A 57,671-nucleotide genomic window follows, 5' to 3' on the forward strand; every position below is an offset into this window, starting at 1 on the left:
GCCTCTCACTATGCCATCGCCAACGAATACGACAAATTGATGGCCGACATCGGCTCCCAGGGCAGTAACGCCCATACCTGGGTGGAGGAAACGGTGTATGAAGAGGATATTCCCTCCAATGCCATGGATAAATTCCTGGTTATCCAGGGCGAACGGTTCCGCGATCCTATCTTCCGGCTTTTCCATACCGAACTGGAAGCAGTGTACGAAGAAAAGAACCGGACCCTGGACAACGACGGATCAAAAATGCTGGAAGCGACCCAACGCTATCTCTTCCCGACCCATAACTACGGCCAGCAAACGACCATCGGAACCATCGAACATCTCAAAAACCCTTCCCTGAAGGCGATCCGGAATTATTATCACGCATACTACGTCCCCAACAATATGGCGGTGATCATGTCCGGAGATTTCGAATTTGACGACCTTATAAAAAACATCGACAAGGCCTTTGCCTACATGCAGTCCAAACCGGTGCAGCTGTACAACCCGGCGCCGGAGCGCGATCTCACGGCTCCTGTCGTTAAAGATATCCTTGGGCCCAGCGCCGAGAATATGCGGATCGCCTATCGGACCCCCGCCGTCGATACCCATGACGCCTTCGTACTCGATCTTATTTCAAGTATTTTTTCCAACGGCAAGGCCGGCCTGCTCGACCTTAACCTTAACAAACAGCAACGGGTGCAGGGATCCAACTGCGGCCTCCAGCAATACAAAGACTATGGAATGCTGATCTTCAACGGTACGCCCAAACAGGGCCAGACGCTGGAGCAGGTGAAGGACCTGTTGATGCAACAGATAGAGAAACTGAAGAAAGGCGATTTTGACGAGAGCCTGGTCAAGGCCATCGTCGCCAACGGCAAATTGGCGGAACTGGAAGGATACCAGAAGAACGAAGCCCGGGTCGGCGCCCTCCTATCCAGCTTTATCCAAACCCGCGCGGCAAAATGGGACCTCGAAGTAGGCGAGCTCGATGCGGAAGCAAAAGTGACAAAGCAGGAAGTGGTCCGGGTGGCCAACAAATACATGGGCAACAACTACGTCCTGTTGTACAAACGGAAGGGTGAGGATAAAAGCATTGTAAAGGTGGACAAACCGCCCATCACCCCCGTAGAGACGAATAAGGACAAGAAGTCGGCCTTCCTGACGAAGCTGGAAGCGATGCCAATGAGCTCTGTAGCTCCCCAGTGGCTCGATTTTCAAACGGGTATCGGTCATGGCAAGGCGGGCATCGCAGATGTCCTTTACGTGCCCAACAAGGATAACGATCTGTTCCATCTCTATTATCGCCTCGAGATGGGCAATTTCAACAACCGTCTCCTGCCACTGGCCGCACAGTACCTGCAATACCTGGGTACGACCCTGCATCCGACGGCGGAGATCAGCAAGGCCTTTTATGACATCGCCTGTAATTTCAGCGTCAACACGACCAATGACGTGACCACTATTACCGTGACAGGCCTGCAGGAGAACTTCGGTAAGGCGGTGACCCTGTTCGAAGACGTACTGCACAACTGTCTGCCCGATACGGCGGCGCTGGCCGCCTTGAAAGACCGGCTGTTAAAGGCCAGGGCCAACAACAAGCTGAACAAGAATGCGATCATGCAGGGATTGATCAGCTATGCCCGGTATGGCGCAAACAATCCGTTCAATACCGTCCTCAGCTCGGAGGACATCGCCGACATCAAGGCGGAAGACCTCACCAACATCCTGCACGGACTGTTCAACTATCCGCATACCATTATTTATTATGGTCCGCTGAGCCAGGATGCGTTCATCACCCAGATCACCAACCTGCATCCCCTGCCCACGGCCTGGACACCCATTCCCGAGAAAAAGAAATTCCCGTTCGCCGTGCAGTCGGCCAACCAGGTGCTGTTCACGAATTACGATATGGTGCAAAGCGAGATCTGCTGGATCCACAATTCAGAACCTTATGATGTCAATAAAGAACCCATCGTTGACGTGTTTGACAACTATTTCGGCGGCGGGATGGGCTCGGTCGTCTTCCAGACCCTGCGGGAGTCGAAGGCCCTGGCCTATGCCACCTTCGCCACCTATGGTACCCCTGCGAAGAAGGAAGATCCCTTTTATATCCTGGCGTATATCGGCTGCCAGGCAGATAAGATGAACGAGGCCGTCGGTGGGATGAACGCCCTCCTGAACGATCTCCCCACCTCGGAACAGGGCTTCGAACTGGCGCGTTCCAGCGAGAAGAAGGATATCGAGACCCAACGGTTTACCGAAGACGGCATCGTCTTCGCCTATCTCGAGGCCAAACAGAAAGGCCTGGACTACGATCAGCGGAAGAGCGAGTATGAAAGCCTCGATAAGATGACGATGGGTGATGTAAAACAGTTCCACGAAAAGGAAGTGGCAGGCAAGGCCTATACGTACTGCGTCGTGGCAAGCGATAAGAAGATAAAGACGGAAGACCTGCAAAAGGTCGGCACAGTGAAAGTGCTAAGTCTTGACCAGATATTCGGGTACTAAAAAAGAAGCCCGGCCAATCGGCCGGGCTTCTTTTTTTATAGGGCAATTATGGAACGTATTCAAAGATGGCGCCGGTATTGTTCCAGACCAGCGTGTGACCATTGAAGAAGGTCGCATAATCCAGCATCGGGGTAGTTATGGAATTAGGGACTGTGGAGATCTTCGTCCAGCTGTTGCTGGCCGGGTCATATGAGAAGAGCGTCCGGATATTATCGTCATAGAAATAGGCGGTATTGCCTTTTGTCCAGGTGGAAAACCGTTGGCCGGAGCTGATCGAAAGGGGCTCGGGGATCGAGGCGATGGCTGTAAGGGTAGTCGACGGCGGATTCAACCCAAAGATTACATTCCCGATGCTCGGATCGTCGATAGCAGTTGCGTTGCCGCCGCCGATATACACAGTGTTCCCGACGACAACGCTGGCTGCCGGGCCATCCTTTACATTCAAAGGACCGAGCGCCGTCCACGTACCGGGATCGGACGATCCGGTAGTGGAGAATTGATAGAGGAGATTATTGCCGGCAGGGGAGAACACTCCTGATTGAATATAGCCGGTTCCACCCACGGCGAACCCGGACCCGTTGAGCATACTTTCCGGCAATGAAGTAAGCTGGCGCCAGGCTGCGGGGCTGTTGCCCTGTGTCATATCGTATTCATAGAAGGACCGCGCAGTTGCATCATAGCCGCCTCCGACATAGAGCTTATTGTTGATGATAAACCAGACCGGGTCTTGAACCACCTGCACACTGGCTGGAATGGTAATGGCGGAGACCCATTGGTAATTCGTTGTATCCAATCGGTAAATAGTTCGATCGCCGGTGCTCCCCCAACCGAAATACAAATTACCCCCGTAAGGGTATACGACGGACGGTTGGTTGTTAGTGCTGAAGCCGGGTGAATTGTCCGACAGCTTTTTCCAGTCGCTTAAGACCGTAAATTGCTGCGTCGAGACAGGTGGAGGAAGAACGCCCGGGATATTTACGAACAAATAGCCGCCCGTCGCATCGGCAGGAAGCGTGCAGACGATTTGTGCGGCGCTATGGCTTATGATAGTGGCGGCAGAACTGTTATTCATTGTGACCGTGAAAATAGGCGGGAAATATCCATTGAGGGTAATTGTGGTGCCCGCCTTGCCACTAAGCGGAAAAAAATTCAAAATGGCATAAAAGGGTTTTTGTGTGACATTGATCGTAACGGCGGAAGCGCTTGTGTTGTTCACCGGAGTCAGGGTCACCGTACCGCTTTGAGCGGCGCCGGTACGGTTCGTATCGGCGCTTATCTTCAACCGATAGGTTCCTGCCGCTTGAGTTGTGTCGAGACGGATCCAGGATGCGGATGTTGCTGCTTTCCAGACCAGACCGGTATTTACCGTGACTGTGTCGGTAGTCGGCGTGCCGTCCAGGGTTATACTCGCGCCGCTGACCTGCAGACTGCCTTTCTGCCCCAGCGTGATCGTCTGCGAGGGAAGGTTGGCATTGCCGGTTGCCTCCAAAGTAAACGTTATAGGCTGGGTGACATTAGTATTGCTGCCCGTAATCGTGACCCTGATGATCGCGCTGTTGTTACCCGAGGTCTGGCTGAGCTGCAACCAGCCCGTCGCCGCTGCCGGGGAAACGGTGAGCTTCCAGGACACATTGGATGTGATGCTGAAGGTATCCACCGCCCCGACCGTGCTGTCAAGCAGAAGGTCGGTGGTGGAAAGGGTTAGCGAAGGCTTGAATTCGTTCTTGTGACAGGAGGACAGGAAATGGCCAAGGGCAAGGCAGAATAAAGCAAAGAGGGTTGCGCGCGGTTTCATAATTATTTTTTGAATTGGGGTCTCGGGAATTCCGCGCAATATAGAGGGAAACTTTTCAAAATAAAAGGTACCTGCCGGAACGCTGATAGGAGATATCGGATCCTCGTGACACGGTTACCATCAAATCTTACACGACTATCATCCAATCTACACGAAAATAGCCTGATTTCGCAGTTCGCATTTTTTTGCCATATTTGAAATTTTTTTTCGAAAAAGAGTGATTTTGGGGACCTTCCGGCGAATAATTGGGTATGAACCCGAACGATCTACTGCAACGCATACAGGATAACAAGGGGATCCTCTATAAGATCAGCAATTCCTATTGCCGGACCTCCGGTGACCGGGAAGACCTGATGCAGGAGATGGTATATCAGCTATGGCGATCGGGGCAACGATTTGACGAAACCCAAAAATTCTCTACGTGGATGTACCGGATTGCATTGAATGTGGCGATCTCCTTTTATCGGAAGGCCAACCGAAGCGGCGTTACCGTTGCCCTGGACGCAGAGGCGCATTTTGCCGATGAACCGGCAAACGAGGTGCTGGAGGAAAGGATCGAGGTCTTGCAACGATTTGTCCGCGAGCTCAACGAATTGGACAAGGCCCTGATTATCCTCTACCTGGAAGAACGACCCTATAAGGAGATCGCGGAGATCCTGGGAATTTCGGAGACGAACGTGGCCACGAAGCTAAGCCGGATAAAGGGCCGTTTGAAACAAGAATTCAAAACAATTAACGCTTGAATGTATGAGTACGGATGAATTTCAGCAATTGTGGAAGGCGTATGACGCCAAATTGGAGCGATCGATGGAGCTGAACCAACGGCTGATGACGGAGCTGGGCACACAAAAAGTGCACCGGGCCTTCAACTGGCAGATCGCTTTTAAGTTTATGATGATCGCACTGGGGATCGGTTGGAATGTCGTCGTCGGGACCTTGATGTGGAAGTTTCGGACCGAGCCGGTATTCGTCGCTTCCGCGATAGTGGTGCTGTGCTGTACGGGATATTCCGTCGGCGGGTACATCGTGCAGCTGTTGATTATCCTCCAGATCCGGATGAGCGACAGTATCCTGGGGACGCAGAAGCAACTGGCGTACCTGGAAGCGACGATCGTTCAGACCCTGCGTGTGGGCTTTTTGCAGACTCCCGTGTACACCTTTTTCTTTGTGACAAAGCAGCAACTGGCTACTGCCGGCCTGGGATTTTGGGTGACGCAGGCGATCGTTACCGGCGCGGCGGTGGTGGTGACCATCTGGGTCTACCGGACCGTGACGGTGCACAACGCCGGAAAAAAAGGTTGGGTCAAACAGATGGTTGATAACGAAGGCGGCAAGACGATCGCTCGCGCCCGGGCCTTCATCCGCGAGGCAAAAGAATGGGGGAAAGAGGTCTGACCGGTGGACCGCATCAGAAAAAAGAAGCCTGCTCTTCGAGTCGGCTTCTCTCTTTTTGGTAGTTTTGTACTATAAAACCCTTATTATATGAACCAGGAACAAGAAGCGAGGATTGTTCAGCTATTTGAGCATGTCCTCGATAGAAAGATCGAGTCCCTCAAGACCGGTCTGGAGAACAGCATGGATCGAAAGATTGGATCGCTGAGAACCGAAATGAACACGCGGTTCGACCGGATCGAAAAAAGGATGGGTGTTTTGGAATCCAGGATGGACACCATGGAAAAGCGGATGGATGCCATGGAAAAGAGGATGTACATCCTCGAAAGACGGGTTGACATTCTTGAAAGAAAGATGGAAGCCCGATTCACCGCGATCGAAAAACGATTGACCGTGATCGACATGCGCCTCGATCTGATCGAACGGCGCCTGGGCAACATCGAGCCCTGGATCCCGATCGACAGCAGCTACCTGCGCTACTCGGCAGCCATCTGATGCACCTTGAAGCCTGCGCCTTGCACAACCCAATAAATAAATGCCTGAGCAATCAGGCATTTTTATTTCAATAAAGTCTGCAAGGCGCAAAGCAAAGGCTCAAGCCCGCGAAGCAGCTCATTTCCCCGTAAACACCGCCTTCCGCTTCTCCAAAAAAGCCTTCGCCCCCTCCTTCATATCCTCCGTCCCAAAGCATTCCCCAAAAGCCTCCTGCTCGCGCTGAAAGCCATTACGCACCGCGCCGCCTTCCTCAACCCGCGTTTCACCCCCAAAAGCATCCGCCTCCCAAACAGCGGCCGATCCGAAAAAGGCGCCATCGCCGGCGGCGATGTTCACACACTCAATGATACGGGCCACGGCCAAGGGTCCTTTTTCGTTGATAATAGAAAGCAACTCCCGGGTCCTGGTGAGCAGCTCGTTCTGTTCTTCAACGATATAGTTAACCAATCCCATGACATGCGCTTCCGTCGCCTCCACCAACCGGGCCGAAAGCATGATCTCGATGGCGCGGCCGCGACCGATCAATTGTGTAAGCCGCTGCGTACCGCCATAACCCGGGATGAGTCCAAGATTGACCTCGGGCTGACCAAACTTCGCATTGGTGGAACAAAGCCGGAAATGACAGGCCATGGCCAACTCCAGTCCGCCGCCAAGGGCAAACCCGTTGATCGCAGCAGCGATGGGCTTGGGGCAGGAGGCAATGCGGAAGAAAAGATCGTGACCCTTCGCCGAAAGGGCCTGGCCCTGCTCACGCGTGAGACCCAGGAATTCGGAGATATCGGCGCCGGCAACAAAGGCCTTCGTTCCCGCGCCGGTGATGATGGCGCTGCGGATCTCCTCATTTTCATAGATCTCGTCGACGGCTTCGGACAACTCGGACATCACATCCTTATTGAGTGCATTCAGCTTGTCCGGGCGGTTGATCGTAACCGTGAAGATACTGTCGGTGAGATCGGTGTGTAAGGTTTTATACATAAAATGGTATTTTTTTTTAGGCTTTGAGCAGACCTAGCGTATGACCGATCCGCCGGATGGTCTCTTCCTTCCCGAGCATCACGGCAATGTCAAAGACATGAGGACCGAACTTACCCCCAACGAGCATGATCCGCAACGGCATCAGCAGCTCGCCGGGTTTGATACCCGCCGCTGCGGCCATCTCCTTGAACTGGGCCTCCAGCGCATGCGGATCGGTCAGCTCGCCGCCAACCTGCAGCTGCCGGATATATTCGGCAAAGAAGAGGTCTTTGGCGGCATTCCATTTGGGTCTGACGGCGTCAAGATCCATCGTCGCCGGGAGCTGGAAGAAGAAACCGGCCTGGCCGACGAAATCGGGCAAAAGAGTACAACGGTCTTTGACCAGGTCGAGGATGGTTTCAAAACGATTGGGCACAGGCGTTGCGGCTCTGACCACGGACTCATAGGCTGCCAGGTCGAAGGGCGGCGGCCCGGTGATATCGGCCAAAGGATCGGCGAAGATCGGTATAATGGGCACTTCGGGCTCTCCCCCGGGGCGTTCCAGATCGGCGGGCGGGATGGTGATGCCCGCGGCGGCAAACAGCGGAGCCACCTGGTCCGAATATTCCACGGCGGAGAGCTTCTTGATCCACTCGTGGTTGAACCATTTGGCTTTCTCGAAGTCGAATTTGGCGCCACCCTTGTGGACGCGGTCCAGGGAAAAGCGGTCGACCAGCTCGGTTAGTGTAAAGATCTCCTGGCCCGTTCCGTCATTCCAGCCGAGAAGCGCGAGGAGATTGACAAAGGCCTGGGGTAAAAATCCCGTTTCCCTGAACCCGGTGGCCGGCTCGCCGGAGCGGGGGTCGGTCCAGTTCATGGCAAAGACAGGGAATCCCAGCCGGTCGCCATCCCGCTTGCTGAGCTTCCCATTGCCGTCGGGCTTCAGGATCAACGGGAAATGCGCCCAGTGCGGCATCTTATCTTCGCCGAAAAGATAGCGCCACAGAAGGATATGAACAGGGGCGCTGGGCAGCCACTCCTCGCCCCGGAAGGCATGGGTGATGTTCATCCCGTGATCGTCCACAACGACAGCCAGGTGGTACGTAGGCATGCCATCGGCTTTTAGCAGTACCTTGTCGTCGACACCGGTCGTGGAGAATCGCACCTCGCCCCGGATCATATCCGTAAAATGAACCTCCTGGTCCGGCTCCAGCCGGATGCGGATGACATACGGGGTGCCGGCGGCCAGTAACCGCTGGGTCTCCGCTGGGTCGAGCGAGAGGGAATTGCGCATCTTCTTGCGCAGGGTATGGTTGTACTGGGGTGAAGGATTGTCCGCACTCTTGTACTTTTCCCGCATCGCCTCAAGCTCCTCCGGGGTGTCGAAGGCATAATAGGCATGCCCCTGATCGACCAGTTGGCGGGCATATTTGTCGTAGAGGCCAAGGGCCTTGCGCTCGCTTTGGCGATAGGGGCCGTGGGGGCCGCCCTTATGAGGACCTTCGTCGGGCTCGAGGCCGCACCATTTGAGGCTGTCGATAATATATTCCTCTGCGCCGGGTACATACCGGCCCTGATCCGTATCTTCAATGCGGAGGATGAAATCGCCTCCATGACGGCGGGCGAACAGATAGTTGTAAAGAACCGTCCGGACCCCGCCGAGGTGTAGTCCACCGGTGGGGCTTGGCGCAAACCGTACTCTGACTTTTTTGCTCATAGAGTGCAAAGGTACATTGTTTAAAAAAAAATCGCCGATTGTGAAATTTCTCTTGACCTTTTGCCTTTTTTTCCTCGTCGGGGCAGCCTCCGCCCAGCTTACCTACGAAACGTTATTCGTGGACTATGACAGCGCCTGGCAGTTCAAGCACCTAAAGATCATCCCTATCCGGCGCAAGGCGGGGGCGGGGATGATGGATCGGAATGCCGATATCGTGCCACTCAACCAGGCCATGAAAAAGGGTCTGGTAACGGTGACCGAACGCGGGACAACCTCCTTCGAGAATGTCCACTGGCTGCGATTCAATACCCATGGCAAGAGCTCTATTTATATTTCGGGTGGCGAGATCGTCGCGGGTGGCCGCCAGGACCGGATGATCATCCGCGACACCATCCTGCGGCCGATGGAAAAGGACCAATATGTTCCCGTGATGTGCGTCGAGGAGGAGCGCTGGAGCAACAAAGAAAAGAAGTTCACGTATGGGAATTTCGCCAACCCGCACCTGCGCAAGGTGCTCGACTCGACAGGGAACCAGGTGTCCATCTGGCGGGAGGTAGACCGGCAGCTGCTGGCAGGGGCGTTCAAGAACAAAACCCTCGCCTATCTTTCCCGTTATGAGGACAAAAAATACCTCGCCGCACATGATGAATACTTCCGCTATTTCATGGACAAATTCGCGAAGACGGATAGCAATGTGGTAGGGTTTGTCGCCATTACCGGGGACAAGATCATCGGCACGGATATCTTCGATGGGACGGACCTTTTCTACCAACAGCTGGACCCACTGCTCCACGGATATATCGATGATGTGATGGCTTCGGGTTTGCCCGTGACGCTAAAGGATCCGCCGTTGAAGCGGTATATGGATCACCTGCTCAAGGATGAAGAGAGCCAGCAAGAGTTCGTAAAGGACAAAGGGAAGATCTTCCGGCAGGATGGGCGCGTCATCCATGTGAATACCTTCACGAAGGAGACCCCGGTACCCTGAGGCGGGTCCCCTAAAATCCACTATATTGTCGTATGTTTTATCTCGTACGTTCGCCCTGGTGGCTGAAGAAATTCTATTCGAAGCTTGTCTGGAATATCCCGGTGAACGAACGGGTCCTCTATCTGACCTTTGACGACGGCCCGCATCCCGTGGTCACACCCTTCGTACTCGATCAGTTGAAGGAATACGGCGCCACCGCCACTTTCTTTTGCATCGGGAAGAACGTACAGGAATATCCGCAGATCTATCGCAGGGTATTGATGGAAGGACATCGGGTCGGGAACCACACGCAGAATCATCTCAACGGCTGGAGATCGGACGATCGGAAATATGTCGACGATATCCGTGAGGCAGCGAAGCAGATCGACTCCGGTTTGTTTCGCCCCCCATATGGCCGCATCAGCCCCTTCCAGTCCGATCTGCTCCGCAAGCCACCGTTCAACTACAAGATCATCATGTGGGAAGTGCTAAGCGCCGACTTCGATCGGGCAGTGGATGGAGACCGATGTATGCGCAATGTGATCCGCCATGCGCGGCCGGGTTCGATCGTCGTATTTCACGACAGCGAGAAAGCCTGGGATCGGTTGCGCATAGCGCTGCCGAAAGTGCTGGAGCATTTTTACAAAAAGGGATATCGCTTTGAAGGGATACCGCCATCCTGAGGCGGCCGGATTCCCGTACTGGGAAAATGGGGCAGGGGAATGGTTTTTGCTAAAATAAAATTGGGCCTGGGTAGACACCCTGGCCCGTTTTTAATCCGTACCCTATGAAAACTGGTTTAAAGGTAAATCTTTTTTTGAACTGTGCAAAGATATTTAGTCAGTCTGACCTGACGAATCTTCTGGATTACGGCCTTTTACCACCCATTTCATTCCCTTCTCACGCCGCCGATTTATTGCCGCCCACCCGCGTCCACTCCATGTTTCCGCGGAATGCGAGCCTTTTGGCAAAGGCGCTTTCATAAAATGAGCATCGTCGAAATCATGGGTTTTGGGGATATTTGTACTCAATTTGGAAAGCAATTGTCATGGTACTGATCGACACCCATTGTCACTTATATAGCAAGGAATTTGAGCGGGACATTGAGGAGGTTATACAACGCGCTGAGAAAGAAGGTGTTAATAAATTTTTTCTTCCGGCGATCGACCGCCATTGCCAGGAAGCCCTATTGTCGCTGGAGGCCCGCTACCCCGGCAAATGCATTGGGATGACCGGCTTGCACCCTTGTCATGTAAAGGCGGACTGGGAGACGGAGCTGGCGTTCGTGGAGGCCGGGCTGGCCCGCCGGCCCTGGGTCGCCGTAGGGGAGATCGGGCTGGATTTTTATTGGGATCGGACTTTCGAAAAAGAGCAATATACCGCCTTCCACCGCCAGATAGAATGGGCCCTAAGCCATCGCATCCCGATCGTCATTCATTCCCGGGAGTCCATGAAAGAAAGCATCGGTGTGGTCCGCGAGCATCAAAAAGGCGCTCTGCGCGGCATCTTCCATTGCTTCAGCGGCGATGCCAATGCCGCGGCAGAGATCGTCGATCTCGGTTTCTACCTCGGCATCGGCGGCGTGCTGACCTACAAAAACTCCGGCCTTGGCGATGCTATCCGCGACATCCCATTGGAAAGGCTCGTTCTCGAAACCGACGCACCCTACCTGGCGCCCGTGCCCTTCCGCGGCAAGCGCAACGAGAGCAGCTACCTCCGGTATATCGTCGAAAAGCTGGCCGAAGTCAAGGGGTTGCCCGTTGAAGAGGTGGCCCGCGTGACAACGGAAAATGCACAAAAAATATTCGGAAACTAGGACCGGAAGCCGTACTTTTGCAGCCCTCGCGCGGGCGGCAAATCGCCCGCGATCATTCAACCGGAGAGGTGTCCGAGTGGTTGAAGGAGCACGCCTGGAAAGTGTGTATACTCGAAAGGGTATCGCGGGTTCGAATCCCGCTCTCTCCGCAAACACAAGCTCAACAGTGCCCAGCCAAAGGCTGGGCATTTTTTATTGCGCGAATGCGAGCCGGGCTTGCCCCCACATGGGACCAGCGAGCACGGCGAAGCCGCGCGCAGCTAATCCCCCCGCCTCAGTTGATCGGGATCCAGTTCCGCAAATATTCCACCAGCAATTCCGCACCGGACCCAGACGCCAACTTCCCATACGCCCCGGCAACCGCCATTCCCAATACACAGCAATGCTGAGGATCGAGCCGTAGTAACAAGCCCAGTTGATAACCGGCGCTAAACCGGATCCGCCCATTGATAACCCCGCCGATGCCGACCGGTGGCGGACCGTTCAAATTGAATTGTCCCTCCCGCGAGAACTGTACGGCATGACCGGCCTGCAAAACGATCAGGAAATCGATGCTCATCGTATTGAAAAGAGAAAGCCATCGATCCTGTGGCGTGCAATCCCGGACAACTACATCCCGCGCACCCGAATCCCGCGCCGTCAAACCCCGCGCCGCCGCAAAGGAAGCCCACTCGCTCGAAACGCGCGCCGTCGCACCCGAATCCCCGGCGCCGGGATTTCGCCCATTCAGCCTGCACCAAAGCGTATCCGCCTCATGGCCATCCAGCATCAGCGTCACCCGCCCACGGGAAGAATAATCGCCAATAATATCCAGCACCTCATCGATCCCAAAGACCGGCTTATACGCGACATCGCCAAGATGAAAGATGAATTGAAAATCCCGCTTCCCGAGAGGTTTTATCCAGGTAGAATAAAGCTTGTCCCAGGCGCCGTTGTCCACCAGCTCCGTCCAATCCGCCAGCTCGACAAGCGAACAGCGGCCGAGAATGCCGGAGGCGTCCTCTGCCGCAACACCGACCTCATCAACGATCACCCGGCGGATCCCCTTATTTCCCAGAAACTCCTCGGGGATCGCATCGGCGATTCGAATAGCCCCCGGGTGCCGAAAAGGGTTGACCATCTGATGCGCCCTGAGTTGCCGTAGATACTGCTCTACAGGAACGCTTTGCTCCTGGATAGTCCCCGCAAGCTCCCCCAGCACGGAGGTGATATCCGGCCTGATGGCTGTCCGGTACATATTGTAGGTTTAATGCGTTTCGGAATCCGGCTTTTCCACGATAATGCCCTTCTCCCCGGTGACGATCGTGATGGCATAAACAACCTCCCCGGAATCAGGTTGGCCATCCTCCCCGATCCTGTCGATCTCATCGACATGATAGGCATCCGGGTTCAGCCGGATATCCAGGTCGCCGCCATAAAGACCGCAGGACTCTGTTTCAAGGAAATTAAGGTCTTCGGTATAGCCCTTCTTTTGCAGGTCGGACAGATCTTTGCCAAGCAATTCTTTGTTTTCCATTTCGCTTTGACTTTTGTTGTGAGAAAAAAGGGGTCTGCCGCTTGCGGCAGACCCCAAATATCCTAGGCATGCTGCGTCTGCGCAGCCAACCACGCGTCAAAATTGATCGTCCCAAGTCTCGCCTTCCCTGCCGGTACCAACGAGGAAGTCGTTATCTGCGCACCGTAGTACTGCGCATGATCATTGGGCACCACCTTACGCGAATCGCCGGTAGCCTCCAGGAAACGAATGACCATCTCAGGCATCATAAAGCGTTCCGGTCCGGCGATCTCGGTCACCCCATTGACAGGCGCGGCCAGCGCAGCCTCCGCAACAAAGGTCGCCACATCGTCGGCAGCGATCGGCTGGAATTGAACATTCGAGATATGCACCACATTGCCGTCCGTAGCCTGGTCGGCAATGCCTTTGATGAATTCCAGGAATTGCGTGCTCCGGACAATGGTATAAGGCACACCGGATTGAAGGATCAGGTCTTCCTGTGCCTTCTTGGCCCGCATGTAACCGCTGTCCTGCATCAGCAGAACGCCCACAATAGACAAAGCAACATGATGTTTGACTCCGGCCTTGATCTCGGCCGCCAGCAGGTTGGCGCCCGCAGTCTTGAAGAATTCCATCACGGCTTTATCTTCGAACGAGGGAGAGTTGGCGAGATCGACGACCACGTCGGTGTTGGCCAGGGCCTCCGCCAGTCCTTCACCCGTGAGCGTGTTGATGCCGGTATTGGGAGAGGCGGCAATAACCTGATGCCCACGGCTGCGCAGCCTGGCGACAACCTTGGTTCCAATGAGGCCGGTGCCTCCGATGACAACGATTTTCATAACTTGAGATTTTTGATGTACAGGAATAAGGACCAAGCCGATGCCAAAAAAATAAATTATTGAAGATCAAAGGAAAACACCCAAAACGACAATCGGTTTTTCACGAAATAAAGTGAAAAGTCGAAAGTCCTCATCATATAAAGGGAGTCATCCGACCGGGAAGTAGTCGGCCTTGGAAATACCCAGCTTCTTCATTTTGGAATGCAGGGTATTGCCCGGGATCTGTAATATCCCGGCGGCGCCCCCGGCCCCGGAGATCTTACCGCCGCAACGTTGGAGCACTTCGATGATATAGCTGCGTTCCACCTCTTCCAGCGATCGGTTGGCCAGCTGTGCCGCACCCTGGACCTCCAGGCCCCCGCCTTTTGGGATATGCACCTCCGTTAAGGTGTCGCCAAAGGTCAGCAGGATGCTGCGTTCGATGAGGTGTTCCAATTCCCGCACGTTGCCGGGCCAGGTGTAGCTGCGAAGCTGGTGCAGCACCTTTGGAGAAATCTTTTTGATGTTCCTGCCGGAATTGCGGCTGTATTTCGCGACAAAGAAATTCGCCAGTGATTCGATGTCTTCCGGCCGGTCGCGCAAGGGTGGGAGATGGATCGGGAATACGTTCAGGCGATAGAACAGGTCCTCGCGGAACCGGCCTGCCTTTACTTCCTGGTCCAGGTTACGGTTGGTAGCGGCAATAAGCCGCACGTCGACCTTGATGGTTTGTTTGCCGCCCAGCCGCTCGATCTCCCGCTCCTGCAAAACCCGTAACAATTTTACCTGCGCCTCCGGCGGCATCTCCCCGATCTCATCGAGAAAAAGGGTACTGTGGTTGGCGAGCTCGAATTTCCCGATGCGGCGATCGATGGCGCCTGTAAAGGCGCCTTTCTCGTGACCAAACAGCTCGCTTTCAATAAGATTAGCCGGCAGCGCGGCGCAATTCACCTTCACCATCAGCTTGTCTTTTCGCGGGGAAGCGTTGTGGATGGCACGGGCGATCAATTCCTTCCCCGTGCCGGTCTCTCCCAACACCAGCACAGTGGAATTGGTGCTGGCCACCACCGACATCAGGCGGTAGACATCGGCCATCGCCGGACCGCTGCCAATGATCTCGGAGAAATTATTGATCTGTTCTTTCAGATAGCTGTTCTCGACCTCCAGCTGCTGCTTATAAGCCAGCAATTTTTCATTCGCCTGGATATTGGCGATGGCAATGGAGATCTGCGAACAGATACCCCTTACCATCAGCTTGCTCAGCCGGTCTGCCAGCAGCCAGATGGTGCCGATATTCTTGTCGCTCGCCCGTAAAGGAAGGCCGTACATGTTTTTCAACCCGGTGGTCTTCCAAAGACGCGCATAGCCATTACCGTCCTTTATCTCCTCGTCGACATTGAACACCAGCCCATCCCGGCTGGCCAGCACCCGCGAGGTGTAGGGCTCGTCGATGGTGATCCGGTTGACGGACATCTTATCATAGTTGGTCCCGGCCTGTTTGAACAGCGTCCGGTCGGACATGAAGGGGTTGAGATGGATCCCGTCGTCGTCGATGACCCGGATCATGGCGAGCTTGGTGTGCAACGTCCCATCGATGACCCGGAAGATGGCCTCCTGTAGCTCGGCCCGGGTCCGTACCTGCGTCATATCGCTGCTGAAATCCAGGAGAAATGCCTGCTCTTCCTGCTTTTTGGTCACCTGCTCGTTAGCCATGATATTGGCCATGGCCACGGAGATCTGGCTGCAAATGCCCTGCAGCAAAGAAATATTGACCTCTTCAGTACCCAACCACAAAATACCCAGATTGATCCCCGCATTGCGAAGGCGGATGCCTACCGTCGTTTTATATCCTACCCGCTTCCAATACTGCAGATAAGGGGACGAAAGACCGCGATGGATCTCCCGGTCTACATCGAACAGCACCGGGATTTCGCTGTCCAGCACCCTCTTCTGAAGCCCGTCGTTGATCGGGATGCTGGTGGTTACCAGCCGGTCCAGATCGCTTTTGTCCGGCCGGCTATTTCCCGGGTCGTAGATATATGCGCTTAGACCCGACCCATCCTCGTTGATCTTACGGATGGCATATCCCTTGAGGGCGTTGAGCTTGTTAAGGGAAGTGCGGACGGCAACGGCAAGGTCATGCTTTGTCCGGACCTTGGCGATATCGCTGCTGAAATCGAGGAGAAAGGATCTTTCCCTTTCCTGGTTGACGATCTCTTCGTTCTTGATGATATTGGCGACGCAACCCGAGAGCTGCGGCGCGATCCCCTTGATAACGCTTCTGAACTCGGGGGTACAGCTGCCGGGCTGATCGCTGTGGATATGGACAAATCCCATCGGCTTCCCTTCCCTGATCAGCCGGGTGATCAATATTTCCCGAACGCCCTCCTCATAGTTGACCCGGAGAAACACCGGACTCTGCGGCTCGTCGACGATCTCCTCAAGGCGAAACGAGACCGGGTCTTCCGAGGCAAGCGCCGCCTGTATGAATGGTTCATTGAGCGGAAAATGTGAGTGCACCAGCTGTTGATACAGCGGATGGTTCCGGATAGGGGAGTTCTCGTGGTCCAGCAGGAAGGGAGTATAGGTTTCTTCACCCGGATCGATAAGCGTGACAATGGTATGCGTAAAATAAAAGAGACTTTTGAGCCGGCGCGAGAAAAGAAAAAGGAGATCGTCCCGGTCGCGGACGCTGGATATGTCGTGGCCAAGGTCCAACAACATCTTCCTCTCCTGTTCAAGCACCGCTTTGGAAAGAATGGGTAACTCCGGTGTCGCAGATTCCGTCCTCTTCATATTGGCAAAGATAACCCCAAATGATGAGGATTGGTTCGGTTGAAATCGGAGGCCAACGGTCTATTGATTCAGGCTCAACCCGCTCCCCACCACTATATTATAGCGATCCGTCGGCGGCGATAGCTGGCGATGCGCATTGTCGGTCTTCGGTGTATCGGCATATTCCAGGTTCCAAATCTTGGCTTCCCGGTATGCATGGTAACACCAGGACCAGCCATAGCCTTCGAAGATGCCGGTACAATCCTGGAGATAGGTGGCGGCCCCGGGCGCATAGCGGGCGGTTTTGGTACAGTTTCATAGTTAAAGTTTGATTGGTCGTGATCAAACCTTAAGCCAGACCTCCACCGCCGTTTGAGCTCAGCGTTGAGCAATAAATTCCCCAGGCCCGGGGACAAACGCTCATTTTTGATGCAGGCACAAACTGTTCCCATCGGCATCCTTTATCCAGGCAAACTTCCCCCAGGGCGTCTCATCGATCTTCCCTACCGCAATCCCCTTCGCAGCAAGCGCCTTGACCTCGGCTTCGATATCGGCGGTTTCGCAAAGGATCGCATGAAAACCGGCAAGAGAGAGGGTTGTCTCGCCGCCGGGAAGCCCCATTTGTATCCAGGTGTCGCCATGGGCGCCGGGAGCCTCGACCACCACCTGGAAACCGAGACTGAGATAAAATTCTTTTGCTTTCTTCTGATCCTTGACGGGCAGCATAATGATCTCGATGGATTTCATTTTCGTAGATTTTCCACAAAACTAAAACCACCAAACGCTCCGGACTCAGGGTAACTGCGACAATCTAACCGGTTGATCGCGACACCACGGTTGCTTACATTTGTAACAGACAAGCCCCATAAAATGAAGCACGTTTCCATCCTCCCGCTTTATGACGCGACAATGACAAGCATCGATAGCGCCCACCAGATCTTTACCCGGGTGAACGACTTCATGCGCTACCAGGGCAAGCCCCCCTTTTACCAGGTGGAGATAGCCGGAACTGAAAAGACCATGGAACTGTCTAATGGCATGTATACGATCCACGTCGATAAAACCATCGACCAGGTAACGAAGACCGACGTCATCGTTCTGCCGCTGCTATGCGGAGACTTTCCAAAAGCCGTCGCCCGGAACGAGGGATACCGCGACTGGGTCGTGGATCGATATCGGCGTGGGGCGGAGATCGTCTGTCTCTGCGTCGGCTCCTTCTTCCTGGCATCCACCGGGTTGCTCAACGACCGGAAATGCGCGGTCCATTGGGCGGCAAAGAATGAATTCACGGCCCTGTTCCCGGAAGTGGTCGTCATCGACGACTCGATCATCACCGACGAACAGGGGATTTACACCTGCGGAGGCGGCTATTCCTACCTGAACCTGGTGCTATACATTCTGGAAAAACACCTGGGCCGCGATATATCCATCCTGGCTTCCAAGATGTTCGAGATCGATATCGAGCGTAAGAGCCAGAACCCTTTCGTCATCTTCATGGGGCAAAAGCGTCATGGGGATGAACAGGTGCTGAAGGCCCAGGAATTCATCGAGAACAATCCGACGGAGCTCTACTCGGTAGACGGCCTTTGCGAACGGCTGGCCGTGGGCCGGAGGACCTTTGAACGAAAGTTTAGGAAATGCACCGGCAATTCCATCGCGGAATATATCCAGCGCGTTAAGGTCGAATTTGCCAAAAAGCACCTCGAGGCTGGTCGAAAGACGGTGAATGAGATCGTCTACGAGACCGGGTATAATGACCTCGACGCGTTCAGAAAGATCTTTAAGAAATTCACCGACCTGTCCCCGGTCGACTACCGGAAAAAATACGCCGGGTAAAATTTTTCCAAAAAAATTTGCGCAGCTGAACGGTTGCGTATATATTTGTGCAGCCGATTGGCTGCATATTTAAAACCAGCCGGCGGCCATTCCATGCGCCGAGACATATTCCAAGCCATCGCCGACCCCACCCGGCGGGCGATCATCGCACTCATCGCCGTCCAGTCCATGACGCCCAACGCCATTGCCGAACATTTCGACATGACCCGTCAATCGGTTTCCAAACATATCCGCATCCTGACGGAATGCGAATTGCTGACAAAGGCCCACGAAGGGCGCGAGATCTATTATCAACTCCAAATCGAAAAAATGAAAGAGATCGACGTTTGGTTGGCTCAGTTCAGAAAGATCTGGGAAACCCGCTTCAGCCAGCTTGATAACCTATTGTCCACCATAAAAAAAGCAAAAAAATGACTCCTCACCTGCACTTTGATTTCACTGTGAACAAGGACAACAACACCATCCATGTGGAACGTGAATTTGCCGGCGACCTCGAAACCGTCTGGGACTGCTGGACCCGCCCCGAACTACTGGACCAATGGTGGGCGCCAAAACCCTACCGGACCCGAACAAAGTCGATGGACTTCCGCGAAGGCGGTACCTGGTTCTACGCGATGATCTCGCCGGAAAATGTAACGCATTGGTGCCGTGCGGACTACCAGGCCATCGACCTGCATAAAAGCTTTTCCGGCCTGGACGCCTTCTGCGATGAGATGGGGCAGATCAATACGGAGTTCCCCCGCGCACAGTGGAACAACCGGTTTAACCCCGGCGCCGGCGGCACAAAGGTCAATATCACCATTCAATATAAAACACTTGCCGATGTTGAAAAGATCATTTCTATGGGCTTTAAGGAAGGGTTTACCATGGCCCTGGAAAACCTCGATCGGTATCTGGAAGAGCGCTTCCGCCTTTGGCGGGGGGCAAAGACAAGCAACACCGCCCGGGTTTGTACCTACCTTAACTTTGACGGGAATACCGAAGAGGCCTTTCAGTTCTACCGGTCCGTCTTCCGCACCGAATTCGGCGGAAAAGGTATCCAACGTTTCGGTGACATCCCCGCGGAAACCGACCATCCTCCGGTTGCCGATGCGATAAAGAAAATGATCCTCCACATCGAGCTGCCCATCACAGGCAACCATGTCCTGATGGCAACGGATGCACCAAAGGAGATGGGCTTCACCCTGACCCAGGGTAATAATATGCACATCAGCATCGAGCCCGAGTCCCGGGAAGAGGCAAAACGTATCTTTGACGAGCTGTCTGCCGGCGGCGTCATCGAGATGCCCTTAGAGGATATGTTCTTTGGCTCGTATTTCGGTTCCTTCACGGATCGCTTTGGGATCAACTGGTTTGTCAATTATCAAACAAAACCCTGAGAAATATGAAACTCAAAACACTTACTATCCTGTACTGGATCTTCACTATCTTATTTGCGGCGCTGATGTTGTTCTCCGCCGTCGGCGGGATAAAGCCCACCGACGCCGCGATCAAAGTGATGCATGACGGGATGGGCTATCCCGTGTATTTTATCTCCTTTATAAGCATCGCCAAATTGCTCGGCTGCATCGCGATCCTTATTCCCGGCTTGGTCCGGGTCAAAGAATGGGCCTATGCAGGCTTGTTCTTCGACCTGGCCGGGGCCATTTACTCCAATATTGCGGTCGAAGATAAATTCGATCCGGCGATGCTTTCCTTGTTGATATGGGTCGCTGCAGGAGTATTGTCCTATTATTATTGGCGGCGCAGGATGGCTTGGGCCGGAGACCCCGACAGGATCGTAGCTGCCACGCCGGCGCTCGGCCAATAATGCCGATCGCAAAACGCGTCACCCCGGTCAAAATTTATCCACGTCGATGATCGCCTGCGCAAAAGCCTGTGGAGCTTCCTGCGGTACATTATGTCCAATCCCGTTGAGGATGCGATGCTCATACTTCCCGGTGAACTTTTTAGCATAGGCCTTTCCGTCCACATTGGCGCCGTCGAAATCGCTGCCGATCGTAATGGCCGGAACGGTGACCACGGGCCCGGTGGCAAGCGTCCCTTCGTGCTCATCGTACTGCGGCTCGCCGGGCGCCAGGCTAAGACGCCACCGGTAGTTATGGATCACAATGGCGACATGATCGGGGTTGTCAAAGGCCGCCGCCGTCCGTTCGTACGTGGCGTCGTCAAAATTCCATTTGGGCGACGCGAGCTTCCAGATGAGCTTGTTGAATTCATGACGATTCCGGTCATAGCCCACACGGCCGCGTTCGGTTGCGAAGTAATATTGATACCACCATCCCAACTCTGCCTTGGGGGGCAGCGGCTGCTTGTTGGCCTCGAGGTTGACGACAAGATAACCGCTGACGGAAACAATGCCCTTCACCCGGTCTGGCCAAAGCAGGGCCATGATATCCGCCCCACGGGCGCCCCAGTCAAACCCGCCGACAACGGCCTTTTTGATCGAGAGGGCATCCATCAACGCGAGCGTGTCTGCGGCAAAAGCCGACTGCTGGCCGTTGCGGATGGTATTGGCGTCGAGGAAGCGCGTAGTCCCATAGCCGCGAAGCCAGGGTACGATCACCCGGTAACCCCTCGCGGTCAGCAAGGGAACCACATCGGCATAGCTGTAAATATCATAAGGCCAGCCATGCAGCAGGATGACGACCGGACCATCGGCAGGACCCGCATCGACATAGCCCACATCCAGCGGACCGGCATTGATCTGTTTTATCGGACCGAGTGGCGTGAGCGGGGCCGGTCCCACCCGAACGGAGGAAAGGACCTCCGTAAAGCTCATTTGCGTGGAAGCGAGGCCGAGAGCGGCGGCCCCAAGGAACTTGCGGCGGCTTTGGTTGGTTTGCATGTTCTATTTGATATTTTCTTTTTTTATTGTGTGATGCTTTCTTTGGTGTAGTCGGCCGAGATCGTGACAGGCTTCCAGTTTTCCAGCTCCGCCGTCATCGTGGCGAGCTTCCTGGACGCACGTTCATAAGCGTCCGCACCGAGAAAAAGATGCAACGGCGGATCGGGTCGCTCCGCACAGTCGATAAAGATCTCCGCTGCCCTCTCCGGATCGCCCGGCTGCCGGCCATTCATAGCAAGATATCGCTCCCGGGCATTCTTCACGGCCTCATAACCTTCCAGCTTCGATTCCGTCAGCGCAAGCGAGCCTTCCGTCAGAAAGCCGGTGCGGAAGCCCGCAGGCTCGACGACGGTGACCCGGATACCAAATTCCGCCAGATCCAGCGCCAGCACCTCCGTAAAGGCCGCCAGACCTGCCTTCGTCGCGGAATAGACCGACCATCCCGGCGCACCGACAAAGCCTGCGACGGACCCGATATTGAGGATATAGCCCGAACCCTGCGCCCGGAAGACAGGCAACACCCTTTTGGTCATGACCATCGCAGCAAAGAGATTGACATCCAGGATAGCCCTGATGTCCTGGTCGCTGGTCTCCTCAAGGACGCCGGCCATCCCATAACCGGCATTGTTAACGAGCACGTCTATCCGCCCAAACGCGGCCATCGTCTCCCGGACGCTGTCTTCGATACAATCCGGGTTGCCCAGATCGAGCGCCAGCGGGAGAAAGCGGTTGCTGTCGATAAGGCCGACGGCATCTTTTAAGACAGATACGCGACGCGAGCCCGCAGCAACGCGGTAACCGCTGTCCAACAGCTTTTTTACCAGGTACAGGCCCAATCCCTGGGAAGCCCCGGTGACGAACCAGACTTTTGAGGTATCCATAGCGATTATTTTTTCAGGTGATTGAAAACTTCCGTGGTCTCTTCGATCAGCGAATTCATAAGGTGTTTGGCTTTTCTATGCTTTAGCAACGGCGCGATCTGGCCGCCCCAGAAAAGGATCATGTCCCATTTCTGACGATCGAGGGCGGCCTTACGGAGGGACGACATCAGGGTCGTTTGCAAAGGGAAGGGAAGATGGGCGGGTTCCTTGCCGCTGTGGTCCCGGCTGATCCTGCTGGTCAACCCACGGCCCAGCCGGCCGGTAAAGGCACGGGTAAGCATCGTATATTTCGCCGCGTCGGAAAAAAGCATTTCCTTATGGATCGGCAAGGCGCCGGACTCATCAGTGGCCAGGAACGCGGTACCGATCTGTGCTGCATCGGCGCCCAGGATCATTGCAGCGGCGATCCCCCGGCCGGTCGCAATGCCGCCAGCGGCAATGACCGGGATCTTCACCTTTTCACGGATCAGCTGCACCAACACAAAGGTCCCCGTAGTAGAGGCCTCAGCGGAATCCAAAAAGGAAGGCCGATGCCCGCCGGCTTCAAAGCCCGAGGCAATGATCATATCCGTTCCCGAAGCTTCCAGCGCAAGCGCTTCATCCAGCGTAGTCGCGGCGCCCACGGTCACGATGCCCTTGCTCCGGCATTCTTCGAGAACGTCCGCAGGTAAGGTGCCGAACATAAAGCTGAACACCTTGGGCCGGATATCGAGCACTACCTGCAACTGGTTGGCGAACCGCGAGGCGAACGGTGCAGGCTTCTCCGGAAAAGGGATCTCCAGCTCGTCAAAATAGGCGCCGAATCGCTCCTTTGCCTTTTTATGCTGGTCTTCGGTCGCCAACCCACCCGGGGCGTCGGTGTCCGAAACCCAGAGGTTTAGATTGTAGGGTTTGTCGGTCGCGGCCCTGATCTGCCGGTCGATGGCATAGATCTCCTCCGGAGACATCGTATAAGCCCCATAGCCCCCAAGCCCGCCGGCATTGGAAACGGTGGAGACCAGCTCAACCGAGGAGAGACCACCGCCAAACGGGCCTTGCAGGATCGGATAGTCGATGTTCAGCAACCGCGTAGCTTTCGTTTGGTACCACATGATGCAAGATGTTTATTGAATTACGTCGCTGATCATTTTGTTGACGATAAGCCATTTACCGTCGATCTTATGAAAGGACAGGAATTCATGGTAATTGAAATCGTACATTTTCACCTTCAGCTCGGCCACGGCAATGCTGTTGATGATCCGGATATCGACGATCTCGCCCTTGAAAGGCTTGCCGGAATCCCGTACGCTTTGCCGGTTCTTCACACCGTCCAGGTACTGCTCGAGATTTTTCGCATAAGGCTTTCCCTGGACGTCCCCAAAGAGCAGCGTACCGGGATGATACAACTGCCTCAACAGGTCGACATCGCCCTCATAGATACCCTTGAAGTAAATATTCTCGAGCGACTGGGCGATCGCCGTCGAATCTTTTTCCTGCGTTACCATTGTTGCTGGTGTTTGAGCTTTGCCGCCCCACCACAGGCAGGACAACAAAGCGGTGAATAAAAGGGTTCGCATATCAGTTAAGATTATGGCCGGCGCCCATGCCGCCGTCCACGTTAATAATGGCTCCGTTGATAAAATTGCTCTTCGCAACGGTGTACACCATCTCGGCGATGTCTTGCACCTCGCCGACCCTGTTGACAAGGGCAAGACCCGCCATCGAATCACTGTGCGCTCCATGCATCGGGGTTCGGATGGTACCGGGGGCGACGGTGTTCACCCGGATGTTCCGGCTGCCGAATTCGGCCGCCAGCTGAACGGTCAGCGAATGGATCGCCCCTTTGCTGGACAAGGGCGCGGACGCGGGTACACCACCCAGACCGTGATTGACCAACGGCGTGCCGATGTTGATCACGACACCGTCGCGCTGTTTCAGCATCTGCGGGATGACGGCCTGTGTAGTGAAGAATGTGCCTTTCAGATTGGTGCGGAGGAACCGATCCAGATAATCCTCATCCACTTCCAGAAAGGGCCTTGTCTCGAAGATCCCGGCGTTGTTCACCAGGACATCGGCAGACCCGAATTTTTCGACGGCGGTGGCGATCAACCGCTCGCCCGTATGCTTATGGCTGACGTCACCGGCCACCATGGCGAGATTCGGGCCCCCGCCAAGCTCCTCGTAGGTCTCTTCCAGCTTTCTCTTCGTTGCGGAATTGATGACGACATTATCGCCTTTTTCCAGAAAATATCGCGCTACTTCTTTACCGATACCGGAGGACGCTCCGGTTACGATGATCGTTTGTCTTTTCATGATCCTATTTTTTGTCGGCGGTGACCCCCTGTTCCCGAAGTACGGACACCTGCTCCCCTGCATAACCCCAGTCGTCCAGGCCGATCTCCTGGATGACGACATGGGTCAGATGCGGGTCCTTGTTCAGCACTTGGGTGATAAGGTCGGTCACGCCCTTTATCAACTGTTGTTTCTGTTCGCGGGTGACGCCCTCGCGGGTCACCTCTATTTTTACATAAGGCATAACGAAAGGTTTTAAGCGACGGCTTTTGCCGTGATGTTTACATCGAGGTCAAAATCATTGTAGATAAGCGTGTCCCCCAGGTCTTTGAAGAAATTCCCGGAACGAAACTTCATTCCGTACACGGTCCGGTCCACCACGACCTTCCCCGATGCGGTAAGCGTATCGCCGGCAACCTTTACATCTGCATCGAAGCCTACCGGCCCGGTGATGCCCTTGATCGTAAGATTCCCTTCTATATGATCACCGATCACCCCCGTGATCTCGAAGCTGGCTTCGGGATACTTTTCCGAGGCGAAGAAGTCCTCCGAGGCCAGGTGCCCGGCGAATTGTGCGTTCGTGGCAGGGTCGGTGACGTCCAGTATCTTGATGGACCGCGTGTCGATCGTAAATTGGCCGCCAGTGACGGCGCCGTTGGTGAGGGTCAGCGAACCGTTCTTAATACCGATGGTACCGTTGTGGGCGCCCGTGACTTTCCGGCCTACCCAGTCGATGTTGCTTTTTGCAGCAACAATGTTGAATTGTTCCGTTTTCATTGTTATTTGTTTTTGATGACACAAAGCTACTACGGGCAGCAGGCGGAATTGCGTGATGTAGATCACAATTCAATGGGAATGGTAAAGACGGCTCAGGGTTTCCCGGGAAACTCCCAGGTAGGCGGCAATCAGGTGTTTAGGGACAAGGCTATACAGTTGCGGGTAGAGATTCAACAATTCTTCATAGCGGGCCCTGGCGTCGTTGTTCATCAGGGACAGCAATCGCCGTTGGGCGGCCACAAAGCCCTTATTGGTACGCCACCGGAAAAAACGTTCCACGGAATGCAGCTCATCGCACAGTTTCTCCCGGTCGGTATTGGACAGGCTCAGTAGTTCCACATCGGTTATGCAGTCGACGCTGATCGTCGCCTTTGTCCGGGTATATAGGGCGTTATAGTCCGAGGTCCACCAGGTCGGCATGGCGAATTGCAGGATATGCATCTTCACGTCATCGTTGATGAAGAAAGCCTTCAGACAGCCGGAGACGACAAAGTACTCCACATCCACCTTATCGCCTTCCCGGATCACCACCTGCCCCTTTTTAAAAGAGTGCGGTTTAAAATGGGAAAAGAAATGGGCGAACTCTTCCTCCGTCAGGGAAGCCAATTTTGCGACATGCTCTTTCAGGAGTTGTTCGGCCTGCATTGGAACTCAAAAGTACAGCAAATATATTGGCTATCCCCTGTCCGTAAACGAGGAATCATTGTCGAAATCAACTGGGTTTTGATTGCGGGGATTGTACGAAATTTGCAAAAAGGCGCTGGCATGGCTTTCACCACACAATCCTTCGATCAGTTCAACCGCATCAACACCTGCGGAGCGGGGACGGCGTCACCGCCGCAGCATTTCAATGTCGTGTCAATCGAAGACCGGCTACGTAGCGGCGAGGTCTATCCCGCCTATGTCCGGCGCGACTTTTATAAGATCATGCTGTTTCAGGGCACGGGCGTCTTTCATTTCGGCGACGAGAGCATCCCGGTCGGCGGCGATACCCTGCTCTTCTTCAACCCGCGCGTCCCCTATGCCTACGGGTCGGTTCCAAAGGATATACGCGGATTCTTCTGTGTCTTCCAGCAGGGTTTCTTTACCGGTGCCCTGCGGCCCCACCTCGAAGATATCCCGTTGTTCCTTCCCGGGGCCAAACCCGTATTTTCTCTCGATGCGGAACAACTGGCCGAAGTAACAAGCCTGTTCCGGAAGATGCAGGACACCCTGAACTCGGACTATATCTATAAATACGAACTGATCCGCGCCTACGTGATCGAACTCATCTATTACGCCATGCGGCTGGCGCCATTGGTATATCGTCCCGCCGAGGTCAGCGCCACCGCGCGGATCACCACCGTATTCCTCGAACTGCTGGATCGACAGTTTCCCGTAGAGCCTTTCAGCGACCGGCCGCTCCTCCGCACGCCAAAGGATTTTGCCCATCGACTGGCGATCCATATCAATTATCTCAACCGGGCAGTGAAAAAGGAAACGGGTAAGACGACGACGGACCATATCGGAGACCGGCTCGCAGCAGAAGCCAACGCGATGCTGCAGCACAGCAATAGGACGATCGCGGAGATCGCCTACGACCTGGGGTTCCGGGATCAGGCGCATTTCAACAATTTCTTCCGCAAGCGGATGAAGACAAGTCCCTCCGCAATCCGGCAGGCCACTGTCACGGCGCCCCGAAAAAACGGTCCCGCCAGGACCGCCCAGGTTTGATTTTTACAAGGATTGGTTTGTTTCGCACAAGGAAGACCCCTGCGGTCCGGGGTAACTTTGCGGAATGAGAACAGAACAAACACCCATCGGCTCCGGGTTTGGAGCCGCTTCTACCGCCACCGACGTGATCCGGGGCATCGATCTCAGGGACAAGACGGCGGTCGTTACCGGGGGTTACGCCGGCATCGGTCTGGAAACGGTACGCGCCCTCGCGGACGCCGGCGCAACCGTGATCATCCCCGCCCGCGATAAGACAAAAGCTGCCGCCGCGATCGACCGGATCATAGCGGCAGGGCAACCGGGGCGAATGCGGGTGGAACTCGCGGATATGGATCTTATGGATCCGAAATCGGTCGATGCGTTTGCAAAAGGATTCCTCGACACAGGCAGGCCGCTTCATATCCTCATCAACAACGCCGGCATCATGGCCACCCCCTTGACCCGGGATGCCCGCGGCTGCGAATCCCAATTTGCCACAAACCATCTCGGTCATTTTCAACTGACACTCCGGCTTTGGCCCGCACTGGCCCGGGCAGGCGGCGCCCGCGTGGTGTCGGTCTCCTCCTGGGGCCATCGTTTTTCGCCCCTCGATCCCGAAGACCCGAATTTTGCACACCGGTCGTACGATCGCTGGCTGGCCTACGGTCAATCCAAGACAGCCAATATCCTCTTTGCCGTCAAACTGGACGAGATCGGCCAGGCGGCAGGAATACGCGCTTTCTCCCTGCATCCCGGCACGATAGTCGGAACCGATCTCTCGCGGCATATCTCTCTGGAAGACCTACGCAGGACAGGCGTACTCGACGAACAGGACAGACCTATACTCGATGCATCGCGGGGACTGAAGACGATCCAGCAGGGCGCCGCAACGAACGTTTGGTGCGCCACTAGTCCCAATCTCGCGGGTAGGGGCGGGGTCTATTGCGAGAACAGCGATATTTCCCCCCTGATCCCCGCGGAGAAAGAAGAGGAAATGCGAAAAGTTTCGCGGCCTTCCGAAGGACGGCCCAATGGCGTATTCGCCTATGCCGTCGATCCGGTCATGGCAAACCGGCTGTGGACACTCAGCGAGGAGCTCACCGGTGTCGCAATCACCCCGTAAATTGGACGGAAATGCCATTGCCCGGTCTGACCTTTTTCGTGTAAGTTTGTTGCATACTGATCTTATGCAAACATCCAACAAAAAGGCCGCGCTCAGCTTCATTTTCGTCACACTCCTTATCGATTGTATGGGCTGGGGCCTGATCATACCCGTAAGCCAGGAACTCGTTTCCCAACTGAAAGGGATACCCTTCAACGAGGCCAGCCCCTATGGCAGCTATTTGTTGGCAGCCTACGCGTCCATGCAATTCATTTTTTCGCCCATCATCGGAAACCTGAGCGACCGGTATGGCCGCCGGCCCGTTTTGCTGTTCGCATTGTTGGGATTCGGCTTCGACTACATCATTCAAGCGACCGCCCCGGCCTATGGCTGGCTCTTCCTGGGTCGGGCCGTCGCCGGTATCACCGGCGCCAGCTTTACGACCGCCAGCGCCTATATCGCCGATATCAGCACGGACACCACCGACCGCGCAAAAAATTTCGGGATGATCGGTGCGGCTTTTGGCCTCGGCTTCGTCCTCGGCCCCGCACTCGGATGGCTGCTTTCCAACTGGGGCATCCGGGCGCCATTCTGGGGCGCCGCCGTACTTTGCCTGGTGAATTGCCTCTTCGGATTTTTCGTCCTCCCGGAATCCCTGAGCAAGGAAAACCGCAGGGCATTCGACTGGAAACGCGCCAACCCTTTCGGGTCGATGAAATTCCTGTTCACTCATCCAAGCATCGGCGGCCTGGCATTCAGCTTCTTCCTGATTTACCTGGCCGTACAGGCCGTTCAGGGCAATTGGAATTTCTTCACCGCCTATCGCTTTGGCTGGACGCCCAAATTTATCGGCATCTCACTGGCAATGGTAGGCGTGCTCGTCGGCGCCGTACAGGGCGGATTGACACGCGTCATCAACCCGCGGATCGGTAATGAGAAAAGTATCTATCTCGGACTTTCTATGTATACGATCGGCCTGGTGCTTTTCGCATTCGCATCGCAAACCTGGATGATGTTCGTCTTCCTCATCCCCTATTGTATGGGCGGACTCTGCAGCCCGTCATTGCAAGCCGTTATCTCGGGACACGTAGCGCCAAACGAACAGGGCGCCTTACAGGGCGCCCTGACGGGATTAATGAGTTTTACGACGATCATCGGCCCATTGATCATGAGCGGCACCTTCGCCTACTTCAGCAGCAAGAGCGCACCGTTTTACTTCCCGGGCATGCACTTCCTGCTCGGCGCGCTGTTCATGTTGATGGCCGTGCTGATCGCGGCGCCCGTGCTCAGCAAGGACAGGCGCCGGCGTCCGGAGATGGTCCGTTAATGATAATGATGACGACCCATGTCTTTCAGATTGCGGATCCTTCCATCCATCGTGATGTACTGTCCTTCCTTCAACTGAAGGCTTTCGCCGCTCCCGGCATCGATGGACCCATTGGGATGGATGGTCGTATGATTGACGAGGATGACGTCCTTCCTGACGCGCTTCCGCTTGCCGCGGTCGACTTCAACTAATTTTCCGTGCACCATCATGATGTAGGAACGGGGAGGACGGGGAACATTCGAAGAAGAATGGGCGAAGAGCGCCAAAGAGAAGGCAAAAAAGGCTACGAAAAGGGTAAGCTTTTTCATATCGGGGTTTTAGGGTACGAGGTTAACGGCCATAAAACGTCCCCGGCTTCGGGTATAGTATAGGGAAAGAAGGTTTTTTATACGCTACACGGAGTTCTCCTTATGATATCGCCGCCGGTAATCCAGCGGTGATAACCCCGTCATCTTCCGAAACACATCCCGGAAGGCCTTGGAATCCTGGTAACCCACTTCATACATCACCTCATTGACGGTCTTCCGGCTGTTCTCAAACGCTTTTTTCGACGCCTCGATCCGTATTCGCTGGAGATATTCCAGCGGCGTATTCCCCGTAGCAAGGACAAAACGCCGGTCAAAATTGCGGCGGCTGACCGCATATTTCGAAGCCAGCTCTTTTATCGAATAATGCTCCGAAGGGTTTTTTTCCATCAGCTGCTGCACCTGATAGACGATCTCGTCGGAATGATCCTTTTGCCGGCTGAAAATGATGAAGGGGGATTGACTGTCCCGGGACATATCGATCTGGAACACCTTCGAGCAATAGATGGCAGTGTCGCGGTCATAATATTTTTCGATCAGATAAAGGACCAGGTTCAGAAAGGAATAGGCGCCGCCGTTCGTATAGATGCCCTTTTCGTCGGTGATCAACGTACCCTCCAGCGGCCGCACATAGGGAAAATGGGTCCTGAGCTGCTCGGCGGCGCTCCAATGCGTAGAGCAGCTCTTGCCGTCGAGCAGCCCCGAGGCGGCCAGCAGGAATGCCCCGGTACAGATACTGGCGATCTCGGCTCCCTTCTCATATTGCTCCCGGATCCAGCCGGCCAATGGCTGGTATTTCCTGGCCACCTCCTGGTATTGATGATTCAGCGAAGGAATGATCACCAGGTCGCAACGCTTCACCGCCTTTATCGAAAGATGCGGCTTGACCGAGAAGAGCCCATCGTAAAGGTCGACCCGCCTCGAGGTGCCGGCAAGCCGGATGTCAAAGACGGGATCGCGCCCGAGCCGCTTCCAATAGTCATTTGCCCGGGTGAAGATCTTGAACGAACCGACAACGCTGCTCAGGTTGTGGTGGCCGTTGGGGACGAGAATGATCAGCTGTTTCATAGGATAAATGTAAGAAAAAGGCCTGTCCAAATCGCCCCGGCAACGAGTCAATATGGACAGAGAATGGCTGCTTGCAAACTGTTAAAGAAACGTTAAAACAAACCTATAACCTTTTTCGTACGTTATTTATTATATCTTTAACCCATGAACAAGAAGAAGACGTCCGTCGACTCGAACGATCCCGGCGAACCCACACGGGCGCAGCTGGAGATCCTGCAGGTGCTGTGGAAATATGGACCGTCGACGGTCCGTTTTGTCAACGACCAGCTGAACCGGCAAAAAGAATCCCTGAGCTACACCTCCACCCTGAAACTGATGCAGATCATGCATGAGAAAGGGATGGTCCAACGCGACGAGAGCAGCATGACGCATATATATAGCGCGGTGCTGGAAGAGCAGAAGACCCGGGGAGTAGTGCTGAAGAAGTTTGTCGACACGATGTACGCAGGTAGTGTAAAAAGCCTGATGCTCGAGCTGCTCGGAAACGAAAAGACGACCCATAAGGATTGGGACACCATCAAAGATTTACTGGCCAAACTGGACGATGAGAAATGAATATGATCCCGGACATGCTGCTGCGCGCCCTCTGCTGGACCCTGTTGCACTCCCTGTGGCAGGGCTTGATCCTCGCCGTGGTGGCCGGGACGATACTCGTACTGACAAAGAAGGCCAGCGCCGCCCTCAGGTACAATTTGCTGTGCTGCGGAATGATCCTATTCCTGCTGGCCAGCAGCGCTACGTTCTATCTCCAGCTACGGGCTGCGGGCGCCGCCACCGGGATCCCGGTCCTGCACGCAACAGGCCCGGCTGCGGGTCTTGACCTCGCCCACCCGGTGAACCCCGCTATTGGTGAAGGGCAGTCTTCCACGCATGTGATGCGCAATGCCATCGAATCCCTGGTAGAATATTTCAATGCCCATGCCGCGCTGGTCGTGCTGGTCTGGTTCATTATATTCCTTGCCCGCTTCGTGCGGCTGCTGTCCGGCCTGGTCTATGCGCAACGCATCCGCTATTATCAGACAAGAACGGCCCCCTTGCAATGGCAGGAGCGGCTGGATCAGCTGATCGATAAACTACGCATCAGCCGGCCTGTGATCCTGCTGGAATCCGCGTTGATCAAGGTCCCCGTTGTAGTAGGGGTGCTAAAGCCGGCCGTAATGGTCCCCATCGGGATGCTGACCAACCTTCCGGCCGACCAGGTCGAATCCATCCTCCTGCACGAATTGGCGCATATCCGCCGGCGGGATTATTTGTTCAATCTCGTCCAGCATATCGTCGATACCCTTTTCTTCTTCAATCCCGCGCTGATCTGGATCTCCTCGCTGATCCGCACCGAGCGGGAGAATTGCTGTGACGATGTCGCCATCCGGGAAACCCGGAGCCGGCGGCAGCTGATAGAGGCCCTGGTGTCCTTCCATGAGTACCGGCAGCGGGATGGCGAATTCGCCGTAGCCTTTGCCGGGAATAAGGACAACCAGGTGGTGAAGCGCGTAAAACGGATCGTACATAAGACCAATCATTCCCTCAACGCCGGGGAACGGGCCGTCCTGATGGGAGCGCTCCTGGTGCTTTGCGCCGCCTTCGTGACGATCAACCATAGCCGGGAACCGGAGACCGTGAAGCCCGCCACCGTCGCTCGCCAAAAGGCGATAACGCGGCCGGCGCCGGCCGCGGACACGACCATCAAAGGCGTGAAAAAACCGGCCAAACATCAACCTAAACCCGTTCAGGCCGCTGTTACGAATGACGAACCAACACCCGGTGAGTCCGTCGATAAATCCACCGATACATCCGTCGACACAACCGGAGCGACCTACCTCGGCTACCGCAATCTTTCCCTGGACAAGCTGATCGAAATGAAGGAACATGGCGTCACCGCCGACTTTATTCTCAGCTTCCGGAAAATGGGCTATACCGCTATCAGCCCCGACCAGGCCATCGAATTGCGCGACCATGGTGTGACCGTGGAATACATCCAAAGCCTTGTCAACATGGGCTACCAGCCGCTCGCACTCGATCGGGCCGTCGAATTACGCGATCATGGCGTGACTACGGAATACATCGCCCAACTCAATGATATTGGTTTTTCGCATATCTCCCTGGAGAAAGCGCAAATGCTGAGGGATCATGGAGTCACCGCGGACTATATCGCCGCATGCAGAAAAAGATTTGGAAAACTTTTCGAGCTGAACGATTATATCAAGTTGAGGGATGCCGGTATCAATCCCACGGAATAGACTAGTCTAAAGAAGCCCGCTACACACAGAGAAATCCTTTCGCATCATCGCGCGATGGCCCGATTGCCATCGGCAAACAGTATTGTCTATTATTTAAAAATGACTATTATGAAAAGATCATTCGCGTCCATCTTTTCCCTGATGGCGATTGCCCTGCTTTCGGTCACAAGCGCGGGCGCACAACACAGATCATCCGACGACGATGATTCCTGGTTTGACAACTATCACGACAACCCCGGCCTTTGGGGGGCTTATGTGTACGAAGACAAAGCCCACATCCAATTCGGCGGATTCCACTGGAGCAGCAGCGGCACCTTCCTCCTGAGTGAGTTGGGGACCCTGCCAACCGGCAAGGAAGGTTCCTTTATCGTAAAACGCGATCCCGGCACGGTCACCTTCAGCGGGGTCTTCATCGGCAACAAGGGACACGGCACTTACATCTTCCAGGAGAACGCCGATTTCAAAGCCTTCCTGCAACAGCAGGGCTTCAAGGAAGTAAACGAAGAGCTGATGATCCACCTGTTCTTCACCAACATCAACAAGGAATACTTCGGCTATATGAAGGAAAATGGCTACACCGGCGTGACAATGGACCAACTGAAGGACCTCGCCTTCCAGAATGTCAACCGCAACGTGCTGGGCGGCTATCTCGATCTCTTCAAAAAAGAGGACTATGGAAAGGTCTCCATCGACCGCATCATCGAATTGCGCGAGCACGGAGTGACGCCAAAATTTATCAACGGTTTCCACGAAATGGGCTATAAAGGCTTTTCACTCGAAAAGGCGCTTGAGCTCCGCGACCACGGCGTCACCCCCGAATATGTGGCGGATATGAAAAAGGCCGGCGGCAAGGAGATCACCCTGGATGAAGCGCTCGAGATGCGCGACCATGGCGTCACGGTGGAGTACATCCGCGGCCTGAAAGAGATGGGCTACGGGGATGTCACCATCGACCGGGCCACCGAGCTGAAAGATCATGGCGTCAGCCTCGACTTCCTGCGGGAATTACAGCGCACCGGCCATAAAGATGTGACACTGGATGGAGCACAGGAACTAAAGGATCACGGTGTCGGCCCCTCCTTCATCGCCCAGCTGAAAGAACTCGGCTATCCCGATGTCTCCCTGAAACGCGCCGTCGAGCTGCGGGACCATGGCGTCAACACCGACTTCATCCGCGAATTCCAGCGCCTCGGCTACAAAGACATTTCGCTGGACCGCCTGGTCGAACTCCGCGATCACGGCGTCAACGCCTCCTTCGTCAGCGAATTCAAGACGCTCGGATTTACAGATCTCTCCCTCGGCAAGGCCGTGATGCTGCGCGACCATGGCGTCAGCGCCGGCTATATAAAAGGTCTGCAGGAAAAAGGGTTGAAGAACCTGTCGATCGACGAATACGTGCGGCTGAAGGATTCGGGGATGTAAGAAAAATTATCCAAACGGTTCATGGCAGACGCAGTATATTGCTTTAAATAAACTACGTCTGCCATGAATTTCTTCAGGATGCTGTTCAAAAGGAAAAAACCTGAGCTTTTACGTGAGAACAATTGGTCACAGGAAGAATGGGAACAGCATTATGAACTGAAGTCTGCGGGTCTGGAACGGGTGTTGGGGGCCTCGCATCCCATGGTCGGTCACGCGATCATTCCCTTTGAGGTAGGAGGGGCGGTAGATATGTATTACTATCCCAACGGCATCCCGGGAACCGGATTCGCCACAATGGAGCTGCTGCAACCCGATGGATCCGGACCCATTCCCAACCGGATGGGTACCTACGAGCTGGTCGGGTTTACAAAACTGGATTATATCCAGTCGGAGACAGAGACTCCTTTTAGTCGCATCGAACGGCGGATGTGTGGCATATTCACCAGTATCGGTTTCTATTCAATGCAAGCCAAACTGGAACCCGGAGAGACCTGCGAGATCCCCCGGGACAACCAACCCAATACCTGCCTCGTTTTCGACGAATACGCCCCCGACGGAAAAGAGTTTTACATCGGCGACCAAAAACACGGGCTACTGCTGGTCACCGAACTCTTTCCGGAAGAAATGCAATATGCCCGCAACCACGGAAGTCAATTCTTGCTTGAAAAGTTGAAAGCTGCGGGACATTATCCCTACTCCGACATGGACAGGGAACCCGTAGTCTGATAGATCTTCTCCAGCCGTCCGATTTTATTATAACAGATCACCAACGGCGCCAGACCGATAACTCCAAACGAACAATCGATCAGCCGCCAGCAGATCGGTATCCCCCGCACAGCCCCGGCAATGAACGCCAGGGGAATCACCCCCGCACAAGCCCACATGCCGATGCCCAGGACCCACTTATTCTGCACCGGATCCCGAAACACCCCGATAAAGAACAGCGCGATGACCAGATGCCCGAAAGCCAGCCAGTCGTAGCCATAGGCCAAGAACGGATAACGGGTGTTGCTGTCCTGCAAGGCCTGGTATACCAGCTGCGCCCAAATGCGAAGGGAACCGCGGGGATCGGGTGGCCAGTGATCGAGCAGCCATCCCAGCTCGGTCTCGACCGCAAAGGCGGTCAATCCACTCAATGCCAGCGCAACGATAAAGGAGAGCACCCAACGCCGGATAACTCTCTCCTGTTGAATAGGGGTAGTGTAATTCATGGCAAAAAGCACTTTGAATTACAAAGTAACAACAAAAATTCAAGATTTCAAAGCGGCACTGATCCGCCGGGTGATCTCCCCGATACTCCCGATACCATCGATATCGACCACGGTGATCCTGGTCTTCATATACGCTATCGCCGGAAGAGTTTGGTTCTCAAAGATGCGCACCCGTTTTAGATGGGTCTCCGGATCCCGGTCGTCCTCACGGGTGGACGATTCAGCCCGCTTCATCGCCCTGCTGAGCAGCTCCTCCCGCGGAACCTCGATATTGATGACAAGCGATATCTCAAGGTGCTTTGCCGCAACAAGCTCCAGCAGATGGTCCACCTGCGGCTTCGTCCGTGGATAACCGTCGAGCAGGATGCCGTCGCGCTGTTTGTTCTCGTCAAGGATCTGGCCGAAAAGCGTTTTCATAACGGAGTCCGGGACAAGATCGCCCTTTTCCTCATATCGGGACATGATCTGCCCGATCTCGGTTCGCCGCTCCTTCTCCTGCCGGCAACGGTCACCCGTAGAAACATGGGTATAATGTAATTCCTTGCTGATGATCTCACATTGAGTGCCTTTACCGGAATAGGGTGGTCCCGTAACGATTACGATTTTCATGGACCGCAAATATACGAATCGCCGCATCCGGACAACCACTGTCCGAAAATGAACGATAGGCTTCGTATATCAAATAGTAAATGACTCAATATCAGTATTTTACTGCTCTGGCATTTCTTTTGGCCCACACTCTCCATGAAATACTATTTCACCCTCGCACTGCGCAATCTTCGAAAGAACAGGGCGCACTCCGTCATCAACATCGCGGGACTCTCGGTCGGTATGGCCGTCGCCATCCTCATCGGACTCTGGATTGTCGATGAGATCAGCTTCGACCACTATCATCCTAACTATGACCGCATCGCCGCAGTCATGCAAAGGACCACGATCAACGGCCATGTCCACGCAGGCGGCGTCATCCCGCTGCCGCTCGAGTCGGAAATGCGGAAAAACTTCGGAGCGGATTTCAAGCACATCGTCATGACGGCCTGGACGGAGAATCATGTCCTCTCCGTGGGTGAAAAAAAACTAAGCTTTACCGGGAATTTTGTCGGCTCGGAAGCCCCGGACATGCTGTCGCTGCATATGCTGAAAGGTACGCGTGGCGCACTCGCAGGACCCGGCTCGATGCTGATCTCGGCCTCGGTCGCAAAGGCGCTGTTTGGCGAGGCCGATCCGATGGACAAGACAATTGCACTGGACAACAAAGCCGGCTTCAAAGTGGCCGGAGTATATGAGGATCTTCCCGACAACACGACCTTCCACGATATGGCCTTTATGGCGCCCTGGGATTTTTTCACCGCCAGCGCCAACTGGATCGGCCGCAGCCCCACCGACTGGAGCGATAATTCGCTTTTCATGTATGTAGAGGCGAATGACCGGGCAGACATCGATCGGCTTTCGGCGCGCATCCGCAACCTGATCCTCGATCATGCGGGCCCGGGTCAGGCCAAACTGAATCCACAATTATTCCTTCAGCCGATGAGCCGGTGGCATTTGTATTCTGAGTTCAAAAACGGGATCAATACCGGCGGCGCGATCCAATACGTATGGCTTTTCGGGATCATCGGCGGCTTCGTTCTCCTGCTCGCCTGTATCAACTTCATGAACCTCTCCACCGCCCGAAGCGAAAAGCGCGCAAAGGAGGTTGGCATCCGCAAGGCCATCGGTAGCCTGCGCGCCCAGCTGATCATCCAGTTTTTTGCCGAATCCCTAGGCATGGCGCTGGTGGCCTTTGCAGTATCTCTGCTGCTGGTTTGGCTTAGCCTTCCTTTCTTCAATGACATCGCTGCCAAAAAGATACAACTGCCGGTGAACAATCTGTACTTTTGGGGACTTACCCTGGCGTTTGTGGTCGTCACCGGCATCATCGCGGGAAGCTATCCGGCTCTTTATCTTTCTTCGTTCCAACCCATGAAAGTGCTAAAAGGCGGTTTCAAGGCCGGCCGTTCGGCCGCAATTCCCCGGCAGGTATTGGTGGTATTGCAGTTTACCGTCTCGGTCGTGCTGATCATCGGGACGGTCGTCGTCTTCCGCCAGATCAAATGGGCGCGGGACCGGCCCATCGGTTACAGCCGCGACGGGCTGCTATACATCGAAACGTCTACCACCGACCTGCACGATCATTTTGCCGCCTTCCGCAATGACCTGCTACGAAGCGGTTTGTTTACCGGGATCTCCGAATCCACCAGCCCGACCACGGCGATATGGAACAACACCGGCAAGGTGAGCTGGCAAGGCAAGGACCCCTCCATGTCCCCCGATTTCGGATTCATCGGGGTAACCACCGGCTTCGGCCGAACCGTGGGCTGGCAATTTACCGCGGGACGGGATTTCGGCAGTCAATTTCACACGGATTCGGCGGGCATCGTTTTGAATGAGGCCGCCGTAAAATATATGGGCCTGAAAGATCCCATCGGTCAGCGGATCAAGGTCGGGAAATCCGATCTCACCGTCGTAGGCGTGGTCAGGGATATGGTCATGAGCTCGCCCTACGAACCGGCGAAACAAACAATCTTCAAACTAGGCCCCGGCCCCTTCGACTATGTCGACCTCCGGATCGATCCCAGGGCCAATGCCCATGACGCCGTTCGGGCCCTGGAAGCAGTCTGCAAGACCTATTCGCCTGCAGTTCCCTTCGCGTGTAAATTTGCCAACGACGAATACGCCCGGAAATTTGCCAACGAAGAAAGGGTTGGCCGCCTCGCCGGCATCTTTGCAAGCCTCGCGATCTTTATCAGCTGTCTCGGTCTGTTTGGAATGGCCTCCTTTATGGCGGGTCAGCGGGAACGCGAGATAGGGGTTCGAAAGGTGCTGGGTGCATCCGTTGCCAATCTTTGGGTCCTGCTCAGCAAGGACTTCCTCCTGCTGGTCACCATCTCCCTGTTCATTGCCCTTCCGCTGGGCCGCTATTTCATGAGTAACTGGCTGATGCACTATCACTATCGCTCCACTATGCCATGGTGGATCTTCGCGGCCGCCGCGGTTGGAGCATTAATGATCACCTTATTGACGGTAAGCTGGCAGGGAATCCGCGCCGCACGGAAAAACCCGGTCGAAGCATTACGGACCGATTAAAAGAAAGGCCACCCCGAAAGGTGGCCTGGTTCATTCATACGGCATTTATTTATTTCCGAAAGTCATTGATACCATAGTAGTAGACTTCATCACTACCGGGATAAATACCCTCGATCTGGAAATTGCTGCTTTGTTTACCAAGAGCGTCTTTGAGCTCGGCCACACTGTGAACCGGGATACCGCCAACCTTTGTGATGACGAATCCGGACCGCATATTGGTCTGATTGCTGATGACGCCATCGTGGATATTGTTCACGACGACACCACCGCTGACACCCATCTTGCTCGCGTCCTCCTTGCTCAGATCGGAGAAATCAGCACCCAGGGACTCTACCGCAGCACTCTTCGTGCTGGCAAAGCTGCCCATTTTACCGGTTAAGGTCGCTTCGGTGTCATGCTGCGAACCGCCGCGAACATAAGTGATCTTCACCTTATCGCCGGGTTTCTGGCGGGCGATGAGCTCGGCCAGCCGGGCGTCGGTGTTGACCGGTTGATCGTCGATCTTGACGATAACGTCACCCTTCTTGAGGCCGGCCTGATCGGCAGCTCCCTGAGGACTTACTTCGAGGATATGGATACCATCTACGTCATCATTGATCCCCAATTCTTTCTTCTTCGCGTCATCTAGCCCTTCCGGTGCCATGCTGATCCCAAGATAGCCACGCTGTACGGAGCCGTATTTCATGAGGTCACCGATGACCTTCTTCATGAGGTTGGAAGGAATGCTGTACGCATAACCTGCAAAAGAACCGGTGGGAGAAGCGATGGCCGAGTTGATAGCGATCAGCTCGCCATTGGTATTCACCAGGGCGCCGCCGCTGCTGCCGGGGTTAACGGCCGCGTCCGTTTGAATAAAGGATTCTACCGGTGCGCTGGCCTGGGTATTGATCCCGATGTTCCGGGATTTGGCGCTGACGATCCCCTGGGTCACCGTGACGTCGAGGTTCAGCGGATAGCCGATGGCCAGAACCCACTGCCCGAGCTTCACGTCATCGGAGTTGCCGATGTTCATGACGGGAAGATTCTTACCGTCGATCTTGATCAGGGCCAGATCGGTATTCGGGTCGGTTCCGATCACCTTGGCAGTGTAATTCCTGCGATTGTTCAGCGTCACCGTGATATTGGTCGCGCCATTGACAACGTGATTATTGGTGACGATATACCCATCGCTGCTGATGATGACGCCCGAGCCGGAAGCCCTCTGGTCCGGTTGCGGAACCGCACGGCCGCCGCCTTCACCAAAAAACCTGCGGAAGAAATCGTCGCCCATTCCGCCAAATGGATCCTGCTCATCACCCCGGCCGGGCCGGCCGGCTACTTCTTTGAATTTCATCGTCGTCTTGATATGGACGACGGAGGGTACGGCCGCCGATGCCGCCTTTTCAAAGTCTACCGGCTGAACACCCGGAGCAGAGGTATATGCGGTCTTGACAACAGGCGCTTTCGGCTCGTCCAGGATACTGTTGGATACGGCCGGCTTCCCATTGGCAAATAACACAAAACCTCCGATCAATGCGGCTGCGCCGAGAAGGATTGCCTTGCTTTTCGTTTTCATGATGTCTTGCTTTTAGATGTGTTTAATGATATACTAACGCCTTCGTAGATGAATCGTTTTGTCTTTGATGTTAAACATATTCTAAAGCAAAAGCGGCACGTATCACACGCGCCGCCCGTTAAAACATTGCAAATTGAGAATGCCTTAATCCGGCTTCGGCCGAACCCTGAAAACCCTGATCTCCACCCGCATATTCTTATCCATCTCATCCCGTGTCGTCGGATGCGCATTGCGCGGATTGGCGTTTCCCTTCCCCTTGTAGATAACCCGGTCAGGGTCAAAACCCTGTTCGACCAGCTGGTCGTAGATGAATTTCGCCCTCTTTACCGACAGGATATAGAGTGGGTCTGTTGGCTTTAACAACGGCCCCGGGGAATTACAATACCCGTCGATCTCGAGAAAACGATCCTTTAACGTGAGAAGATAGTTGATATGTCTGGGCAGGATCATCTGCGCGGATTGCGTCAGGTTGGTAGTATTGGCATAGAAGCGGATATCGTCAAGCCGCAGGATGGTGTCGGGCTCGGATACGTCCCGTGGAGTATCCTGTTGGGCGACGACGGGCGGCGGCGGCGGCGGAGTTGGTGGCCGGCGCCAGAAGACAACGGTTACCCGGCGGCTTTCACTGTCATCACCCGGCAAGGGCTCCGTTTCACCCCGGCCTTCGAGGTGTACAGGCGTGCCCATATCCGTCGGCAACACATGTTGCAACAACTCCCCCACCGCCATGGCGCGGCGCTGGGAAAGCCGCTGATTGTATTCCGGAGGGCCGACAGTATCGGTATACCCCGTGATGGCGATGGAGTCGATGGCAAAGTCGCCAAGAAAGCGCCGCAGGGCGGAACTGTCCACCGGCCTGATCTCGCTATGGTCAAAAGCAAAATGAAAAATAAAGGTATCGGTCCTCGCCGGCTGGGCGCTGCCCATCACCCCGGCGAAAATTCCAATGGCAAGCACTATGCATCGGGTCGTTGTATGCATACCTACAAGATAGTAAAAAGGGACGGGAACTCAATTGAATCCGACAATAAGATCGACAGCGACGGCATTGCCGTCGAGAGGCGTTCCGCCGGGGTTGGAATACTGGATAAAATTATACCGTCCGATAACACCGATATAGTGCTTTGGACCGAGGTAGACATTGATCTTCCCGCCCAGGTTGAGGTTCAGGGAATTGATACTTGTAGGCGGCGGGGGACCCGTCGGGGTGGCGTCGCTATAGTGGTCGTTGACATCGAACCCGTCAAAACCGACGCCGCAAACAACACCCGCTTCGAGACGCTTCGCGTGAAGGAGGTACCGGGTATAGTCGATGCCGATATACCCACCAAAGAAATTATCGACGCTGTAGACGGAGTCCTGCCGTAGTACGTTATAAGGCTGCGCCGTATGGACAAACCGGAACGCCATGACGAAATCCCATTCGGAATTCCAGTACTTCTTCCCTATCCCCACAGCCGTAATACTGGGGTGATCGCCGAACAGCGCGAGCCGGCCCTTCGGGATCCAGATACCCGCTCCGCCATACAGATTCAATACACCGGCCTTCCGCCGGTTGACCGCACTGGCGTCCAGCATCGAGTTGATCTGCCAATAACCTGTCTTATCCGCGCGGGCGGCCTCCCGCGGATGTTCGAAATCCCCGGCGAACGTCCGGCAGAGAAAGGATTCGGCATTGCCAAGCCGCCTTGTCTCGATCAGGTCCTCCGCCCAGTGAGCAAGCGTGGCAAACTCTTGCTGATAAGCCGGCCGCGGATCGTAGTCCGGCGTGGCGAACATCCCAAAGTATCCGCCCTCACTCTGGCTGACCTCCGCCGCCCGGACATAGGCATCCAAACCATAATACAAAAAGGCGTCCTGCGCAGAGTCCGGCGCGAACCGGTGCTGCTGGATTTCCCAAAGGATACGCAGTGCATAAAGGTCCGGCTGAAATCCAGGACTGGTTTTAATCCTCTGCTGAATATAAAAGGCAATGGAATCGAATTCCCGCCGGTCGTAAAGGCGGGGCAACGCCCCGGCACAGTCGATAAACACTTGTTGGGATCGGTAGATCGACCCATGAAAGACAGCGCCTTTTGGGCTTTGGGCGGCGGCAAGGCTGACGGCAACCAGTGCAGCCAGGGTCAGGGGTGCTCTCATGTTTAAGGCTTGCCCTTTAAAGATAAGCCCGATTGAACAGGTTGCCTGTTAAATGATCGCTAAAGAGACGCCAACGGTTCGTTAATTCCCGGAGCGGCCAGTTCACTACCCGCTCCGGGTACTCGATTAGCGATAGTAGTAATGATGGTGATAAGGACGTTCATAGACTACACAGGAAGTAAGGCTGGTTGCGATGACCAGGCCCAACAGGAATAGTTTTAATGTCGTTTTCATGATTGTAAATTTTAAGTTTCACAAGTAAGAGGGTGGAGGGAAGAATAGGTTTAACCCATATGAATTCGCTTAACCGGGAAATAACCTAAAGAATTCTTAAATTCACCTGACCAAACAACCGTGCATGAGACCCCTTTACCTGATCCTTTTTTGTAGTCTTTATCTGCCGGGCCTTTCCCAGGATACGACCGCAAAAAATGCCATTCCCGTTGTCGAGACGACGATCTCCACTATTCACCGGGCTCTCCAGAACAGGACCTGCACCTGTGAGGGACTCGTCAACGAATATTTACGCCGCATCGCCGCCTATGACAAACCCACCGGTCTCAATGCCATCGTTCTCACCAATCCCGATGCGCTGAACATCGCCCGCGGTCTCGATGCAGAGTACGCCCGTACGCATCAATTGCGGCCCCTCCATTGCATCCCGCTGATCGTAAAGGATAACTACAACACCATGGGATTGCAAACGGCAGCCGGTTCGTTGACATTAAAAGGGTACACTCCGGCCGCCGATGCAACACTGGTGCGCCGCCTCAAAGACGCAGGGGCCATCGTGCTGGCGAAATCGAATATGGCGGAATGGGCGTTTAGCCCGATGGTCACCATCAGCAGCCTTGCCGGCGAAACCCACAATCCCTACAATCTCGACTATGTCCCGGCCGGCTCCAGCGGCGGCACAGCGGCAGCCGTCGCGGCCAATCTCGGTGAGGCGGGTCTGGGTACGGACACGGGCAATTCCATCCGCGGCCCTTCCTCGCACAATTCCCTCGTCGGCTTTCGCTGCACCATCGGCCTGTTGAGCCGCGACGGCATCGTGCCGCTCTACCTCCGGAACGATATGGGCGGACCGATGGCCCGCACGGTCGAGGATGCGACGCGGCTGCTCGAAGTAATGGTGGGGTATGATCCAGCCGATCCGATCACCCGCTACAGCAGCGGCCGGATCCCCGTAAACTATACCCAGTACCTCGACAAGCGGGGACTGCGCGGGGTCCGCATCGGCGTCTTCCGCACCCTGAGCGAACGCGATCCCGATCCGCAGGTAAAAGCCCTCTTCGAAAAGGCCATTATCGATCTGCGTCATGCCGGCGCCATCATCGTCGACAATGTCACCGTTGGGAATTTCGATTCCCTCGCCGCCAACCAATGGTGTGAAGTCTTCCGGCAGGACATCGACAACTACCTCGCCAACCAGGACCCGGCGCCCCCCGTAAAGAATTTGCGCGAGATCGTCGCCTCGGGAAAATATTCGGACTACATCAAAGAAGATATCCATGAGGAATTGGACAAAGGCGTGCGAACCGATGCGGTTACCCATGCCTGCGGCGACGCCTATACCGATCCGCGGCGTATCGCCTTCCGCGACTCGGTGGTGGCTGCGATGAACAGATACAAAGTGGCCGCACTGATCTATCCCACCTGGAACAACCCGCCGGCAAAGATCGGCGACTTCAAAGGCTATAAAGGGGACAATAGCCAGATCATCGCCCCCCATACAGGCCAGCCCGCCTTCACGATCCCCATGGGCTTCACCTACGATCATCTGCCCGCCGGGCTACAGTTCCTCGGCCGGCCCTTCGACGAACCCACGCTGATCCGCATCACGTACGGGTACCAACAGGCGACCCAGCACCGGCGCCCGCCGGAACGGTTCCCGGAACTGGCCAGGTAAGTTAGAAAGTCTTACCGTAGCCGTCCCAATGCATGACGTACTTGTTTTGAATCAGCACCGGATCAGTGGCGAGATTAAAATAATCGGAAAACCCTAATCCAGGCACGTTCAAATAACCAAACGCACTGAGGGACAGTGTACCAAAACTCTGCCCTTGCAGCAATTTGCTATTCTGCGCGGTTATCAATGCTAACGGATTCACTATGGCGGAATCCGGAGAGGCATAAAGTTGCCAGTGTAAATTTCCACTCGTTAGGGTAAGATTGTAGTAACTGGGTTTGATGCCGATAAAGGTCGCGGAAAAATTATCCTTCTGAGCGGAGTGTATGGAATACACGCCGGAAGCGGGATAATCCGCGGTTGTATTGACGGCAGGGCCATAATTGTAGAGGGCGTATGATTCCTTGGTCGCCGGTGAGCTAAAATTGGCAGACACAGCGTACTTTTCCATCTTTGTCCTGGTCGGGAACATTACCTGCGGAAGGTCTCGAAAGTCCCAACCCTTTGGAATATAGGCAATATACAATCCCTTTGATGGAAAAAGGAGAAAGCTCGTGTTTCCGGCCACCTGTCCATAGTTAATGTCTACCGAATCATAGGTCAGGCTATAACTAAACCCAAGGCTTCCCGGCACAAAGTCGTAAAACTGGAGGCGGTCGGTGGTCGGAACATGTTTTTACAAGATTTCGGCAGCGACCTTCGTCGTCGGCTTCACGACCACAATCGGAAGGGTTCCGGCAACAGCCGTCTTCCAACCGGTTGGATTTACGCCCTTGTAAGTGACCATCGAAATAGCCGGGGGCTGGTATTGAGCGTCGTGGAGACGTCGACGAGGCTTGCATTCGTGTGTAAGGTTGCGTTGATCGTGGTGCCGTTCGGAGCCACAGTATCTAACAGCACTTTGCCCCCCGTCTCGCTGACGATCAGTTCACAGTTATCAAGTGCATTTGGTAAAGTCAGCGATATCTTCATCGTACCGGTCGTACCCGGCCCACCTGCCGTCCCGGTCGTATCCTCAGGCGGCGTCGCCGGCCTCGCATTATTCTTATGACAAGAAAACAACACCACGCACGGCATTCGCATAGGAAAAGGGCAAACAATGTCATAAAGGGTTCATTGGGTTTCATACAAGATAAGCAAACTTGCCTTAACTTGTTACTACGAAAACATATATCAACACTACTGCATATGATGAAAAACCTGCTCCTCATCGCGGCACTCACCGCCTCTACCTTGCCCTCCCCGGCCCAACGCACCGGCGAAGCCGGCAAGAATGAAGCAAAACCCGCCACCAGCATCGCCGCAGCCACGCAGAACATGAAGAAGTACGAAGGCTTCTACAATTTCTATTACGACGACAAGACCGGGAAGATCCTTGTCGAGCTGGATCGCTTTGACCAGGAGTTCCTCTATTTCTGTTCCCTGCCCGAAGGGATCGGCAACGGCGGCGCCGAACGGGGACAGGCATCCGCAGTCATCGCAAAGTTTATCCGCGTAGGCCCGAAGATTTTCCTCCTCCAGCCCAATTATGGTCAGCGGGCCACTAACGGCAACGTGGATATGAAAAAAGATGTCGTAGATGGCTTCTCCCAGTCGATCCTCTTCGGATTCTCGCCGGTCGCCGTCGAAGGCGACAAAGTGCTGATCGATGCAACGCCGCTGATAGTCCGCGACGCCCTGCATATCGGGGAGAACATCGGCTCCGGCCGCGGCAACCCGGGAAGCGCTTTCTCGGCGCAGGCGAATGGCCCCGGCAGGGCAGGGGTGGCCGCGGGCGGTGGCTACCGCCTCGATGACACCCGGAGCGCGGTATTTATAGAGAACACGAAGAACTTTCCAAAGAACTCCGAATTCGAAGCGCTGATCACCTTCACGGGAGGCGGCGGAGGCGGATTCCGGCGTGCCGGCGCAGTGGCGCCCGATCCGACTGCCGTAACCGTCCGGGTACACCAGGCCTTCGTGCAACTCCCCGACAGCGGATACAAACCTCGCAAATTCGATCCGCGCAGCGGCTTCTTCGAATTCACTTATTACGATTTCTCAGCGCCGATGGACGAGCCGCTCCTGAAACGGTTCATCAGCCGGCACCGCCTGATAAAGAAAGATCCCAATGCAGCGGTAAGCGAACCGGTCGAGCCGATCGTCTATTATATCGATCGGGGCGCGCCTCCCATCATCCTCAGAGCATTGATCGAAGGCGCCTCCTGGTGGAACCAGGCCTTTGAAGCGGCCGGCTTTAAGAACGCTTTCCAGGTGAAGGAATTGCCGGAAGGCGCCGACCCCATGGACATCCGGTATAACATGGTCAACTGGCTGACCCGCACGGGCAGCCCTCAACGGGCCTTCTCCTATGGCGCCGGCTATACCGATCCCCGCACCGGCGAGATCATTAAGGGCGTCGTGACCCTGGGCTCGGACCGCCACCGCCAGGATTACCTCATCGCCGAAGGACTACTCCAGCCCTACGAAGACGGCAAGCCGGTGTCAAAGAAAATGGAAGAGTTGGCGCTGGCGCGGATCCGTCAACTGTCCGCGCACGAGATCGGCCACACCCTGGGCCTGAGCCATAACTTCATCGCCAGCGTAAAGGATCGGGCTTCCGTTATGGACTATCCCTTCCCACGCTTCACGCTGAAACCCGATGGCAGCATCGACATCTCCGATGCCTATGCGAAGGGCATCGGCGGCTGGGATAAACGCGCGATCGTATACGGATATTCCGACTTTCCAAAAGGCGCCAACGAAGACGTCGCGCTCGACAAGATCATCAACGAGACCCTGAAAGAAGGGTATAAGTATATTCCGGATGTCGGCGGCATGACGCATCCCCTGTCCAATCAGTGGGATGACGGCGTGAACCCCATCGATCAGTTAGACAAGCTGATGGCGGTCAGACGTCACCTGCTGGATCGCTTCAGCGAGAAAGCCATTCCCCAGGGTGCGCCCATGGCAACGCTGGAAGAGGTGCTGGTGCCGGTCTACCTGCTGCATCGCTACCAGGTCGAGGCCGCGGCCAAATCCCTCGGCGGACTTTATTTCACCCATGCAGTGAAGAATGACGGCCAGGAGCCCACGAAAATGGTCGACCCGGCCGAGCAATGGCGGGCCTTCGACGCACTCATGAATACGGTCACCCCCGATGCGCTCGCCCTGCCGGACGATCTGATCTGGAAGATCCCGCCGCGTCCCTCGGGCTATCCCTCGACAGTCGAGAATTTTGAGTCTCATACAGGCCCCACCTTCGATCCTATCGCAGTCGCAGAGGCCGCAGCGAACAACACCCTTTCCTACTTACTCGATAACCAACGGGCGGCCCGGCTCATCGAATTCCAGGCCCGGGACCAACATCAACCGGGACTGATCCCCGTATTGAACAAGCTCCTCGAACGCACTTGGAAGACTCCCCTGCAACCCGGTATGAAAGGCGAACTACAGGTCCTCGTCGACAACCTCACGCTGAAGCATCTGCTGGCCCTGGCCGCCGACCCAAAGAACGCGGAGAACGTCCGGGGCGAAGCCTTGCTCGAAATAACCGATCTTGCCTCCTGGATGGGCTTGCAACAAGCCGGCGCCGGCCCGCGATGGAAGGCCGCGCTGTATTTTGGCCTGTCGCAGATCAACGAGTTCACGAAGAATCCTGATAAATTCATTCCGCAACCCGCATTGGAAATGCCGCCCGGCGCACCGATCGGGATGCCCGATGATGAATTCAACTTTTAATCTATGCGTTGGCTGACCCTGTTCACGCTACTTCTAATCGCCGGCTTCACGCGTGCCCAGTCGCACCTCCTTTTCGTCGGCACCTATACCAACACCGGCAACCTGGGCGACAACCCGAACCTGGACTCCACAGGCAGCAAAGGCATCTACGTCTATCGCTTCGACGCCACCACCGGCAAGGCAACCCGGCTAAGCCATACACGCGATGTCTGCAACCCTTCCTACCTGGCGATCGCCCCCGGCGGCAAGCGACTCTATTCTTGCACCGAATCGAGAATGAAGGAGAAAGGCAGCCTCAGCGTATTCGACATCGACGCCAAAACAGGACGTCTCAGCCTCATCGGCAAAGTATCGAGCCTCGGTGACAACCCGGCCTACGTTGCCGTCAATACAGCGGGCAACCAGGTGACGGTAGCCAACTATACCGGCGGCAGCTATACGCTATACCCGATCGGCCCGGACGGGATGCCGGGAAAACCGCAGACACATACCCAGCACTTCGGCAAGGGATTTAATCCCGCCCGGCAGGAGGCGCCGCACGTGCATTCTGCGGTATATGGTCCGGACAGCCGGTACCTTTACGTCCAGGACCTGGGGCTCGACCAGATCGCCGTAGTTTCGCCGTCGACAGGAGAAGAAGTCAGCCAGATAAAGACCCCGCCCGGCAGCGGACCAAGGCATCTCTCCTTCCACCCCAACGGAAAATTTGCCTACCTGATCGAAGAGATGGGCGGCTATGTGGACGTCTACCGCTATGAACCGTCGACCGGCGGGTTGGACTCCCTCCAACGTATTGCCGCGCACCCCGACACCACGAAAGGTCCCTTCCGCAGCAGCGATATCCACGTTTCACCCGACGGGCGCTTTCTCTATGCCGGCAACCGCGCAGAGACCACCATCGCCATCTTTTCCATCGAACCATCTACAGGTCTCCTTCGTCCCCTTGGCTACGTCCCGACAATGGGCGTCGAACCCCGGAATTTTACGCTGGACCCCAGCGGCAAATGGCTACTGGTGGCCAACCAGGAAAGCGACACGATCGTCATCTTTCACGTGGATACACAGACGGGTATGCCCCAGCCCAGCGGGCGGATCGTAAAGGTCCCAAAACCCACCTGCCTCAAAATGGAATAAGGGTTTTCAGGTAGCCAATAACCCCCGGGTTCTTAATTTTACGCACAAGGCTCGTTACTTCATTAACGATTCGTTATTTTGTTGTTAATTGTACGATAACTAATAATGGCCTTTTCCCGACTGATCGTGAATGCCGACGGTCTCGGCATCAGCAATACCGTCAACCGGGCCATTCTCGAGAGCATCGAGAGCGGACTGGTGACCAGCACCTCAATAATGGCGAACATGCCTGGATTCGAGGATGCGGTTAACCTGCTGCGCGAACATGGGGCCTCCAATTTGAGGGTCGGCGTACATCTCAACCTCACCGCTGGCTACCCGCTGTCCCGGGCGATATTGGATTGCCCCCGATTTTGCAACGACAACGGCGGATTCATCTACGACCGCAACCGCTGGTTCTTCCTGCTGAACCACTCCGAAAAACGCGCAGTGTATGAGGAAATGAAGGCGCAGATCGAAAGGGTCCTAGACGCCGGGATCGTCCCCACCCACCTGGATTCTCATCATCATCTCCACACCTGGTGGGGAGTCGCGCCCCTCGTGTGCCGCCTTGGCCGCGAATACGGCGTCGGGCGGATCAGGCTTACCCGAAACATCGGTCGCCCACCCACCCTTGCCAAACGCATCTACAAGACGTTGTTCAACAAATGGCGATTGGGCAACAGGCAGGATTTCCGCAACACCGACTATTTCGGCGGCATCGAAGACGTCAATATATTCTGCCGCCAACACCGGCTGAACGGAAAGACCATGGAGATCATGGTGCATCCCCGTTTCAACGAGGAAGGAGAACTGGTGGACCACGATCACCAAAATCTCTACGGCCGCCTGTGGACCATCCTGGAAAAACAGCCCGCCCTGAGTCTTTCTGCTAATTTTTAGTATCTTACGGTGAATCATTTGCCTGATCCTCAACCGGCCGCTTACCAATCATGAAGACATTCTTCGGCAATAGACTGGTCAACGCCATCGCTATCGCGATCGTCACGGTTTTAGTCATCGTAGTGCTTTCCGTCTGGCAGTACCAGCGGATAAGGGACTCGGGGGCGATCATCAGGCGTTCCAACGCTCTTCTCCTCCAGTCAAATCAGGTTCAGCGGACATCGGACCAATTCGAGGGCAGCGTTAAGAACTTCCTCCTGACGGGGGACAGCAGTTTCCTCGACACGGCCGATCGGATAGCCTCCCAGCTTCCCCCGGCCATCGACAGTCTTCGGTCATTGGTCGGCGAAGATTTGGTTCAACGTGACCATGTCGATTCCCTTCAATTTTATGTCAATGGCAGCCGGAATGTCCTCGAACGGGCAATGCGGCTCAGTAAAGGCGGCGAATTCGGCGGGGCTGCCGCCTTGATCAATGCGGAAGCGCGAACCGGCTATTCCCATCGCATCCAATCTACGCTGGACGAATTGGAGAGTGGGCGGCGTAGACTGCTCGAGACCCGTCGCAGTGCCAACCAACAAAAAGCAACCCAGTTACAGTGGGCCCTTTGGTGTCTCACCGGGGCAGTCGTCGTGCTTGGAGTTTTCGTCTTTAGGATGATCCAACGCGATCTGAGACACGAACGGAAAAAAAGGTTGTCGACCGAGGATAAGTATAAGATGCTGTTCGATAAGAGCCCGCTGCCAAAATGGATCTATGACGAAAATACGCTGCGGTTCCTGGAGGTGAACGACACAGCCGTTCAGGATTATGGCTATAGCCGGGAAGAATTTCTGTCCATGTCCATCACCGATATCCGGCCCCGGGAAGACCTCGGCCGGCTCCGGGAAGACGTGGAAAGCATCCGGCGGCAGCCGGGGGCCTTCCGAAGCGGTCAATGGCGCCATCGGAAGAAGAATGGAGACATCATCGATGTAGAGGTCACAGCCCATGCCATCGAATTCGAAGGCCACCAGGCCAGGATGGTCGCAGTCAATGATATCACCGAAGGCCGCCGGTACGAAGAGCAGCTGAAAAAATTGAACGCCGACCTGGCCAAACGGGCTTCCGAACTGGGGGCCTCCAATGCCGAGCTGGAACGCTTTGCCTACATCGCCTCTCATGACCTTCAGGAACCTCTCCGGATGGTCAGCAGCTTCCTCCAGTTGCTGCAAAAAAGATACAATGGCCAGCTGGACAGCAAGGCCGACCAATATATCCATTATGCGGTCGACGGGGCTGAACGCATGAAGGCCCTCATCATGGATCTGCTGGATTACTCCCGCGTAGGAACGGGAAAAGAGAATTTTGTCCCCGTCGATACGGCGGTGGTCATGAAGGAGGTGGGTGAGATCTTTCACGAGAAGATCATCGCCGCAAGGGCGCAGATAGCCATCGATGGGCTCCCCGTCGTCACCGGCGACAAGGTTCAGCTGACACAGCTGTTTCAGAATTTAGTCAGCAACGCGCTAAAGTATCATTCGGACCAGCCCCCGGTGATCCGCATCGGAGTCCGGGAAGAACCTAACCACTGGGTGTTCTCCGTGGCTGATAATGGCATCGGCATCGACTCCCAATTCTTCGACAAGATCTTCATTATCTTCCAGCGGCTGCATAACAAGACGGACTATGGCGGCACGGGCATCGGGCTTGCCATTTGCAAGAAAATAGTGGAACGTCACGGCGGACGCATCTGGGTGGAGTCGACGCCTCAAAAGGGAAGCACATTCTATTTTACCATACACAAAAAGGGGTAACCTTATCGATCACTTATGCAACAGATTCACATTTTAGTAGTAGACGACAACGAAGGCGATATCCTGCTGACAAGGGAGGCCCTGGATGATGCGCAGTTCATCAACAAGGTCTCCATTGCCAATGATGGAATGGAAGCACTTCGATTCCTAAAAAAGCAGGTTGGGGGAAGTGGAATGCCGGATTTGATCCTCCTGGACATCAATCTGCCGAAGATGGATGGAACCGAACTTTTAGGGATCATCAAGGCGGACCCCGATCTCCGGCGCATCCCCGTCATCATGTTGACGACCTCTTCCGCCGAGAAGGATATCCTGGCTTCCTATGACAATTATGCAAATTGTTACATCACGAAGCCGGTGGATCTCGATCGCTTCATGGACGTCGTTCGGACGATCGAAGACTTTTGGATCAGTATTGTCAAGCTTCCCAAACCCGCGCACTGAATGGACGGCGATATTCGACATATACATATCCTCGTGGTGGAGGATAATCCAGGCGATCTGTTCCTCTTCAAGGAATTCCTGAACGGCACCGACCTGCCGGTTGCGGAGGTTCGCCATGCGGCAAGTCTCGCAGAGGCAAGACAGCTGCTGGCCATCCATTCCGTCGATCTGCTGTTCCTCGACCTGTCTCTCCCCGATAGCTTCGGCCTGGAATCGTATACACTGCTGCAGCCTTTTACCCAACGGGTTGCCGTGATCCTGCTCACCGGGCTCAATGATACAAAGATCGCCATGCAGGCCCTGGTCATGGGGGCGCAGGATTACCTGGTAAAGGGCGATTTCGACGAGAAGCTGCTTTCCCGGGCTATCCGCTACAGCCTCGAGCGGCTGCGCAACCTGCAATACCTTCGCGAAAGCGAAGAACGGTACCGCGAGCTGTTCAATAACAACCCCATGCCGATGTGGGTCTTCGATGCAAAGAGCTTCCGGTTCCTCGAGGCCAATTCCTCGGCCGTTCAGCACTATGGCTATACGCATGAAGAGTTCCTGGGCAAGAGCCTCGCCGACATCCGGCTCGATGGCAACCGGGACGAGCTAAGGGTCGAAGTGGAGGCCGTCCGCGAAAAACGCGACGGGGTCAAGAAGGGTATCCGGCAACATGTGAAGAAGAATGGCGAGATCATCTTCGTCGACATCGCCTGGCATAGCATCAGCTATAAGAACCAGCCCGCCGTCCTGGTGCTGGCCAATGATGTCACCGAGCGGATCCAACTGGAGAACGAACTCAACGAACAACGCGTCACCCGCCAGCGGCAGATCACCGAGGCCGTGATCCTGGCCCAGGAGAAGGAACGGACCGAGATCGGCAAAGAGCTGCACGACAACGTCAACCAGATACTCGGCGCCAGCAATCTCTATATCAATACCGCGATGACCGACGATGAGATGCGGCAGGAGCTGCTGGAACGCAGCACCGAGCTGGTCAGCAAGGCTATCAACGAGATCCGCAAGATCTCCAAATCCCTGATCACCCCCGGACTGCGGGAGATCGGGTTGATCGAGTCCGTCGAAGACGTCATCGATGATATGAAGCTGGCCCGCGCCGACCTCGGCATCGAGCTGGATTTGCAGAATATCACCGAAGAGCAGATCGAGGACAAACGAAAGCTCACCGTCTTTCGGATCGTACAAGAGCAACTGAATAATATCGTAAAACATGCCCGGGCCACCCGGGTACTGATCCGGCTTTCGATGGAAGGCTCCGATCTCGTCGTAACGGTGGCCGATAACGGGGTCGGATTCGACGTCGGCCGCCATCGCAAGGGCGTCGGCATCACTAATATCATCAGCCGCGCGGAGCTGTTCAGCGGGACGGTAGAGATCCAGTCGCAGCCCGGGGAAGGGACGACGCTCACGGTGAGCCTACCTACCTGACCTTCCTCAACACCTTGATCAATCTTTTCGCAATGACCTCGCATCCTGCATTGGAAGGATGCAACCCATCATAGGTCATATCCACAGCGTCGGGCGGATAGGGATATTCATCCGTCCTGGGATCGAACGGTACCCCGATATACCCGGGATAGGGAAAATCCCGGTAAGCCCCCGAAGCCGGATCCTTTAACCGCTTGAAATGCACAAGATGGGAAACCGCCAGTTGTTTCACGTGATAAAGGTCGACAGTGGCAAACCCCTCGTGGCGGCCGATATCGAGAATAGCCTCCGCCACCTGTTCCAGCGTCTGGCCGGCTTTTTCCTTATAGGACCCATAGGCATTGTTGGTGTGGTTGTTTATGTAAACAAAATCGGCGCGGGGCATCGGCGTCATAAGAATGATCGGCGCCGTCTTATTAAGACTGCGGATCTTGTCGATCAACACCCGCATGCTCCCATAGATCGTACTATCGCCCGTGGCATTCTGATAGTCGGTCCACGCGCCGATGCGATGGCCATGCCACCAGTCGTTCGTGCCCAAAAACACCGTATACACATCACCCACCGGGATGCCTAACTTTTCAATCGACTTCGCAAAATTCTGCGTTGTCCAGCCATTCCGGCCCTGGTTGAGACAATGGACGTAGTCCAGTTTTTGAACAACATCCGTAAGATAACCTCTGGTTAGACGGTTGCCGGTCTCATCGGGATGATCGTTAAGATAGGTGATGCTATCCCCAATGGCCACCCAGGTAAGCGGCCGATGAGGCGCAATGAATGCGGCGAGGATCAGGAAAACCAGCATGCCTGCAAGGATTTTTTTCATAGTGGCGACAATTTGACCAAAAATATATGGTAAATTCCAATATCCGCATCATCCTGCACAAAAGCGATCCCTTATGCTACGAAATAGTGTCAAATACGCCTGGCGGAATGTCCGCCACCAAAAAATGTACACGACTATCCACATCCTCGGCCTGTCCATCGGGCTTTGCGCCTGTATGGTCATCTTCCTCATTGCGCGCTATGACCTTGGGTTCGATCGGTTTCACCCCAATGCGGACCGCATCTACCGCATCGTCGGGGATTTCCAGGGAATACGTGGCGGCACCATGTTTCTCAACTGCCCGATAAAGGAAGTGGCCGGCATCGAACACGAGATCCCCGGATTCGAGGCACAAGTCGGATTTCATACGTTTGCATTCCATATCACCGTACCGGCACAGGACGGCAGGGCCGCTGAGGAATTCAGCGGGCGACAAGACAACGGCTATGCCCTATCGACGATATTGACAGGTCCGGCCTTTTTCGACCTCTTCCCCCATCGATGGCTGTTGGGCAACCCGGCCGTATTGAATGAAGCGGACCGGGTAGTGCTGGCAGAGAGCGCGGCGCGGAAATTCTTTGGCGCTATCCCCCTGGAAAAGATGCTCGGCAGAACACTGGTGTATGAGGACAGTTTGCCGGTAACAGTGGCGGGCATAGTCAAGGACTGGGATAGACCTTCCGATCTCAACTACACTTCTTTTATCTCCATCCGGACCGCACCGGCCACCTGGGTAAAGGCCCAATTCCCGACCGATGATTGGAAAAGCCTGCAGCCGCACCAGTCGCAGGCCTTTGTGCGGCTGGCAAAGGGGGTCGACCCGGCGACGATAAATGCGAGACTGGCTGACTATGCCCGGAAAACGACAATCGTTTCCTTTCCCGGGGCAACCCATCTCCGGTTCTGGCTCCAGCCGCTTCTGGACATGCATTATACACCCGATTTCCATCGGCAGGACACCGGTGACGATTTCCGCCGGGCTTATTTGCCGTTGTTATACGCCTTGATGGGTATCGCTGCCTTTATCCTCCTGCTGGCCGTCATCAATTTCATTAACCTGTCAACGGCCCAGTCGCTCCAACGGATGAAAGAAGTGGGCATTCGCAAAGTCATGGGTAGCAGCAGGAAAGGACTGATCCTGCAATTCCTCGTGGAGACCTTGCTGGTGACGGCCATGGCCGTGGCATTGGCAGCCTTGCTGGTACGGCCGGCCTTTTGGCTGTTCAGGGATTATATTCCCACAGGAGTGGGGTTTTCGTTCGACACAGGGGCATTACTCTTCCTGGCCGGTATGGTCGGGCTCACGACATTGGCCGCGGGCTTCTACCCCGCCTGGCTGCTTTCGTCCTATCTACCGGTATTGAGTCTCAAAGGAAGTTGGAACAGGAGCGGCGCCGGCGGAGCTCGCTTGCGAAAGGCGCTGATCGTTTTCCAGTTTGCGATCTCGCTGGTGTTCATCATCGGATCGCTGGTGATCGGCCGGCAGGTGACCTATATGAAGGACGCAGACAAGGGCTTTAGCAGCGATGCGATCCTTACGCTCAACGCCTGGCGGGTAAAACCGGAGCAGATGCGATTGCTGGCCCAGGGAGTGAGGCGCATTGCCGGTGTGAAGGACGTGGTGTTGCAGGGTAACCCGCCCATGGGTTGGGCCCATGCGGGCGCCAGCCTCTCCTACAAGGAGAAAGACCCTCAACCGCAACCGGTCATGGTTCAGCACGGCGATCCGGAATTTATCCCCTTCTATGGCCTGCGGTTACTGGCCGGCAGGAATATCTCCACCGGCGACAGCGCCCGGGAATTTGTCATCAACGAGACCTACGCAAAGACCCTTGGCTTCGACGACCCGACCAAAGCATTGGGTAAGTTGTTATATCGCGATACCCTGGCCTATACCGTGGTAGGGGTCATAGCAGATTTTCACCAGCAATCCTTTCACGAGACGATACAGCCGATGGTGATCTGGAATTTCCCGCGCGGCGAACGGGGCCTGGCCGTAAAGCTGGCGACGGAAGGTAAGAGCGGAGGGGAGGCAAAGAAGACCATCGCGGCTATCGGGGCAGTCTGGAAGGACATCTTCCCCAAAACACCCTTCACCTACAGCTTTCTGAATGAGTCCATCACCCAGCTATACGACGAGGAGAACAACACCGCCTTTCTGATGGAAGCCGCGACGGCGATCACGATCGTCATCTCCTGCCTGGGTCTCTTCGGCCTGGCCTTATTCACAGCCCGCCGCCGCGAAAAGGAGATCGGTATCCGCAAGGTGCTGGGCGCCACGGTGTCCAATGTCGCCCTGCTGCTCAGCCGCGACTTTGTAGGGCTCGTCGTGCTGGCTCTGGCGATCGCCTCGCCCCTGGCCTGGTATTTCGCAGATGCCTGGCTGAAAGACTTTGCGTATCGCACCACGATGAATGCCTGGGTGCTGGCGGAGGCGGGGCTGGCTGCGGTGGCGCTCGCCCTGCTGACCGTAGGGTCCCAGGCCCTGCGGGCGGCGCGGGCAAATCCGGTCGATACCTTGCGCAGCGAATGAGCCCGTCCGCACACCGGTTGTATCGCAATCGGACGGGTCAAGCCGCGGCGGCTATCCCATAACGCTAACAACGAATAGCTTATGAGGTTGGCACGAGATTGTCGGCAAAAAAGCCAAGCCCAACCATTTCCTATGCTGCTTCATCATCTTCGTATCGGCTGGCGCAACATCCGCGGCCAACGGTTCTACTCGGCGATCCATATCGTGGGTCTCTCCGTCGGTATCTGCGCCTGCGTCGTCATCTACCTGATTACACAATACGAATTCAGCTTCGATACCTTCCATCCCAACTCCGGCCGCATCTATCGCATCGTCGCCGGGGCGAGTACGGACGAGGGCGGGCAGCTATTTTGGAACAGCCCGTTCCCCACAATATCGAACCTCGAATACCGGGTCACCGGATTCGAGGCCAGGACGGCATTCACCGGCTTTGGCGAGACGATACAGGTGCTCTCGGAAAGGGGCGAGGAAGTGGCAAG

The 57,671-nt window shown here is 55.2% G+C and carries 54 protein-coding genes and 1 tRNA gene (2 of these 55 only partly in view); 29 read left to right on the forward strand and 26 right to left on the reverse strand.

The genetic code is table 11. The features are described 5' to 3' along the window. Positions 1-2,493, forward strand: partial view of a M16 family metallopeptidase gene (locus VHE34_RS20675; protein WP_325591303.1) — the 3' portion only. The gene continues 459 nt to the left of window position 1, outside the view; the window shows 2,493 of its 2,952 coding nt (coding positions 460-2,952); its start codon lies beyond the left edge, outside the window; the stop codon is at positions 2,491-2,493. A 46-nt stretch (positions 2,494-2,539) separates the two neighbouring features. On the opposite strand, the gene VHE34_RS20680 is transcribed toward VHE34_RS20675, so the two are convergent. After that, positions 2,540-4,288: a BACON domain-containing protein gene (locus tag VHE34_RS20680; protein WP_325591305.1), complete on the reverse strand. Its 1,749-nt coding sequence runs from the start codon at positions 4,286-4,288 to the stop codon at positions 2,540-2,542. A gap of 251 nt (positions 4,289-4,539) precedes the next feature. Here VHE34_RS20680 and VHE34_RS20685 point away from each other — a divergent pair, with 251 nt between their 5' ends. The 3 genes from VHE34_RS20685 (at position 4,540) to VHE34_RS20695 (ending at position 6,175) form a co-directional block, all read left to right on the forward strand. Further along, the gene (locus VHE34_RS20685; protein ID WP_325591307.1) at positions 4,540-5,031 is read left to right on the forward strand and encodes a sigma-70 family RNA polymerase sigma factor; all 492 of its coding nucleotides are present in this window, start codon (positions 4,540-4,542) and stop codon (positions 5,029-5,031) included. A gap of 4 nt (positions 5,032-5,035) precedes the next feature. After that, entirely contained in the window at positions 5,036-5,683 is a 648-nt protein-coding gene (locus tag VHE34_RS20690; RefSeq protein WP_325591309.1) for a hypothetical protein, read from the forward strand. Between the two features lie 87 nt (positions 5,684-5,770). Next, complete coding sequence (locus VHE34_RS20695; protein WP_325591311.1) at positions 5,771-6,175, forward strand: hypothetical protein; 405 nt, start codon at positions 5,771-5,773, stop codon at positions 6,173-6,175. A gap of 117 nt (positions 6,176-6,292) precedes the next feature. Here VHE34_RS20695 and VHE34_RS20700 read toward each other — a convergent pair whose 3' ends face one another. Both VHE34_RS20700 and gltX read right to left on the reverse strand, forming a co-directional pair. After that, positions 6,293-7,150, reverse strand: a complete 858-nt coding sequence (locus VHE34_RS20700) for an enoyl-CoA hydratase/isomerase family protein (protein WP_325591313.1) — start codon at positions 7,148-7,150, stop codon at positions 6,293-6,295. 16 nt (positions 7,151-7,166) lie between these two features. Then, on the reverse strand, positions 7,167-8,846 hold the full coding sequence (gene gltX, locus VHE34_RS20705) for a glutamate--tRNA ligase (protein WP_325591315.1): 1,680 nt from the start codon (positions 8,844-8,846) through the stop codon (positions 7,167-7,169). Between the two features lie 40 nt (positions 8,847-8,886). On the opposite strand from gltX, the gene VHE34_RS20710 reads away from it, so the two are divergent. The 4 genes from VHE34_RS20710 (at position 8,887) to VHE34_RS20725 (ending at position 11,778) form a co-directional block, all read left to right on the forward strand. Then, complete coding sequence (locus VHE34_RS20710) at positions 8,887-9,834, forward strand: ARPP-1 family domain-containing protein (RefSeq protein ID WP_325591317.1); 948 nt, start codon at positions 8,887-8,889, stop codon at positions 9,832-9,834. A gap of 32 nt (positions 9,835-9,866) precedes the next feature. Continuing rightward, positions 9,867-10,496 carry a polysaccharide deacetylase family protein gene (locus VHE34_RS20715; RefSeq protein WP_325591320.1) on the forward strand — a complete coding sequence of 210 codons (630 nt, stop codon included), beginning with the start codon at positions 9,867-9,869 and terminating at the stop codon, positions 10,494-10,496. Positions 10,497-10,861: 365 nt separating this feature from the next. Further along, positions 10,862-11,629, forward strand: a complete 768-nt coding sequence (locus VHE34_RS20720) for a TatD family hydrolase (protein WP_325591323.1) — start codon at positions 10,862-10,864, stop codon at positions 11,627-11,629. A 62-nt stretch (positions 11,630-11,691) separates the two neighbouring features. Further along, positions 11,692-11,778, forward strand: a tRNA-Ser gene (locus VHE34_RS20725). Between the two features lie 125 nt (positions 11,779-11,903). Here the strand turns inward: VHE34_RS20725 and VHE34_RS20730 are convergent. The 5 genes from VHE34_RS20730 to VHE34_RS20750 form a co-directional block, all read right to left on the reverse strand. Next, positions 11,904-12,866: a hypothetical protein gene (locus VHE34_RS20730; RefSeq protein WP_325591325.1), complete on the reverse strand. Its 963-nt coding sequence runs from the start codon at positions 12,864-12,866 to the stop codon at positions 11,904-11,906. Between the two features lie 9 nt (positions 12,867-12,875). Then, complete coding sequence (locus tag VHE34_RS20735; protein ID WP_325591327.1) at positions 12,876-13,145, reverse strand: hypothetical protein; 270 nt, start codon at positions 13,143-13,145, stop codon at positions 12,876-12,878. Between the two features lie 62 nt (positions 13,146-13,207). Further along, on the reverse strand, positions 13,208-13,963 hold the full coding sequence (locus VHE34_RS20740) for an SDR family oxidoreductase (protein ID WP_325591329.1): 756 nt from the start codon (positions 13,961-13,963) through the stop codon (positions 13,208-13,210). 147 nt (positions 13,964-14,110) lie between these two features. Continuing rightward, a complete protein-coding gene (locus VHE34_RS20745) occupies positions 14,111-16,738 on the reverse strand; it encodes a sigma-54-dependent Fis family transcriptional regulator (RefSeq protein WP_325591331.1) in 2,628 nt (875 codons plus the stop codon). A gap of 399 nt (positions 16,739-17,137) precedes the next feature. Further along, positions 17,138-17,464, reverse strand: a complete 327-nt coding sequence (locus VHE34_RS20750; protein WP_325591334.1) for a VOC family protein — start codon at positions 17,462-17,464, stop codon at positions 17,138-17,140. Between the two features lie 123 nt (positions 17,465-17,587). Between VHE34_RS20750 and VHE34_RS20755 the strand changes: the two genes are divergently transcribed. The 4 genes from VHE34_RS20755 to VHE34_RS20770 all read left to right on the forward strand — a co-directional run bounded on the left by VHE34_RS20755 (position 17,588) and on the right by VHE34_RS20770 (position 20,363). Beyond that, positions 17,588-18,553 (forward strand): GlxA family transcriptional regulator, encoded by a 966-nt coding sequence (locus tag VHE34_RS20755; protein WP_325591336.1) that lies wholly within the window; start codon positions 17,588-17,590, stop codon positions 18,551-18,553. Between the two features lie 93 nt (positions 18,554-18,646). Then, positions 18,647-18,967 (forward strand): metalloregulator ArsR/SmtB family transcription factor, encoded by a 321-nt coding sequence (locus tag VHE34_RS20760; protein ID WP_325591338.1) that lies wholly within the window; start codon positions 18,647-18,649, stop codon positions 18,965-18,967. Beyond that, positions 18,964-19,932: an SRPBCC domain-containing protein gene (locus VHE34_RS20765; RefSeq protein WP_325591340.1), complete on the forward strand. Its 969-nt coding sequence runs from the start codon at positions 18,964-18,966 to the stop codon at positions 19,930-19,932. Before VHE34_RS20760 ends, VHE34_RS20765 begins: the two co-directional genes overlap by 4 nt. Before the next feature lie 5 nt (positions 19,933-19,937). Then, positions 19,938-20,363, forward strand: a complete 426-nt coding sequence (locus VHE34_RS20770) for a DoxX family protein (protein WP_325591343.1) — start codon at positions 19,938-19,940, stop codon at positions 20,361-20,363. 27 nt (positions 20,364-20,390) lie between these two features. On the opposite strand, the gene VHE34_RS20775 is transcribed toward VHE34_RS20770, so the two are convergent. The 8 genes from VHE34_RS20775 to VHE34_RS20810 form a co-directional block, all read right to left on the reverse strand. After that, complete coding sequence (locus VHE34_RS20775) at positions 20,391-21,401, reverse strand: alpha/beta hydrolase (RefSeq protein ID WP_325591345.1); 1,011 nt, start codon at positions 21,399-21,401, stop codon at positions 20,391-20,393. Between the two features lie 23 nt (positions 21,402-21,424). Next, positions 21,425-22,282, reverse strand: coding sequence for an SDR family NAD(P)-dependent oxidoreductase (locus VHE34_RS20780; protein WP_325591347.1), 858 nt, complete (start codon positions 22,280-22,282; stop codon positions 21,425-21,427). Positions 22,283-22,287: 5 nt separating this feature from the next. Further along, positions 22,288-23,373 (reverse strand): nitronate monooxygenase, encoded by a 1,086-nt coding sequence (locus tag VHE34_RS20785; protein WP_325591349.1) that lies wholly within the window; start codon positions 23,371-23,373, stop codon positions 22,288-22,290. Positions 23,374-23,385: 12 nt separating this feature from the next. Beyond that, entirely contained in the window at positions 23,386-23,838 is a 453-nt protein-coding gene (locus VHE34_RS20790; RefSeq protein WP_325591351.1) for a nuclear transport factor 2 family protein, read from the reverse strand. A gap of 1 nt (position 23,839) precedes the next feature. After that, complete coding sequence (locus tag VHE34_RS20795) at positions 23,840-24,574, reverse strand: SDR family oxidoreductase (protein WP_325591353.1); 735 nt, start codon at positions 24,572-24,574, stop codon at positions 23,840-23,842. 4 nt (positions 24,575-24,578) lie between these two features. After that, a complete protein-coding gene (locus tag VHE34_RS20800) occupies positions 24,579-24,797 on the reverse strand; it encodes a 4-oxalocrotonate tautomerase family protein (RefSeq protein ID WP_325591355.1) in 219 nt (72 codons plus the stop codon). An 11-nt stretch (positions 24,798-24,808) separates the two neighbouring features. Then, a complete protein-coding gene (locus tag VHE34_RS20805) occupies positions 24,809-25,330 on the reverse strand; it encodes a YceI family protein (protein WP_325591358.1) in 522 nt (173 codons plus the stop codon). Positions 25,331-25,399: 69 nt separating this feature from the next. Beyond that, positions 25,400-25,975 carry a Crp/Fnr family transcriptional regulator gene (locus tag VHE34_RS20810; RefSeq protein ID WP_325591362.1) on the reverse strand — a complete coding sequence of 192 codons (576 nt, stop codon included), beginning with the start codon at positions 25,973-25,975 and terminating at the stop codon, positions 25,400-25,402. Between the two features lie 120 nt (positions 25,976-26,095). Here VHE34_RS20810 and VHE34_RS20815 point away from each other — a divergent pair, with 120 nt between their 5' ends. The 3 genes from VHE34_RS20815 to VHE34_RS20825 all read left to right on the forward strand — a co-directional run bounded on the left by VHE34_RS20815 (position 26,096) and on the right by VHE34_RS20825 (position 29,451). Continuing rightward, entirely contained in the window at positions 26,096-27,043 is a 948-nt protein-coding gene (locus VHE34_RS20815) for an AraC family transcriptional regulator (protein WP_325591365.1), read from the forward strand. Between the two features lie 64 nt (positions 27,044-27,107). Then, the gene (locus tag VHE34_RS20820; RefSeq protein WP_325591368.1) at positions 27,108-28,145 is read left to right on the forward strand and encodes an oxidoreductase; all 1,038 of its coding nucleotides are present in this window, start codon (positions 27,108-27,110) and stop codon (positions 28,143-28,145) included. Positions 28,146-28,209: 64 nt separating this feature from the next. After that, positions 28,210-29,451, forward strand: coding sequence for a TCR/Tet family MFS transporter (locus tag VHE34_RS20825; RefSeq protein ID WP_325591372.1), 1,242 nt, complete (start codon positions 28,210-28,212; stop codon positions 29,449-29,451). Here VHE34_RS20825 and VHE34_RS20830 read toward each other — a convergent pair. Beyond that, a complete protein-coding gene (locus tag VHE34_RS20830; protein WP_325591375.1) occupies positions 29,448-29,759 on the reverse strand; it encodes a DUF6799 domain-containing protein in 312 nt (103 codons plus the stop codon). The two genes, VHE34_RS20825 and VHE34_RS20830, sit on opposite strands and share 4 nt — an antisense overlap. 84 nt (positions 29,760-29,843) lie before the next feature. Then, positions 29,844-30,824: a GlxA family transcriptional regulator gene (locus tag VHE34_RS20835; RefSeq protein WP_325591379.1), complete on the reverse strand. Its 981-nt coding sequence runs from the start codon at positions 30,822-30,824 to the stop codon at positions 29,844-29,846. Between the two features lie 144 nt (positions 30,825-30,968). Between VHE34_RS20835 and VHE34_RS20840 the strand changes: the two genes are divergently transcribed. From VHE34_RS20840 to VHE34_RS20855, 4 genes are all read left to right on the forward strand, one after another. Next, a complete protein-coding gene (locus VHE34_RS20840; RefSeq protein ID WP_325591383.1) occupies positions 30,969-31,379 on the forward strand; it encodes a BlaI/MecI/CopY family transcriptional regulator in 411 nt (136 codons plus the stop codon). Then, a complete protein-coding gene (locus VHE34_RS20845; RefSeq protein ID WP_325591385.1) occupies positions 31,376-33,061 on the forward strand; it encodes a M56 family metallopeptidase in 1,686 nt (561 codons plus the stop codon). Before VHE34_RS20840 ends, VHE34_RS20845 begins: the two co-directional genes overlap by 4 nt. Before the next feature lie 108 nt (positions 33,062-33,169). Beyond that, a complete protein-coding gene (locus VHE34_RS20850) occupies positions 33,170-34,483 on the forward strand; it encodes a hypothetical protein (RefSeq protein ID WP_325591387.1) in 1,314 nt (437 codons plus the stop codon). Positions 34,484-34,546: 63 nt separating this feature from the next. Next, positions 34,547-35,209, forward strand: coding sequence for a suppressor of fused domain protein (locus tag VHE34_RS20855; RefSeq protein WP_325591389.1), 663 nt, complete (start codon positions 34,547-34,549; stop codon positions 35,207-35,209). Here VHE34_RS20855 and VHE34_RS20860 read toward each other — a convergent pair. Continuing rightward, complete coding sequence (locus VHE34_RS20860) at positions 35,176-35,694, reverse strand: hypothetical protein (protein ID WP_325591392.1); 519 nt, start codon at positions 35,692-35,694, stop codon at positions 35,176-35,178. The genes VHE34_RS20855 and VHE34_RS20860 overlap by 34 nt on opposite strands. 39 nt (positions 35,695-35,733) lie before the next feature. Beyond that, the gene (locus VHE34_RS20865; protein ID WP_325591394.1) at positions 35,734-36,303 is read right to left on the reverse strand and encodes an adenylate kinase family protein; all 570 of its coding nucleotides are present in this window, start codon (positions 36,301-36,303) and stop codon (positions 35,734-35,736) included. Positions 36,304-36,438: 135 nt separating this feature from the next. Here VHE34_RS20865 and VHE34_RS20870 point away from each other — a divergent pair, with 135 nt between their 5' ends. Beyond that, positions 36,439-38,820: an ABC transporter permease gene (locus VHE34_RS20870; protein WP_325591396.1), complete on the forward strand. Its 2,382-nt coding sequence runs from the start codon at positions 36,439-36,441 to the stop codon at positions 38,818-38,820. 49 nt (positions 38,821-38,869) lie between these two features. On the opposite strand, the gene VHE34_RS20875 is transcribed toward VHE34_RS20870, so the two are convergent. The 3 genes from VHE34_RS20875 to VHE34_RS20885 all read right to left on the reverse strand — a co-directional run bounded on the left by VHE34_RS20875 (position 38,870) and on the right by VHE34_RS20885 (position 42,514). Further along, on the reverse strand, positions 38,870-40,375 hold the full coding sequence (locus VHE34_RS20875) for a trypsin-like peptidase domain-containing protein (protein WP_325591398.1): 1,506 nt from the start codon (positions 40,373-40,375) through the stop codon (positions 38,870-38,872). A gap of 144 nt (positions 40,376-40,519) precedes the next feature. Then, positions 40,520-41,356: an OmpA family protein gene (locus VHE34_RS20880; RefSeq protein WP_325591400.1), complete on the reverse strand. Its 837-nt coding sequence runs from the start codon at positions 41,354-41,356 to the stop codon at positions 40,520-40,522. Between the two features lie 30 nt (positions 41,357-41,386). Continuing rightward, positions 41,387-42,514 (reverse strand): hypothetical protein, encoded by a 1,128-nt coding sequence (locus VHE34_RS20885; protein WP_325591402.1) that lies wholly within the window; start codon positions 42,512-42,514, stop codon positions 41,387-41,389. Positions 42,515-42,872: 358 nt separating this feature from the next. Here VHE34_RS20885 and VHE34_RS20890 point away from each other — a divergent pair, with 358 nt between their 5' ends. After that, complete coding sequence (locus tag VHE34_RS20890; RefSeq protein WP_325591405.1) at positions 42,873-44,423, forward strand: amidase; 1,551 nt, start codon at positions 42,873-42,875, stop codon at positions 44,421-44,423. A 1-nt stretch (position 44,424) separates the two neighbouring features. Here the strand turns inward: VHE34_RS20890 and VHE34_RS20895 are convergent, their stop codons facing one another. Then, the gene (locus VHE34_RS20895; RefSeq protein ID WP_325591408.1) at positions 44,425-44,874 is read right to left on the reverse strand and encodes a hypothetical protein; all 450 of its coding nucleotides are present in this window, start codon (positions 44,872-44,874) and stop codon (positions 44,425-44,427) included. Positions 44,875-45,188: 314 nt separating this feature from the next. Continuing rightward, on the reverse strand, positions 45,189-45,506 hold the full coding sequence (locus tag VHE34_RS20900; RefSeq protein WP_325591410.1) for a hypothetical protein: 318 nt from the start codon (positions 45,504-45,506) through the stop codon (positions 45,189-45,191). Between the two features lie 105 nt (positions 45,507-45,611). On the opposite strand from VHE34_RS20900, the gene VHE34_RS20905 reads away from it, so the two are divergent. The 6 genes from VHE34_RS20905 (at position 45,612) to VHE34_RS20930 (ending at position 53,833) form a co-directional block, all read left to right on the forward strand. Then, a complete protein-coding gene (locus VHE34_RS20905; RefSeq protein ID WP_325591413.1) occupies positions 45,612-48,143 on the forward strand; it encodes a zinc-dependent metalloprotease in 2,532 nt (843 codons plus the stop codon). Between the two features lie 3 nt (positions 48,144-48,146). Then, positions 48,147-49,277, forward strand: a complete 1,131-nt coding sequence (locus VHE34_RS20910; RefSeq protein ID WP_325591415.1) for a lactonase family protein — start codon at positions 48,147-48,149, stop codon at positions 49,275-49,277. Between the two features lie 105 nt (positions 49,278-49,382). Continuing rightward, positions 49,383-50,159 (forward strand): carbohydrate deacetylase, encoded by a 777-nt coding sequence (locus VHE34_RS20915; protein WP_325591417.1) that lies wholly within the window; start codon positions 49,383-49,385, stop codon positions 50,157-50,159. A gap of 50 nt (positions 50,160-50,209) precedes the next feature. Next, a complete protein-coding gene (locus VHE34_RS20920) occupies positions 50,210-51,955 on the forward strand; it encodes a sensor histidine kinase (RefSeq protein WP_325591421.1) in 1,746 nt (581 codons plus the stop codon). Between the two features lie 15 nt (positions 51,956-51,970). Beyond that, positions 51,971-52,399: a response regulator gene (locus VHE34_RS20925; protein ID WP_325591424.1), complete on the forward strand. Its 429-nt coding sequence runs from the start codon at positions 51,971-51,973 to the stop codon at positions 52,397-52,399. Continuing rightward, a complete protein-coding gene (locus VHE34_RS20930) occupies positions 52,400-53,833 on the forward strand; it encodes a PAS domain S-box protein (protein ID WP_325591426.1) in 1,434 nt (477 codons plus the stop codon). Here the strand turns inward: VHE34_RS20930 and VHE34_RS20935 are convergent. After that, a complete protein-coding gene (locus VHE34_RS20935) occupies positions 53,826-54,659 on the reverse strand; it encodes an SGNH/GDSL hydrolase family protein (protein ID WP_325591429.1) in 834 nt (277 codons plus the stop codon). The two genes, VHE34_RS20930 and VHE34_RS20935, sit on opposite strands and share 8 nt — an antisense overlap. A 73-nt stretch (positions 54,660-54,732) precedes the next feature. Between VHE34_RS20935 and VHE34_RS20940 the strand changes: the two genes are divergently transcribed. Together VHE34_RS20940 and VHE34_RS20945 are read left to right on the forward strand one after the other, a co-directional pair. Further along, the gene (locus tag VHE34_RS20940; protein ID WP_325591431.1) at positions 54,733-57,192 is read left to right on the forward strand and encodes an ABC transporter permease; all 2,460 of its coding nucleotides are present in this window, start codon (positions 54,733-54,735) and stop codon (positions 57,190-57,192) included. A 132-nt stretch (positions 57,193-57,324) separates the two neighbouring features. Continuing rightward, positions 57,325-57,671 carry the 5' portion of an ABC transporter permease gene (locus VHE34_RS20945; RefSeq protein ID WP_325591434.1) on the forward strand. The gene runs 247 nt beyond the window's last position, so 347 of the gene's 594 nt are visible here — the first part of the coding sequence; the start codon lies at positions 57,325-57,327; its stop codon lies off the right edge, out of view.

Source organism: Puia sp. (assembly GCF_035546395.1).
Lineage (GTDB): Bacteria > Bacteroidota > Bacteroidia > Chitinophagales > Chitinophagaceae > Puia.

Coding starts and splice junctions, on each gene's coding strand:
- VHE34_RS20890 (WP_325591405.1), top strand. CDS start 42,873: ATGAGACCCCTTTACCTGATCCTTTTTTGTAGTCTTTATCTGCCGGGC.
- VHE34_RS20815 (WP_325591365.1), top strand. CDS start 26,096: ATGGCTTTCACCACACAATCCTTCGATCAGTTCAACCGCATCAACACC.
- VHE34_RS20885 (WP_325591402.1), bottom strand. CDS start 42,514: ATGAGAGCACCCCTGACCCTGGCTGCACTGGTTGCCGTCAGCCTTGCC.
- VHE34_RS20685 (WP_325591307.1), top strand. CDS start 4,540: ATGAACCCGAACGATCTACTGCAACGCATACAGGATAACAAGGGGATC.
- VHE34_RS20935 (WP_325591429.1), bottom strand. CDS start 54,659: ATGAAAAAAATCCTTGCAGGCATGCTGGTTTTCCTGATCCTCGCCGCA.
- VHE34_RS20870 (WP_325591396.1), top strand. CDS start 36,439: ATGAAATACTATTTCACCCTCGCACTGCGCAATCTTCGAAAGAACAGG.
- VHE34_RS20915 (WP_325591417.1), top strand. CDS start 49,383: ATGGCCTTTTCCCGACTGATCGTGAATGCCGACGGTCTCGGCATCAGC.
- VHE34_RS20715 (WP_325591320.1), top strand. CDS start 9,867: ATGTTTTATCTCGTACGTTCGCCCTGGTGGCTGAAGAAATTCTATTCG.
- VHE34_RS20720 (WP_325591323.1), top strand. CDS start 10,862: ATGGTACTGATCGACACCCATTGTCACTTATATAGCAAGGAATTTGAG.
- VHE34_RS20750 (WP_325591334.1), bottom strand. CDS start 17,464: ATGAAATCCATCGAGATCATTATGCTGCCCGTCAAGGATCAGAAGAAA.
- VHE34_RS20940 (WP_325591431.1), top strand. CDS start 54,733: ATGCTACGAAATAGTGTCAAATACGCCTGGCGGAATGTCCGCCACCAA.
- VHE34_RS20770 (WP_325591343.1), top strand. CDS start 19,938: ATGAAACTCAAAACACTTACTATCCTGTACTGGATCTTCACTATCTTA.
- VHE34_RS20825 (WP_325591372.1), top strand. CDS start 28,210: ATGCAAACATCCAACAAAAAGGCCGCGCTCAGCTTCATTTTCGTCACA.
- VHE34_RS20925 (WP_325591424.1), top strand. CDS start 51,971: ATGCAACAGATTCACATTTTAGTAGTAGACGACAACGAAGGCGATATC.
- VHE34_RS20785 (WP_325591349.1), bottom strand. CDS start 23,373: ATGTGGTACCAAACGAAAGCTACGCGGTTGCTGAACATCGACTATCCG.
- VHE34_RS20795 (WP_325591353.1), bottom strand. CDS start 24,574: ATGAAAAGACAAACGATCATCGTAACCGGAGCGTCCTCCGGTATCGGT.
- VHE34_RS20740 (WP_325591329.1), bottom strand. CDS start 13,963: ATGAAAATCGTTGTCATCGGAGGCACCGGCCTCATTGGAACCAAGGTT.
- VHE34_RS20700 (WP_325591313.1), bottom strand. CDS start 7,150: ATGTATAAAACCTTACACACCGATCTCACCGACAGTATCTTCACGGTT.
- VHE34_RS20765 (WP_325591340.1), top strand. CDS start 18,964: ATGACTCCTCACCTGCACTTTGATTTCACTGTGAACAAGGACAACAAC.
- VHE34_RS20810 (WP_325591362.1), bottom strand. CDS start 25,975: ATGCAGGCCGAACAACTCCTGAAAGAGCATGTCGCAAAATTGGCTTCC.
- VHE34_RS20860 (WP_325591392.1), bottom strand. CDS start 35,694: ATGAATTACACTACCCCTATTCAACAGGAGAGAGTTATCCGGCGTTGG.
- VHE34_RS20850 (WP_325591387.1), top strand. CDS start 33,170: ATGAAAAGATCATTCGCGTCCATCTTTTCCCTGATGGCGATTGCCCTG.
- VHE34_RS20760 (WP_325591338.1), top strand. CDS start 18,647: ATGCGCCGAGACATATTCCAAGCCATCGCCGACCCCACCCGGCGGGCG.
- VHE34_RS20895 (WP_325591408.1), bottom strand. CDS start 44,874: ATGGAAAAGTACGCTGTGTCTGCCAATTTTAGCTCACCGGCGACCAAG.
- VHE34_RS20855 (WP_325591389.1), top strand. CDS start 34,547: ATGAATTTCTTCAGGATGCTGTTCAAAAGGAAAAAACCTGAGCTTTTA.
- VHE34_RS20780 (WP_325591347.1), bottom strand. CDS start 22,282: ATGGATACCTCAAAAGTCTGGTTCGTCACCGGGGCTTCCCAGGGATTG.
- VHE34_RS20875 (WP_325591398.1), bottom strand. CDS start 40,375: ATGAAAACGAAAAGCAAGGCAATCCTTCTCGGCGCAGCCGCATTGATC.
- VHE34_RS20790 (WP_325591351.1), bottom strand. CDS start 23,838: ATGCGAACCCTTTTATTCACCGCTTTGTTGTCCTGCCTGTGGTGGGGC.
- VHE34_RS20845 (WP_325591385.1), top strand. CDS start 31,376: ATGAATATGATCCCGGACATGCTGCTGCGCGCCCTCTGCTGGACCCTG.
- VHE34_RS20835 (WP_325591379.1), bottom strand. CDS start 30,824: ATGAAACAGCTGATCATTCTCGTCCCCAACGGCCACCACAACCTGAGC.
- VHE34_RS20805 (WP_325591358.1), bottom strand. CDS start 25,330: ATGAAAACGGAACAATTCAACATTGTTGCTGCAAAAAGCAACATCGAC.
- VHE34_RS20735 (WP_325591327.1), bottom strand. CDS start 13,145: ATGGAAAACAAAGAATTGCTTGGCAAAGATCTGTCCGACCTGCAAAAG.
- VHE34_RS20905 (WP_325591413.1), top strand. CDS start 45,612: ATGATGAAAAACCTGCTCCTCATCGCGGCACTCACCGCCTCTACCTTG.
- VHE34_RS20745 (WP_325591331.1), bottom strand. CDS start 16,738: ATGAAGAGGACGGAATCTGCGACACCGGAGTTACCCATTCTTTCCAAA.
- VHE34_RS20775 (WP_325591345.1), bottom strand. CDS start 21,401: ATGCAAACCAACCAAAGCCGCCGCAAGTTCCTTGGGGCCGCCGCTCTC.
- VHE34_RS20910 (WP_325591415.1), top strand. CDS start 48,147: ATGCGTTGGCTGACCCTGTTCACGCTACTTCTAATCGCCGGCTTCACG.
- VHE34_RS20680 (WP_325591305.1), bottom strand. CDS start 4,288: ATGAAACCGCGCGCAACCCTCTTTGCTTTATTCTGCCTTGCCCTTGGC.
- VHE34_RS20900 (WP_325591410.1), bottom strand. CDS start 45,506: ATGCGAATGCCGTGCGTGGTGTTGTTTTCTTGTCATAAGAATAATGCG.
- VHE34_RS20730 (WP_325591325.1), bottom strand. CDS start 12,866: ATGTACCGGACAGCCATCAGGCCGGATATCACCTCCGTGCTGGGGGAG.
- VHE34_RS20830 (WP_325591375.1), bottom strand. CDS start 29,759: ATGAAAAAGCTTACCCTTTTCGTAGCCTTTTTTGCCTTCTCTTTGGCG.
- VHE34_RS20920 (WP_325591421.1), top strand. CDS start 50,210: ATGAAGACATTCTTCGGCAATAGACTGGTCAACGCCATCGCTATCGCG.
- VHE34_RS20865 (WP_325591394.1), bottom strand. CDS start 36,303: ATGAAAATCGTAATCGTTACGGGACCACCCTATTCCGGTAAAGGCACT.
- VHE34_RS20820 (WP_325591368.1), top strand. CDS start 27,108: ATGAGAACAGAACAAACACCCATCGGCTCCGGGTTTGGAGCCGCTTCT.
- VHE34_RS20695 (WP_325591311.1), top strand. CDS start 5,771: ATGAACCAGGAACAAGAAGCGAGGATTGTTCAGCTATTTGAGCATGTC.
- VHE34_RS20690 (WP_325591309.1), top strand. CDS start 5,036: ATGAGTACGGATGAATTTCAGCAATTGTGGAAGGCGTATGACGCCAAA.
- VHE34_RS20755 (WP_325591336.1), top strand. CDS start 17,588: ATGAAGCACGTTTCCATCCTCCCGCTTTATGACGCGACAATGACAAGC.
- VHE34_RS20930 (WP_325591426.1), top strand. CDS start 52,400: ATGGACGGCGATATTCGACATATACATATCCTCGTGGTGGAGGATAAT.
- gltX (WP_325591315.1), bottom strand. CDS start 8,846: ATGAGCAAAAAAGTCAGAGTACGGTTTGCGCCAAGCCCCACCGGTGGA.
- VHE34_RS20880 (WP_325591400.1), bottom strand. CDS start 41,356: ATGCATACAACGACCCGATGCATAGTGCTTGCCATTGGAATTTTCGCC.
- VHE34_RS20800 (WP_325591355.1), bottom strand. CDS start 24,797: ATGCCTTATGTAAAAATAGAGGTGACCCGCGAGGGCGTCACCCGCGAA.
- VHE34_RS20840 (WP_325591383.1), top strand. CDS start 30,969: ATGAACAAGAAGAAGACGTCCGTCGACTCGAACGATCCCGGCGAACCC.